Consider the following 57,671-nt stretch of genomic DNA (forward strand, 5'->3'; position numbering starts at 1 on the left):
GCCGTAGTCGTCTCTGGGCCCAGCGTCAAGCCGTTCAATATCGACTTTGTCGGGATGCAGGTATAACATGAAAGATGTCTCGAATTTCGCAGCATGATCTCCTCCCACATCCTTTGCCTGGTTTTCAACAAGCGCCAGTACCTCCATTTGGCCACCGGACTGTTTGTATTTCTCAACGGCTGAGTCGATAAACTGGTTTCTATTGGGGTAATGCCCCGAAAGCAGGATGGCTTTTTCGTAGCCGTCCGCATCGAACCCCTTCAATAACTCGGTGACGAGTGTGATCAAAGGCTCTGGGCTGAACATAAAGGTAGACGGCCAATCAAGGTGACCTCCACCGGAACCAAAGAAGACAGCAGGATAAACAACGCCACCTGCTTTCGCGGCGAGGCCGACAAGTTGCTCATGAGCCTTCATTGCATCAAGTCCCAAAACGTTATGGTACCCGTGCCATTCGATTGAGCCAAAAGGAACATAAATATATGGCGCCTGCTCTTTTGCAGATGAGACCTCCTCTGGTCTCATCTGCTCAAGCCGTACTTCCTTCTCAAGAATGTCTGTAAATGTGCCCACTGGTTACTCCTGTTCATGTTCATGCAAATGATGTTTCTTCTCGCGCCAACGGCCAAACTCACTGACCCCGAGGAGACGCCACAAAGCGGCGGTAATCTCGGAGCCAGTGAGTTGTCATGCAGTTACTTCTCTTTTTGCCACACCTAAGAATTCAGATCTGTTCTCAAGCTCTAAGAAATCGAGATTGATGATCTCCCATCCATCCTTTCCGAGTCCGTTTAAATATGTTTCCAGGTCAGCTCGCTCTTTCCCTTTGAAAATTCCGCCCCCGGAAACGTTCTTGGAATCAACGATCTTGTACTCCCATTTCGTCATTATTCTCTCCTCTTCATAAACTGTCGGGTTCAGCCGACGTTGCTCCGCTGAACCCGTTGTGAGTACCTTTCGAGTTACTTCTTGCCCAGTATGCAGGAAAATTAGCCACGAAACTGACAAGAATGAAACGCAGCGCTGTCTTGAGCGCAGTCGAAGGGCGCTGTCCTGCCCACTCCGGGGCACCTAACGGTGAGCGCAGTCGAAGCGACCGGAATGAACCGCAGACCTATGCTGAGCGTAGCCGAAGTATGACGCTGATGAACGCAGATGATCGCAGATCAATCGGAAAAAGATCGGCGAGAATCTGCGCCGAAGGTCTGCGTAATCAGCGTTCCTCTGGCTTGTCCAGGTCAGGCATACGCCCGTCGACTCTGACGAGCGGAAGTTACCAAATGACGGATAGAGATTGGAAGCTGCTGATCTTGCCATTGCCGCTCTAATTTCGTATTGATTCCGCCCTCTTCTGCCGCCTTTAGTGCATAAGCTGCGGTACCCAAGCAGTGGTCAGCCATATGTGCCGTCTCGGCGGCATGTCCTGCGGCGCGAGCGGCGGCTGTCGCTGCGGCATCCTTGGACTCTCTTGCAGCCGCGTGGGCTGCTACTGCAGCCTGTCGTGCATCTCCAACGGAAATCTCGCCTCTAGCCCACGCCCTCGCTTGTCGTAGTGCATCAAATGGGCGCTGATCATTAAACAAAGTGAAGTATGCAACACTTTACCTTACCCTGCCTGCCAAGCGCAAATTGTTGAAAAGAACGGCCACCGCCATCTGGCCTGGGCTTCCTATGCCGGCGACGATCTGCAATCGCTGTACCTGGGCATGGGCACCAAAATTACTGGAGATGGCTGATCGACTTCGTGCGCATGCACATCAGCCAGATGGCAGGCATCACTCCCGCGGTCAAGGTCGCCGGTTTTGCCGACATGTATGGTATACGCACCGCCTGGCACGGCCCCAGTAATACCTCCCCCGTGGGCCACGCAGCCAATCTGCACCTCGACCTCTGGGCGCCCAATTTTGGCATTCAGGAGTGGTACCGGGCCTCGGAGCTGGACTACGAGATGTTCCCCGGTTTGCCAGAAGTACGCAATGGCTATATGCTTTCCAACGACCGGCCCGGCCTCGGCATCGATATCGACGAAACATTGGCTGCCAAATACCCGCCCGGGGACAAGGTCGTGCAGTGGACACAAACGCGGCTGCCCGACGGCAGTCCGGCCCGTCCGTGACAGACAGCATGGCCTCTGCCCTGTCTTGAGAAAAGGGTGGAATCAGAAAAAACCTAACCGCTGATAACCGCCGATAAACGCTGATCAGACATCAGAAAAGATCAGCGACCTCTGCGCCGCAGGTCAGCGGGGAAAAGAAAAAAAACACAACCGCAGACCTGTCCTGCCCACTCCGGGGCACCTGACGGTGAGCGTAGCCGAAGGGATGAACGCAGATAACCGCAGATCAATCAGAAAAAGATCAGCGAGAATCTGCGCCGAAGGTCTGCGTAAATCAGCGTTCCTCTGCCCTGTCCTGAGGAAAGAGAGGGAATGAACCGCAGCCCAAGTACCAGGTTCTGGCTTGTCCAGGATAGGAGATTACGAATGAACTACGTTGATTTTGGCAGTACTGGTCAGCGGGTTTCCCAGATGTGTCTGGGCACCATGATGTTTGGCGAACGCTGCGACGAGGCAGAATCCGAGCGGATCCTCTCAGCAGCTATGGACCAGGGCATCACCTTTGTCGATACGGCGGCGATGTACGGACAGGGGCGCACCGAGGAGATCATGGGACGCATCCTGAAAGGACGACGGGATCAGCTGTTTATCGTCACCAAGGTGACCAGGAGCACCGACGCGGCCTGGATTCGAGAGAGCATCGACGAAAGCCTGGCCCGCCTGCAGTTGGACTACGTCGACCTCTACCTGATTCATTGGCCCCGGGAGCAGATGCACACCGTGGAGATGATGGAAGGGCTCAATGATGTGGTTCTCCAGGGCAAGGCCCGTTTCGTCGGCTGTTCCAACTTTCCGGCCTGGCTGGTGGCTCATTGTAACGCCATTGCCCAGCGGAAGGGTTGGGCGCCGTTGATCTGCAATCAAGTACCCTACAATCTGATCGAGCGAGGCATTGAGGTCGAGGTGCTTCCCCAGGCCGCCGCCGAGGGGATCGCCATCATGACCTACCGGCCTCTGTTGATCGGCATATTGGCCGGTAAGTACCAACCTGGCCAGGCGATGCCTGCCGACTCCCGCGGCCAGACCGATGGGCGCATTGCAACCTGGGTAGCCAGGTATGCCGATGGCCTGCGTCGCTTCAACCAGTTTGCATCCGAGCGGGGCCTGCATCCGGCGCAGCTGGCAATCGCATGGCAATGCCACACACCCGGAGTGACGTCGCCGATCGCCGGCGTGAGTTCGTTGGGCCAGTTGCAGGCCAGCATCGACGCCTTCGATGTGGCTCTCACTGCCGAAGAATATGCCGAGATTTCGGCCATGTTCGACACCGCCGTCAAGGAAGAGAGCGGCGGCAACTATCCTAACCTGCGCCGGTCCCATGACCTGGTGGCCAGTTAGGCTATTGACAATTAGCGTGACACCTCTGGAGACTGACGACTGTCCGGCTGGTAGCCGGACCTACGATCTGCATGGTTATTTTCGCTCACGACTGTCGAGGTCTTTGAATGAATACAACTCTCCAACAGCTTGGCGACATGGGACTCATCCCGGTTGTCGCCATCGACGACGCCGAAGATGCCCCCGATCTGGGCGAGGCTTTGCTGCAGGGCGGGCTGCCCTGTGTCGAGATTACCTTCCGCACAGCAGCGGCCACCGACGCCATTCAATCGATCGCGGCCAGGTTTCCCGAGATGGTGGTCGGCGCCGGCACTGTGCTCTCTGTAGCTCAGGCCGAAGAGGCCGTTTCCCGCGGGGCAAGCTTTATCGTCTCCCCAGGCTTTGATCCCCAGGTGGTCGACTGGTGCCTCGATAACGATGTTGCGGTGATGCCCGGCGTGATGACCCCCAGCGAGATCACAGCGGCTCTCAACAAGGACCTGCCGGTGCTCAAATTCTTTCCCGCGGAGGCGGCCGGCGGCGTCAAGTTACTGAAGGCGATCGGTGGGCCGTTTGTGGGTGTTAAGTTTGTGCCGACCGGCGGCATCAATGTGACGAACCTGCCCGATTATCTGCGGCTACCTGCCGTTCATGCCTGCGGCGGCAGTTGGATTGTCAAGCGGCAGCTCATCGCTGACGGTGATTTCGATGCGATTGCCCGCCTGACCGCCGAGGCAGTCGAGATTGTGCGACAGGTGCGATGATCCCTAAGCCTGTTCAACGAGCCGGCGAAACTGGCGGCTACTGGCCACAAGGTCGGGTCCCTGTCCATAGAGAGCGCCGGCGATGAGGAAGATGGCTTCCTTGCCGTAGAAACGCGACAACTCGGGCAGCCTGTCCAGCGTCATGCCACCGGCCGGGATGGGAAAGATGGGTTTCAAAGGACCCATGTCAGCAGCGGTGGCCTCCACAATGCCCCGGCAATCGGCGCGGCTGAAGGAAAAGCGGCCGCCGAAATTCACGAATATGGTGGCGTCTGCCCCTGCCAGGCGCGGCAGCTGGCCGAAAACGACCCGGTGCGACAGGCCCTGGTCCGGGTGGATGGCAAAGGTTCCCAGCCAGGCAGGGTGGCTCAGAATGGGCAGGCCAAGGGCGCTGTTCTGTGCCAGGATCCGCACGCTGTCCCAACCCACCAGGCCTGGAGCCACCATGATGCCGCCGGCTCCAGAGCCCCTGGCCTTGAAGGCGCGGGCAACGATCTGGTCAGCTGGAGCGGTCACGTTGGGAACATAGAGACAGCAGTAGCCTGTCTCGCGATTGGCTCGTTGGACTGCCTCTGCGCAGCGGGGGACTCTTTCGGAGAAGGGGGCGAAGGATTGCCCGGTCAGGCCGTGATCCTCTTTGATGATGTCAATGCCGCCAAGGGCCAGCTTGTATGCCAGGTCCGCCAGATCGCTTGCCCCTAGTCCCATGGGCTTGAGCGCCGTACAAAGCAAGGCTCGATCTGTGACTCCCAGCAGAGATCGAATTCCCTCTCTACCAAAACGCGGCCCATGAAACTGCATCAACAAACTCTCCGGAAGATCGAGGTGGAGTACCTTGATCCCGGGATGCATGGCCGAATTGCCAAAGACCACGTTGAGTAGTTGCGTGAGCTCACCGGCCGCGGCTTCGATGGGATAGCTGATCGTAGCGTCGTATCGCTCTTCTCCCGCAGCTTCCAGCGCCTCGATGCGTCCGACCAGGTGGGCGCGGATGTCGTCGTCAGCCAGCAGGCTGTCGGGTATTTCAACCGTCTGCTCCAGGCAGATGCCATAGGCTTTTGCCCTGGCCTTGGCCTGGGTTTCAGCGACGAGGCGATAGCATACGCCAAAACGCTCGCCCGAAAGGCTCAGCGAGGTTTCCGGGAAGATCATAGGCAATTCGCTTTTGGACTTCTGTTTGCCGCAGGGAGAGGGTGAGATCAAGAAGCGCTGACGTGGCGCACCATCTCGTGGGTCAGTTGCTGCAGCGGCGGATAGGTGTTGATGTACTGCTCAACGTAGAAGCGATAGGCCTGGTGTCTGGCGGGATCGGGTTCGATACGTGTGCGGACCTGCACCATCTGCTGGGCCGCGCTCTGGATGTCGGGGAAGAGCCCGGCGGCCACGGCGCCCAGGATAGCGGAGCCCAGTGCAGGACCATCGGGCACGGCGGTCAGGGTGATGGGCACATTGCTGACGTCGGCATGGATCTGCATCCAAAGGGGACTCCTGGTGGGTCCACCGGACGCCACCATCTCATCCACCACGAAACCGTTTTGGCGAAACGTGCGAAGGATATGCTCCGTGCCGTAGGCGATCCCCTCGATGATGGCTCGGAACAGGTGGCCAGTGGTGTGTTTTAGGGAGAGGCCGCGCACGATGCCGCGCGCTTCGGGGTCAACGTAGGGTGTGCGGTTGCCCTGCCAATAGTCGAGGACGATCAGCCCTTCGGAGCCAGGCGGGATCGGTTTTGCCAACCGGTCGAGAACAGTGTATGCATCAACGCCTTGTTCGGCAGCCTGCAGCACCTCTTTGGCACAGAAGTTGTCCTTGAACCATTTGACGACGGAGCCGGTGGACACCTGGCCACCCTCGACAGTGTATTGACCGGGCAGGATGGCGTCGGTGAAGGCTCCAAAGATGCCTTTGGCGAAGAGTGGCGTTGCGCTCTGGCCCAGGAGTAAATGGGAGGAACCGGTGATGAATGCCAGCTTGCCCGGCTGCAACACATTCAAGCCAATCATGGCCACGTAGCCATCTGCGCCACCTTGGGCCACAGGGATGCCGGCTGGCAGGCCAAGCTCGTCGGCCACGTCGGGCAACAGAGTCCCTGCTATCTCGCCCATGTCCAGAACACGCTGCGGGAATCGAGAGATAAGGTCGCCAAGGCCAATCTGCTCGTAGAAATCATCGGGCCAGCCACCCTCGGCTCGGTCGTAGTACCAGCGGATACTGGTGTTGTTGATGCTGGCAGTCCACTGCCCGGTCAAACGGAAAGTCAACCAGTCGATGAATTCGCCTACATGGCTGGCCTGCCGGTAGATCTCCGGCTCGTTCTCCTTGAGCCAGAGGGTTTTGCAGGGCAACCATTCGGCGGACACGTTGCCATAGCCGTTGTATTTGAGGGCTGGATGGCCGCTCTCTGCGATGCGTCGGGCCTGCTCGGCGGCGCGGACGTCCATCCAGATAATCGCAGGGCGCAACGGCTGAAAGTGCTCATCCATCGCCACAACGGTACAACTTGTGCAATCCGCTCCCAGGCCGACGATCTCTTTCCTGGCAATGCCGCTCTTGGCCATTGCAGATCGCGTGGCTACAACCAGGGCAGACCACCACTCGTCCGGGCGCTGCTCGGCCCATCCCGGATGTGGGTGATTGAGCGGGTACGGCTGGGAAGCAAACACGACAGGTTGCCCCGTCTGATCGAATATACCAACCCGCACGCTCTCCGTGCCAAAATCGATGCCCAGGACATAGGAACCGGACATGGCTGTTACCTCCATCCGTTGAAGCAATCAGCGCCTGGGCAACCGCCAACAATGAATTGCGGCAGCAAGGGCGCTGAAGGGTCGACCCATCTTGCCGTTTTATTTCTTCACTTCAACACCGGCCTGGTCTTCCAGGTTTCGTATCATGGCGGAGGCGTTCAGCTCGCCCCAGCCCTTGTTCACCGCGGCCTTGATATTCTCACGGGTGGCGGCACTTGCAGGAATGGGTACGTTCAGGTCCTGGGCGAAGCGAGCAATCAAGTTGGCATCCTTCAACATCAGTTTGAGGGCAAAATGGGTGCTGAAGTCGCGCTCAATCAAGGCATGACCCACGCCGTCGAATATGGGCGACTTAAAATCGGTGACATGCAATACGCCCAGGACATCTTCAGGATCAAGGCCCGCCCTGGTCGCCAGGACCATGGCCTCGCCCAGCGCCTCCAGCTGGGACGCCACCACGAGATTGCCGACCAGCTTCATGGAGGAGCCCTGCGCTGTGCCGCCCATGTAGTGGGTAGTTTCGCTGAGCACCTGCAAAATCGGCTTGACCTGCTCGTAAAGTTCCTTGTCGCCGCCAACCACAATCCACAAGCCACCCTGTGCAGCCTCGTTTCTGCTGCCAAAGACAGGCGCATCCAGGAATCGAACTCCCTTTTTGGCATAGGCCGCGGCAGATTTGCGACTGGTGTCCGGGTGCACGGTGGTCAAATCGACGACCGTCTGGCCTGGCTGCACGGCCGACAGCAGGTCGCCATCGCCGAAAAGCAAGTCCTCGACTGCGGCATCGTCGCTGAGGCAGTACATGATCAGGTCAGCGTCGGCCACCGCCCGAGCAGGGGTGGTGGCCTGCACAGCACCTTGCCTGACCAGCGATTCGCAGCGTTCGGGTGACCGATTCCACACGGTTACAGGATAGCCGGCTTTGAGCAGATTTCCAGCCATGCCCCGTCCCATGATTCCCATACCAAGATAAGAGATTTTTGTCACAGAAGTACTCCTGTTGAGTTTGCAATGGCCCATTCCGATCGAAGCGGGTTTGGGCGTGAGCTGCGCGGGGAAGCAGAGAGCGGCCCGAGCAGGGAGTCAATTGACGGACAGGTGCTAAGTTTGGGTGCCCGGACTGCGTTTGCGTCGCCGATCGACGTAAAAAGTGAGCACCATCACCAGCAAAAGCAACCCACCCCACGCAATCTGGCGGAAGAAGATGGCTGCGCTGGAAGGGAACAACTCCAACATCAACATGTTGAGGCCGGTCGAGAGGAACTGTATGCTCAACACAGCCAGCACCAGGCCGGAGACCGTGCCGAAGCCACCGGTGTAGCTGACGCCACCCAAAATAGCGATAAGCACTGTCAGCAAGATGAACGATGCGCCGAAGTCTGGTTTGGCCGAGTTGGTTCGGGCCAGGAAGATGATGCCCGCAATGCTGGCCACCAGACCGGCGATCCAGTATGTGCGTAACAGCACGCGGTTGCTGTTGATACCTGAGTAGAGGGCTGCCGTCGGGTTGGTGCCAAGCATGTAGACGTTGAAGCCAAAGGTCGTGCGGTTGAGCATGATAGAAAAGACAACAGCTATCACAGTGAAGACGATGACGGGGATCGGCAGGCCCAGAATGTAGCCGTTGCCGATGAAAGCCAACTGGGTTGTAGTGATGGCCGGACCACCCGTGACTACGAACGACAGGCCGGTGTAGATGGCACCGGTGCCCAGGGTGGCCAGAATCGGTGTGATGCCCACGGTCGATACCAGGAACCCGTTGAACAGGCCGCAGATAGAACCGACGATGAGGGCGCTGATCATGGCCAGGGGAATAACCAATACCGGCGACATGCCGGCGCCATTCTCGCCGGCCAGCCGTGTCAGAACCAACGCCGCTACTACCGCCGACAGGTTGGCCGCGCCGACGATGGACAGGTCAATGCCGCCGGTCAGCATGGTGATCATGATGGCGAAAGCCAGGATGCCGTACTCCGGAAACTGTACCATCATCGACTGCATGTTCCTGATGGTCAGAAACTTGTCGGGCAGCAACAGGCTGAATGCCACGAAGATGGCAAATGAGATGACAAACAGGCGCAGCGTATAAATGTCGAACGGCAGACGGTTTATCAATGAATTCCGAGAAGTAGTTTTTTCCATCTGTTATGCTACCTAAGCATCCGCCAGGCCGAAAGATTGTTTGCCGGCGCGGCGTGCCTGGATGGCAGGGATGCCCGTACCAACCAGGATGATGATGCCAATGACGACCCGTTGCCAGACGGTGGGGACGCCGATCAGAATCAGGCTGTTGTTGGCAATGATCACCAGGATCACGCCCAGGATAGTGCCGATCACCGTGCCGCGGCCGCCGGTCAGGGTTGCGCCGCCCAGGACCACGGCGGCGATCACGTTCAACTCCATGCCGACGATGTCCTGGGGATTGGACTGGCGGGCAAGCGAGCCGAAGGTCATGCCGGCGATTCCCGATAATAGGCCGACAAAGGCATAGATGAAATATTGGATGCGGGTGATGTTGAAACCGGCCCGGTCGGCGGCCTCGGGGGCGCCGCCCAGGGCATAGATGCCTCGACCCAACATCGTATACCTCAAAAGCAGCCACACGCCAAAGGCAATGACTATCGTCATAATGACAGCCGGATGCAGGATGGCCATGCCTCTCTCCTGGGGAATATTCATCAGCGACGACCGGGCAAAGGCCGTCATGGCCGGCGGTACATCCCGGATGATCTGGTTGCCGATGGCGAAGAGCAGAAAACCGTGGATCATGCTGAGGGTGCCCAGGGTCACGATCAGGGTGGGCAGCTTAAACTGGGCAATAAAGAAGGCGTTGATCATTCCCAATCCCAGCCCGATGACCGCGGCGACAATAAAGAACAACCAGATCGGCGCATCGGGCGAATAGGCCATGAGCAGCTTGGTGGTTGCGTGTAAGGCGAAGACAGCGACCGCTGTAAAGGAGACGTCGATCCCTCCCGAGATGAGCACGATAAGCACCCCCATGGCGAAGATGCCGGTGACAATGCTGCTGCGCAGGAGGGTAAATAGATTGCCGACGGTGAAAAAGGTCGGGTTGTTGAGCCCAATGATGAGGCACAGGCCGACAATGGTTATGGCCACCAGGGTTTCGTTGCGGCGAAAGATGCGGTTCATGGCGCTATTCCTCGATCAGCTTGGCGGACAGTTCGTTTTCGTCCGTTTCCTGAGGCAATATCCTCTCGACGATGCGCCCGTGGCGCATCAGCAGAATGAGGTTGCAGGTCTGCAACAGCTCAGGAATGTCGTCGGAGATCACCAGTAGCCCCATGCCTTCACCCGCCAGTTGTTTCATCATATCGTGTAGTTCGTTTTTCGAGCCGATATCCACGCCAACCGTTGGCCCATTCATGATCATGAGGCGCGGTTTGCTGGCCAGCCACTTGGCCAGCACGACACGCTGTTGGTTTCCACCCGATAACGTATAAACCGGCAGTTCAGGATCGGAGGTTTTTATGCGGAGTGCTTCGACCCATTTGTCCACCTGTTCGTCGACCTGCCGGGGATCGGTCAGGCCCAACGCGCCACGCAGACTATCGATGATGCGAACCACCAGGTTGCGACCGACGGACTGTTCCAGGAAGAGTCCCTCGGTGAGGCGATCCTCGGGCAGATAGCCAATGTCGTGGCTAATGGCGTCCTGAATAGAATTGATCTCGACCTGTTTGCCATTCATGTAGATGAGGCCGGCGTCAGTGGACAAAATACCATAAAGAGCGAGAGCCAATTCGGTGCGACCCGAGCCCAGCAGGCCGGTTACGCCCACGATTTCACCCCCTCGCAGTTCAAAGGTGATATCCTCCAGCATGTCGCCGGCAGAAAGGCCTTCGACCTTGAGCAGGGCAGGTTGGCTTGTGTCTGGTGTAAACTCGTATGATTCCTCGGAAATGGCGTGGCCTGTCATCTCGTAGGTGAGGCGGGCATTGTCGTATTCGCTGCGCTCGCCTACGCTGACGATCCTGCCATTTCGCATGACGATCATCGTCTCGGATATCTCCAGCACTTCGTTCAGCTTGTGGCTGATGAAGAGGAAGGCAATACCGCGACGTCTTTGTAACCTGTGAATCACCGAGAAGAGGTTGCGGATCTCTCGCTCGGTCAGCGCGCTGGTGGGCTCATCCATGATAATGAGCTGGGCATTCCGGCGCAGGGCCTTGGCAATGGCGATGAGCTGTTTGTTGGCGACCGACATTTCCTCTACGTACGCGTCGAGAGGAAGGTCCACCTCGATCTGCGCCAATGCGTCTTCGGCGACTTGATGGACCCACCGCCAGTTGACCAGGCGCCGGCCCTCGGCCAGCTCCTCATTCAGAGCGATGTTTTCGGCAACCGTCAGATTTGGAAAGAGGGAAAAGTCCTGATAGATAACCTGGATGCCCTCACGGATGGCGTCGATAGGCTCGATTTCCTCGAATTCCTTGCCGTTGATGATCACTGTGCCAGCGTCCCGCTCGTAGACACCGGCGATGATCTTGATCAGCGTCGATTTACCGCAGCCGTTCTCCCCGACCAGGCAGTGGATTCTGCCCGGTTCGATGGTCAGATCGACCCCCCGAAGCGCATGCACGCCGGCAAAGGATTTGAAGATGCCAGTGAGGTGCAGAAGTTCATCGGTCATGCTGGGACGTCCGGCTCCTTCTGCCGGGTGGGTGAAGCACCTTCCTGGAAGCAATAGGCTTCCAGGAAGGTTTGCAACATCCGGCGCCTTCGCAAGGCATCGGATAAGAGAGATCGAGGATGCTAGAACGGATAATCTGGCGCGCTCTCGGCATTAACGTAGACAGCGCCGTCGCCGTACAATACGTTGCCTTCAGCGATCAGGTTGTTGTAGCCATCGATACCCAGGTCGGTACCCTCACCGATTTCCTCACCATTGATATACATCAGAGCAATCTGGTTGCAGGCGGCGCCGGCTACGGCCGGATCCCAGAAGCCAATGTAATCGACGGCGCCGGTGTCAAACAGATCACCGACAATGGAGGGCAGGGTCGTACCCACTTCAGAGACCTCATCCTGCAAGCCGGCTTCCTCAATGGCGCGGCCGATGCCGACGGGATCAGTGGAGGCACTGCTCTGGAAGCCCTTGAGGTTGGGATAGGCCGCCAGGACCTCTTTGGCCTTCTGGTAGGCGATCTCGGCGTCGTCGAACGCTTCGACTTTGTCGCCGGCCATAACCATGTTGGGATAGGCCTCTTTCTGGCGTGCAATACCGCCGTCCACCCACTCGTTGTGAGTCTTGGAACCAAGGCTGCCCACGAATACGACGTATTCGCCCTCTTCACCCATCTCAGCGGCCAGGCGATCCATAAGACCGGCGCCAAAAGCGGTGTTGTCGAAGGCCTCGATGTCGTAGTGCATGTTCTCCTGGTTGCTGGCTTCGTGGGTGATGACAGTGATGCCGGCGTCCATAGCTTTCTTGAGCACCGGATCGAGCTGGGTTGGGTCCATGGGAACGACACACAGGGCGTCCACTCCCTGGGCGATCAGGTCCTCGATGATAGCGATCTGCTGGGCGGCGTCGGCCTCGGCCGGGCCGACGAGGGTGGCATTGACTCCTGGATGTTCATCGCCCCAGGCGTTGACGCCATCTTCCATGCGGTTGAACCAGCTAATGCCGGCGATCTTGACGACGGTCACAAACTCCAGGGGTTCTTCACTGGCTTCTTCCGCCGGTTTTTCAGCAGCAGGGGCTTCTTCCGCCGGCGCTTGTTCGGCGGCGGGCGCTGGCACGGAAACGGGGGCGGCGCATGCAGATACGAGCATGGCGAAGATCAAAACTACAGCTACGACGGGAAACAGACGTTTCATGGTTCTACTCTCCTTGAGATAGGTTAAAAAAACGGATTGTGAAACGACGGGAAGTGATCTTGATACTAGTGTTTACTGATTTCAGCGTCACCTCCTTGTTTTGATGTGATCTGGCTGTTCTAACTTGTTGCTGGTTCGACGATGGCGGCTAACATGATTGTGAAGGCGGCGCAGCCAGGATCCACCTTGCCCTCGGTACGCTCACCCACCCAACTTGCCCGGCCAACTTTGCTGCGCAATGGCGTCACACTGTCTCGACCAGCTTCCGCCGCGCTCAGGGCCTGAGCGCCGGCCTCCTCCAGCGTCTCGCCCGCCGCCACCGCTGTTGCAAGCACCTCACTGGCCGGATGCATGGCGTCCACGATGGTTTTGTCGCCAGGCCTGGCTTTGCCGCGCTCCTGGATACCGGCGTCGGCGGCAACCAACATTTGGCTGATCTCCTGCGCTGAGAGTTCACTCTTGCCTTTGGCTTCCTTGCCTGCCCGCATCAAAGCGGTGGCAAGCAGGGTGCCCATGGTGGAGGGAGCGGTTCGATTGGCTGCCATGCCGGCCCCAACCAGAAACTTGCCGATGTCGTCCGTGGACGTGTCAGCGGCATAGATCGACAGCGCGTCGGCGATCTTTCCCATGGTGATGCCCAGATCGCCGTCGCCCAAAGCCTGGTCCAGCGAGGTTAAGTAGTCTCGCTGTTGGCTCAATGCAACGCAAGCCCGCTTCATGGCTTCCGCCACGGCCTGGCCTTGAATCTCTTCTGTCATGCAGGGTCCTCCTGGCTGGTACGTCCCGAGCGAAGTGAGCTCGAGGCAGCGCTTATTGCTGGATATGGCCTAACCCTGGATGAAGAAGGGTGTCCGGGCTGGGTAATCAAGCAGTTCGGCCAGCTCATCGTCCAGGCGCAGGAAGGTGAAGGAGGCGCCTGCCATTTCCATGGAGGTGGCGTACTCGCCCACGTAGGCCCGATGCACTGAAATGCCCTGCTCGGCAAGCATCTGGTGCACCTTGCGGTACATGATGTAAAGTTCCTCGGGCGGCGTGGCGCCCAGGCCGTTGACCATCACCGCCAGGCGGTCGCCCTCTTCTGGCTGCAGGTCGTCGAGAATGGCTGTGGTCATACGCTCGGAAATCTGGTCGGCGGTCTGAAGTTGCTCCCGCTTCATGCCAGGTTCGCCATGGATACCCATGCCGATCTCCATCTCGCCATCGCCGATGGTGAATGTCGGTGTGCCGGCCATGGGCACCGTGCAGGGCGAAAGAGCCACGCCCATGGTGCGGGTATTGGCCAACGTCTTCTCGGCAATGGCGACCACTTCATCCAATGAGCCGCCCATATCTGCCTTGGCCCCAGCCGTCTTGAAGGCGAAAACCATGCCCGCGACTCCCCGGCGGCGGTCCGCCTCCTCGGGTGGCGCCGAGGCGACATCATCTTTCACCAGTACTGTGCGGACCTCAATATCCTCGAATTCGGCCAACTCGGCTGCCATGTCAAAGTTCAAGACATCGCCGCCATAGTTGCCGTAGATGTAGACAACACCTTTGCCACCGTGAATACGTTGCGTGACCCACAACATCTGCTCGGCACCGGGGGACGCGAAGACGTCCCCAACGGCACAACCATCCAGCATACCCTGGCCGACGTAGCCGAGGAATACAGGTAGATGGCCCGACCCGCCGCCGGTAGCCAGCGCTACCTTGCCCTCGACCGGTGAGTCGGCGCGCACGATGCAATGGATGTCTTCGGTATGGGCGAGTTGATCCGGATGGGCCTTGATCAAGCCTTCCAGCATCTCCGGGACAAAATCAGCCGGATCGTTTAGAATTTTCTTCATGAGTTTCCTCCTGAACAATAGCAATCAGGTCCTCGATGCTGGTCACCGACCTGCGTTCCAGAACCCAGCGAGTGCCGATACGAATAGCCAGCCGCTCGGCAACAGCCCGCTGTTCCAGATCTTCGATGGTCGTCAAGTCCCAAACGCTGACGATTCCCATCATGCGCCGCAGGAACTTGGTGCCACCGTGGCCGGCTGTCTCCTGCAGGAGTCTATGGATATAGCGGCGGCGATATTTGGCAAAAGCCTCATCACCACCAGGGAAGTCCCAGTAGGCCTCCGGAACCAACTCACCGCGGTTGTTGTTGGCCCAGGTTTCGTCGAATTTTCGGGCGAATTCTTTCCAAATATCTCTGACCATTGCCAGCAGGTAAGCCTGATAGCGCTCTCTTTCGTCTGAATCGGGCGTATGGCCATAGTGCGAGAGATAGTTGAGAATGAGGTTTTGCAGAACCGCGCCAACATCATAGGCCATGGGACCAAAGAATGCAAACTCCGGATCGATCACCCGGGTGTCCTCGGCGTTGAGCATAATGGAACCGGTGTGCAAGTCCGCGTGGATGAGCGCCTCGGCGTGAGTCATATACGCCCTCTTCATCTCGGCGATGGCCATTTTCAGTTCCGGATTCGAGCGAACGGCCTGCACCTCGTCGTCAACCAGGGAGTTCCAGTTGTTCTCCTCTGACTCCATGTAGGGGTTCGTGTAGACGAAGTCCTCCTGGAGCTTGCGAAGCTGTTCGTTGACGAATTTGGCCTCCAGAAGCTTTTTCTCCGGACCGGTGAGATAGAGGTCGGAGGTAAAAAAGAGTGAGTTGACCAGGAAGGTAGAGATGTGATCGACAAATCGCGGATAGTGCTTTCGGGCCACCAGGCCCTTGCGCATGATCTCATGTTCCTTGAGGTGCTCCATGATAACGAGGGACATCTCCTCGTCAAAATCATAGACTTCAGGGGCCAGGCCTGGGGCCAGTTCGTTATGCTTGAGCAACGCCTGGGTCTCGTAGCGCATACGTTCCCGGGTCAGTGGCCAGGAGTCTCCGGCTACGCGCAGGTAGGGCAGCGCCTGCTTGAGGATTACCGACTCCGCTGGATTGGCCCCGTTCTCAACGATAAATACCAGGTTCAGGTTGCCATCTCCAACCTCGCTGATGGACAGCTGGCTGAAATCGGAAAACACGCCTGCCAGCGCAGGGCGTTGCGCAATATAGTCTTTTATGGTGGTCTCATCCAAAGCGTGGTAGGCCATTGTCAGGTGATCCTTGCTACTTGAGACGTTGCACCGTGATGTCTCTACACTCGTTTTTCCGGGTACAACCCCAGAACCCCTTCCTCGGAGGCAGGGCAGATGCCGCGCTCGGTGATCAGGGCGGTAACCAGATGAGCCGGGGTAACGTCGAAGGCGTAGTTAGCGGCAGGGCTATCGCTCGGCGTCAGGAGGACGGTAATGATTTCGCCGTCATGTAGCCCCTGGATGGTCTTGATCTCCATTGCATCCCGTTGCTCGATGGGGATCTCCCGCACGCCATTGCGCCGTTCCCAGTCAAATGTTGAGGATGGCAACGCGACGTACAGAGGAACCCCGTTGTCGCGAGCCGCCAAAGCCTTGAGATAGGTGCCGATCTTGTTGGCAACGTCGCCCGTGTACAGGGTGCGGTCGGTGCCAACGATAACGACATCCACCATGCCGTGCTGCATCAGGTGCCCGCCCACGTTGTCGGCGATGACGGTATGATCGATGCCGTGCTGGCCCAGTTCCCAGGCAGTCAGACGCGCGCCCTGGTTGCGAGGCCGGGTCTCGTCGACCCACACGTGGACGGCAATGCCATCGTCGTCAGCGGCATAAATGGGCGCTGTGGCCGATCCATAATCCACAAAGGCCAGCCAGCCAGCGTTGCAGTGGGTGAGGATATTGACCGGTTCTCCACCTTTGCGCTCACTGATCTCCTGGATGATTGTTTTGCCGTGTTGGCCGATGCGCCGGCAGAAGTCAGCGTCCTCGTCGGCAATAGTTTGAGCCGTGGCCAGCACTGCCTCGATTTTGGCCTCACGGTCGCTGCCTGCGGCGGAGATGGCTGCCAGTTGACGTTTAACCGCCCATTCCAGGTTGGTCGCCGTGGGTCGGGTTGCCGTGAGCAGGTCGCCGTCCCTGGCCAAGGCCGCCTCGAAGGCCGCCGCCGGCGTTCGAGGGGCGTGCAGCGCCGCCAGGTACATGCCATAACCCGCCGTAGCGCCGATGAGGCCAGCGCCGCGCACGTGCATGTCCGCGATGGCCCGCGCTACATCTTCGACCGTGACAAGATCCTCGACGATGAATCTGTGAGGCAGGTGGCGTTGGTCGATGATTTGCACTACAGCAGGATCGTTTTCCTTTAGCCAGATGGTTCGATAGTGCTTACCTTGGACATTCATGCTTTGCATTGTTTCCTGAAGGTGCCCCGGGTCCGGGGACCGCTATGTCCAGCTGCCAACCGAGCGCTGGACAGGGGTCGTTAGAACATCTTGGGCAATAACGCGTCCCAGATCCGTTTATCGTTTTTGGTGGCCAGGTCGATGCTGTTCAGCGCCATGATCACGTACAGGGCGTCGGCGATGCTCACCTGGGCCAACCGGGAGGCGATAGCCTCGATGCGGGCTTCCCGGGCAACGCTCAGCAGCGTGACATCTGAAAACTCGGTGATTGGCGAATGGGCATTTCCGGTGATGCAGACCGTGGCCGCTCCGTTCGCTTTGGCCTGCTTGAGCGTGAGAACAGGGTCCATGGAACTGCCCGATTGGGAGATCGCAACCACAACGTCACCAGGGCCCATGAGCGCCACTTCCATCAGTTGGAGATAGGAGTCGGTTTGAGCCTTGCAGTTCAGGCCAAGCCGCAGCAGCATGTTGTACATGCTCTGCACGATGGGAGCCGATGTGCCGACCCCGACAATCAGAATGCGCTTGGCTGTGCCGAGCAGCTCGATGGCTTCAATCAGGGCATTCTCGTCCAGCACCTCCAGGGTGTCATAGAGTGCCTGGATGTTAGACATGAACACCTTGCGGGCGATGATCGCCGGCGCATCCCCCTCGAGGATATCGTCGTGAATGACCTGGGTGGGACTGACCAGATCACGTGCGATGGACAGCTTCAGATCGGTGTAGCCCTGAAAGCCGGCATTTCGACAGAAGCGCAACACCGTTGTATCGCTCACACCACATGCCTGAGCGACCTGGGCCATGGATAGTTCCATGATTTTTCCAGGCTGCTGCATAACCCAATTGGCCACACGGGCTTCCGATGCGGCCAACGCGGGAAAACTACTGCGAATGCGGGTCAGGGAGTTGATCGAGGATGGAGCTGTGGCGGTGGTTCGGCCATCGCCGTCTGGGTCTCGCTGCACGTGATACATCCGTTATTGTGGTGGTACAACAACATAAAAGGGATTAACGTGATACTGCCACGCAATTATAGTGCAGACTACAGGCCCTGTCAAATCAACCTGCGATCCCCATAGCAATTCTCAATATGACGAAACAGGGAGCTGAAGTCTGCATATTGAGAATGGTTAGCTGAGTTCGGCCGATTCCAGTCCTTCCGCAGGAAAGCGATCGTCGAAGGAAAATACTCGCTGGATTCCGCTATGACTGGCCTCAGCCCAGAGCAAGGCATCTGCGAAGGAATGGCGTTTGGAGTCGCGGCAGAGGCGGAGGGCCTCCAACGCCCGGGGCTTTGAAAGGTTCAGCAGGCGGATATTTCGTCGTTGGATGAACGCGCTCAGCGCGTCAACGACCGCTACCCTGGGAATGTCGTAGACGGAGGACAACACGTAGGCTGTCTCGGCCAGAATAACCTCGCTCAGGATCAGCGGCTGGTCGCTGTCGATGAGCCTGGCCGCTACCGCGGCCATGGCCGGAGGGTCATTGGTGAGATAGCGGAAGACGACACTGGTATCGATAAATGCTGCGGATTCCGGCTCGCTCAAGCAGTTCCCTCGTCCACCATCCATTCCAAGCGAACTGCCTTTGACCACGCTTCCTCGCGAACCTCTGCCCACTTCTCGGGTGGGACGGACCGTTTCGCCTTACTCGCCAGCACGCCGCGCAACGACTCCTCGTGCTCTGGCGGGTAGAAATGGAGTTCCACGTGGTCGGCCACCAGCCGCTGAACGGCGAGGTAGCCTGGCTCCAAACCGAGCGCATCACGAATCGGCTTTTCAATGACAATTTGTCCTCGTTGTCCTACCACGCTAGGCATATTCATACTCCGCTTGTTGATTCATATCTCGGTGATGAGCTTATACTGGATGACCCTGTGGTTGTCAACAAATGCGTGCTGCGCCCACAAAACAGGAAACGAAACCCCTCTTTCCACGCACTATACGCCGTCTGCAGTAGCTTGCAGGACCACCAGGAGCATCTCGAACTCCTCCCGGCAATCATTGCAGCGGTCCAGGTGGTCCTGGACCAACGGCATGGCTTCGGCCGCGTTCTTGCCCGCGAGCTCCAGTTCGGCGAAGCGATCAAGCTGCTCGAAACACTCGTCACAGCCGATCTCATCCGGCCGGGTCGTGGCAACCATTTGCACCATAGTGGCCAGTTCAGCCGGCTGCAGTGCAGCCGTGCCTTGGCCGCGCCTCATTGTTCTGATGTTCATCAGGAATTTGCGAAACATCTTTGACCTGCCTATCTTTCGTCGAACATGGCCAGTAGCTCTTCAGGCGACAGCCCCTCGCGCAGCATCGCCTTTTTAAGCCGTTGCCGGGCATCGTGCAGGAGTTTGTACATGGCGTTGCGGTTCGTGCCCATCCGCTCGGCAACTTCCTGCATCGGCATGCCACCCTGCATCACCGCCATCATGGCCTGCCGCTGCCGATCGGTCAGTTCCTCGGCGATCATGCGTTGGATCTTTTCCAACATCATCCGCCGAACGGCGGTCTGTTCCGGATCTGGGCCGCGATCGGTCAGGACATCCGGGGTGAAGTCGGAGTTTTCCCGGTTGACCAGCAAGTCCTGGAGCGAGATATCGCGCCACCTGCGACGGCGCAACTCGGTCAGCGCCACGCGCACGGCGACCTTCTGCGCCCAGGTGGTGAAACGAGCTTCGCCTCGAAACGAAGCCAGCTCGCGCAACACCTTGACCAGCGCTTCCTGGACGAAATCCTCCAGATCAGCTTCGGTCACACCGTAGCTGATCAGCCCGTAGCGCAGGCCGCGCAGGAGCACGACGCGCAGGTCGGTGATGGCAGCATCGGTTTGTCTACTCCGCAATGCTTCACACCATTCCTGATTCGTTCGCTCAGTCATTGGCTCGCTTTCTGAACCCTGCCATGCTCAGCTGTGGTCTCGCTTCGATTCATGAGCGTCGCCTCATACTCGGCCTCGGCGCGCTTCCCAGAGTGACGGGCGTTCACAGCAAAAGGACTGCACACCACACCAGATCGTGCAATACAGTGCCAGAGTACCATAGGATGCCGCCGGAGACTAAAAACCGAATGGAGGCACGAGCTCACTTCGCCGTGGGCTTACGACTCTCCCACAATGGTTCGGTCTCCCGATTGTCATTGCGACACTACGGCAGCACGTCACGCACCGTCTAGCTCACACCTCGCGTCCATCCTGCCCGGGCCAATCATTGCGATTTTCATCCGTTTGAAATCCCTCCGTCTGAATAACGTCTATAGTCAGGATCGGTGACAATGACAGAATTGTCGCTGCCATAGATATTGTGACCATCGCTCATCATCCTTGAGTCAAGGCGTGTTCGGCGGCCTGCAACTTGAGGGTCGGCTCTCGATCCATGCTACGTCTTTGCCTGGGTCGCCATCAGCGCCTGTGCCACGGCTGGCAGGGTCGCCGGGTCGTCGACGATCCAACGCTCTTCCAGGAGTCCGTCCGCGCGTAGCGCCTCGCGGGTGAACGGCGTGCTCACGGCGATCACGTGCATGCCGGCGGCCAGCGCTGCCTTCACGCCGCTGGGCGAGTCTTCGATCACCAGGCATTCGTGAGTCGACACACCCAGCTCGCGCGCCACCAGCAGGTAGATCTCCGGGTCCGGTTTGCCCTGCTCCACGTCATCGCTGCTGGCCACGAAGTCGAACTCGCCCATCAGATCCAGGATGCTCAGCACACGCTGCACCTGGGGGCAATTGGACATGGTCGCCAGACCCACCTGGCAGCCGGCGCGCCGCGCCGCGTGCAGTAGATCCACATTGTGCGGCCACTGGTTGCGCCGAAGCACATCGGGATCGGCCAGCATGGCCTCGTAGTGGCGCAGGCGAAGCTGGATGTAGGCCTGCCATGGCGTGCTGACGCCGAACTCGGCCATCCGTGCTCCGGCGGCGTCCTCCAGGTCAAAGCGCGCCACCAACGCTGTCGCCACCTCGTTGCGCGCGAGGCCGACGACATCCCGGAAGGCGGTCATAACCGCATCTTCGGTCACAGCTTCCGGGCGCAGTTCCATGGCTGCGCGGGCATAGGAAGTTGAGCCTGTCAGCGCCAACCTCTCCCTGTATAGAAGCGGATAACGTGACGTCGAGTGGCCAGCAACGCCTCTTTGTCGCCCAAGGCATGGGGCCAGCCTTACTACGTCACTTGTTCACTCCCCTGGACGTAACCTGGCGCCGGGGTCTTACCTGCTGACCCTTCCCTCGGTTCTGAGGCCAGGCAGCTTTGCCCGGCGATCTTCTCATGCAGATACTTGCGGTTTTTTCCTCCAACTCAGTCAACGCCACAGTTTACGGGATCATTAGGTACTGCCAGAAACACAGTCGAGGCTCGTGTTCCTCTGGCTTGTCCAGGTCAGGAAGGAAAAACAATGTCGCGAATCAAGGCGATCAGGTAAGAATCTCTCCCTGTCATGCGTCAGGGTTTTTGGTGCGTGATGCAGGCCAGGCGTTCGGTCCCCAAACGGCGCTTAGTAGCTGTTTGAAAAGGGGTCGAAGATATCCCCAGGCCGCTCGAAAGCTGCAATTCAGGCCTGGAAACCAGCCTGATGCCGCGAAGCACACTTTGAAGACCCGACAAGCCCATGGACAAGACTTTTCAAACAGTTTCTTATCCCGATGCGAGGTGACAATTGGCGATCCCTTCAAGCCCAGAGATAGAGACGACGACGATAAGCGCGGATATCTCCGAACGACGCTGGTTGGGCAGTCTCCAACGGGCGTGGCCGAAGCTGCTCGGGCTGGTGATCTGGCTGGCGTTACTCGGCGCGTACTGGTACTATGTGCGCGTCAGTGGCCTCACGCCGTTGCAGACGGTGCAACGGCTGGTCGAGTTTCTGGCGGGCAACCCGCTGGGTGTGCTTGTCTACGTGCTGCTGTATATGCTGCGGCCCGTGCTGTTCTTTCCGGCCACGCTGCTGACGCTGGCCGCCGGCTATCTGTACGGGCCATTCTACGGGATAGCCATCGTGATCGTAGCCAGCAACCTTTCAGCCATGGTGGCCTATTTCATTGGACGCTTCTTTGGCGCTGGCATCGTGGACCGGTCATCGGGCAGTGGTGCTCTGCAACAATATACCGAGCGCATGCGCCAGAACAGCTTCGAAACTGTGCTGATTCTGCGCTTCCTGTTCCTGCCCTATGACCTGGTGAGTTACTTCTCCGGCTTCCTGCGGGTTGAATGGAAAGGCTTTCTGCTGGCGACGGCCCTGGGCAGTATCCCGGGGACGATTTCCTTTGTCATGTTCGGCGCAGCCATCGAGGGCGGGTTCACGGGTGAACTGCCGCGCCTGAACCCCGGGTCCCTGGCAGTGGCGGCAGCGATGTTCGTCGTTAGTATTGGCCTGTCGCGCTGGTTCAAGCGCCGCGAGGCCCGCCGCGAACCTTTGACATCTGAAGGGGTCTCATGAACAGCCAAAAAAAACAAACTGCCGAACACCAGCGCCTGGCCGATTCGGAGGCGCGGCAGGCCGATTGGAAGCACTGGGGTCCCTACGTCAGCGACCGTGCCTGGGGCACGGTGCGAGAGGACTATAGCCCGGGTGGCAGGGTCTGGCAGTACTTTCCCCACGATCACGCCCGCAGCCGCGCCTACCGCTGGAACGAGGATGGCCTGGGCGGCTTCAGCAACCGCTTCCAGAACCTGGTGCTGGCCGTGGCGCTGTGGAACGAACACGATCCGATTCTCAAGGAGCGCCTGTTCGGTGTGACCGGTAACGAGGGCAACCACGGCGAGGATGTCAAGGAATACTACTTTTACCTGGATGGCACGCCCACCCACACCTACCAGAAGATGCTTTACAAGTACCCGCAGGTCGAGTACCCCTACGGGCGGCTGGTGGAAGAGAACCGGCGGCGGGGCAAACATGAGCCGGAGTTTGAGTTGATCGACGCGCTGCGGGAGGTGTTTGAGCAAGGGCGCTATTTCGACATCTTCATCGAGTACGCCAAAGCGGGCCAAGAGGATATCCTGTGCCGCATCACCGCCGTCAACCGCGGGCCGCATCCGGCTCCGATCCACATCCTGCCCCACCTGTGGTTCCGCAACACCTGGACATGGCGCCAGGGTAAGCCACGGCCGGAGTTGCGCGCCGTGGCGCAAAATGCAGCGCAGGTGGAGGCCCCGCACCTGGGGCCGCGCTGGTGGTACGCCCGCCGGGGCGATCCCTTTGCGCAGCACCCCGCGGCGTCAACGGAGCGGGCTGCGGGCACAGAGGCGCCGCTGCTACTGTTCACCGAGAACGAGACCAACGCCGAACGCCTGTTTGGCCATGCCAGTGCCACAGCGTATGTCAAGGACGGAATCAACGATGCCGTGGTACATGGCCACCTGGATCGGGTCAATCCTGAACAACGCGGCTCAAAGGTGGCGGCTCACTTCCAGGCCGTGGTACCGCCGGGTGAGACGTTCATGGTGCATGTGCGTTTCACCGACACCCCCGCCGAGGTGCCCTTCGCTGACTTCGACGCCATCTTTGCCCGGCGCATCGCCGAGGCGGATGAATTCTACGCGGTCATTGCGTCCCCAGGCTTGAGCGAGGACGAGCGCCTGGTGCAGCGTCAGGCTTTGGCCGGCATCACCTGGAGCAAGCAGTTCTACCACTACAGCGTGGAGCGCTGGATGGATGGCGACCCCGGCCAGGCGCAGCCGCCTGCCGGGCGCCTTGATGGTCGCAACACCGGGTGGCGCCATCTCTACGCACTGGACGTGCTGTCCATGCCCGATAAATGGGAGTACCCCTGGTTCGCGGCCTGGGATCTGGCGTTTCACGCGGTTCCCATCGCCATGATCGACTCCGAATGGGCCAAGCGGCAACTCCTCCTGTTGCTGCGCGAGTGGTACATGCACCCCAACGGGCAGATCCCTGGCTATGAATGGAATTTCAGCGACGTGAACCCGCCGGTGCACGCCTGGGCAGCGCTGCAAGTCTATCGGATCGACCGCGAGCAGCGCGGCGAGGGGGACGCCGATTTTCTGGAGCGGGTCTTTCACAAGCTGCTGCTCAACTTCACCTGGTGGGTCAACCGGGTGGACGCCGACGACCGCAACGTATTCCAGGGTGGCTTTCTGGGCCTGGACAACATCGGCCTGTTCGACCGCAGCGCCCCTCTGCCCACCGGCGGCCATATCGAGCAGACCGATGGTACAGCCTGGATGGCGATGTTCAGCCTCAACATGCTGGCCATCAGCCTGGAGTTGGCGCGCACCCGGCCCGCCTACGAGGACGTAGCAACCAAGTTCTTCGAGCACTTTATCTACATCGCCGATGCTTTCTACAACCTGGGTGATGCCGATGTCAGCTTGTGGGATGAGGAAGACGGCTTTTTCTACAACGTACTGCACATGCCCGACGGCAGATTCACCCAGGTCAAGGTGCGCTCCTTCGTGGGCCTGCTGCCGCTGCTGGCAGTGGAGACGCTGGAGCCCGAGATTCTGGAGCGTCTGCCGCGCTTTCGCCGTCGCCTGGAGTGGTTTCTACGCTACCGCCCGGGTTTGATCGCCAACGTCGCCTCTCTCACTGAAAAGGGTGTTCACGATCACTACCAGCTTGCCATCCTGGATCGCGATAAGCTGGCGCGTATCTTGGACCGGGTTTTCGACTCCGGTGAGTTCCTGTCCGATTACGGCCTGCGTTCGCTCTCCCGCGAGTACGCCGAACATCCCTACGAGCTACGCGTGAATGGGCAGAGCTATCGGGTGGACTACCAGCCGGCCGAATCGGACAGCGGCTTGTTCGGGGGCAACTCCAACTGGCGCGGCCCGATCTGGTTCCCGTTGAACTATCTGATGGTCGAGGCGCTGCGCAGGCATGGACACCACTACGGCGATACGCTCATGGTCGAGTTGCCCACCGGTTCGGGTCAACAGGTTACCCTGAATGAAGCAGCCGACGAACTGTGCCGCCGGCTGGCGCGCCTCTTCTTACGAGATGAGAGCACCAGCGGTCGCCGGCCCGTCTTCGGCGACGAGGCGCTCTTTCAGGCCGATCCGAACTGGCGGGATCACGTGTTATTCTACGAGTACTTCCACGGCGACAGCGGGGCCGGTGTGGGCGCCAGCCATCAGACCGGCTGGACTGCCCTGGTGGCGAAGTTGATGCAGGACATATCGACATAAACCGTTGGGATGCTCTGACGCTTTGTGTGGTAGGGGCGAGGCATTTGCAGACATGAACTGGGAGATGATGACATTACAGTATTGGTATCTGTTCCCGGTCGCCATACTGGTGGCTACTATCGCTATGGCCTCAGGCGTCGGCGGAGCAACCTTCTTCACGCCGATCTTTATCCTTGGTTTAGGCCTGCCGGCAGAGGTGGCCATTGGCGTGGGGTTGATCACCGAGGTGTTTGGTTTTATCAGTGGCCTGTACGCCTACGTAAAAAAACGCCTTATCGATTACAGGCTGGGCCTGAGCTTGCTGGTTGTCACCATCCCCCTGGCTCTCATCGGCACCTGGGTGGCCGGCTATGTTGACTCGGAGATACTGAAGGTGATTCTGGGGGTTGGACTCTTCGCCATAGCGCTCAGCTTTCTGCGCGCTCCCGATCATCGCGATGTGGTCATCATGGATGATGTCATCGAAGATGAATACGGCGGCGACAAGGCAGAGACATGCCTGGTCACCTCTGATGGAGAACAAATTTGCTACACCGTCTGCAACAAGAATGAAGGACGATTGATTTCCGGCGTGGGCGGACTTTTCGTAGGCATGATCTCTACTGGACTTGGCGAGCTCAACGGTTATTTCCTGTTGCAACGTTGTCGTGTTCCCAGCGCCGTATCGGTTGCCACGAGCGTTTTCGTGGTGGCCTTCACGGCCCTTGCCGCGGCAACGGGTCACCTGGCTCAGTTTTTGCAGGCCGACTCGGAAGTAATGGCTCTCGTGCTGAGTATCGTCATCTTCACCGTTCCCGGCGTGATCATCGGCGCCCAGGCGGGATCGCGTGTCGCTCGCCGCATTTCACAGCACACCCTGGAGCGGGCTTTGGGCGTACTCTTCATTTTAGTGGCCGTCTTGACCTTAGGCGAAGCCATCCTGTAAGTAACGCTATGCGACGCGGTACAATGAAAACTCAACAAATTCAAGGAGAAGATAATGAAAAAATATGATGTGATTTGGATTGGAACGGGCCAGGCAACAGGCACGATTGTGCCGCGGCTGGTTGAAGCAGGCAAGACGGTGGCCATTGCCGAAGGCGGCCGTTTTGGCGGCAGTTGTGTCAACTACGGCTGTACCCCCACCAAGACGATTGTCGCCAGCGCCCGTGCGGCGCACATGGCTCGTCGCGGCCCCGATTTCGGGGTGAAGACCGGCGATATCAGCATCGACTTCGCCAAAGTGATGGAACGCCAAAACAACATGCGCAACGGCGCCAGTCAAGGGATGGAAAAGTGGCTGCGGGGCATGGATAACGTCGATATTTATGCCGATTACGCGACGTTCGTCGATTCGCACACGGTGCGTGTTGGTGATGAACTGATCGAGGGGGAAACGATCATCATCAATGCCGGCGCTCGTCCCCGCATGGTGCCGATCGATGGCATCGATGATGTGAATTGGCTGGATAACGCCCGCTTGCTGGATTTGAAGGAATTGCCCCAACATCTCGTCATCGTCGGCGGCAGCTATATCAGCCTGGAATTTGCCCAGGCCTTCCGCCGTCTGGGGAGTGAGGTGACTGTGCTGGGACATGGCGCGCAGCTCATGTTCCGGGAAGATGCTGACATCGCTGCCCTGGTCAAGGAGATTCTCGAAGGTGAGGGGATCACGATCCGCCTCAACGCCGACGTCAAGAGGTTGGCGCAGGTGGCTCCCCAGCAGATCGATATTTCCTTCGAGCAGGAGGGCGAAACCAAGCAGGTGCGGGGCACGCATCTCCTGCTGGCCGTAGGCCGAACCCCGAACAGCGACCGCCTCAATCTGGAAGCGGCCGGTGTCGAGGTCACTGCCCGTGGCTACATTCGCGTGAATGACGTGATGCAGACGAGCGTGCCGCACATCTTCGCCGTAGGCGATATCAACGGCGAGGGGGCTTTCACCCACACCTCGGTCAACGACGGCGAGATCTTCTGGGACTATTTCAGCGGCGACGATGACCGCATTCTGTCTGAAAGGATCCCCACGTATGCACTGTTTATTGACCCACCGTTAGGACGGGTTGGCATGTCTGAAAAGGAAGCGCGGGCCAGTGGCCTCAACGTGCTGATGGCAACCCGGCCCATGAAACATATTGCCAGGGCCAGGGAGAAGGATGAGACAGCGGGTCTGGTCAAGATACTGGTGGATGCGGATACGGAGGAGTTCCTGGGTGCGGCCATTCTCGGCGTAGGCGGCGATGAAGTCATCAACATGTTTACGCCGTTCATGTATACCAAACAATCGTACAAGCTCTTTCGCAAGGCCGTCCTCACGCACCCCACCGTGGCCGAATTGATGCCGTGGATTTTGGACGATTTGAAGCCGCTCGCGTTAATAGAGCAGTAGACTGGTAGATTGGTAGACTGGTTGACCAAGGCGTTATCTCCCCAGTTTCCCGGTCTACCAGTTCCATGCACGCAACACGAGGAAAACAAGGAGCATGATGCATAACGAGCAACCCCGAGCAGCGCAAGTGGCCGTGTGGAGCGAGTTGGCGGATCGTCAGCCAGCTTATGCGCTCGTAGCCAACGTGGACCTGGTGGTCATTCGCCACGACGATCAGGTGTCGGTGCTCTATGGCCGTTGCCTGCACCGCGGCGCGTTACTGTCCGACGGCCACATTCAAGGCGATGATCTGATCTGCGGCTTGCACAATTGGGATTATCGATACGACACGGGCGTCAGCGCCTACAACAATGAAGAAGCCCTGCCTGGATTCGGCGCCTGGGTGGACGCAGAACAGGATGCGGTTCTGGTGGATGAAGCGGAAATTGAGCGCTGGCATCGCGCCCATCCTCTGCCTTACCAGCGACAGGATTATCTCGGCCTTTATGCCGATGTGCATGGCGCGGCCGAGGAGCCGTACACGGCCACTATCCAGCGGCTTGCCAAACATGGCCTGAAAAAGGATGGCCATCATGGCAAAGTCTCGGCGATGGGTGTGCCTTTGGTCGAGCTGCCGCGTTGGGACGATATCCAAATACTGACGGCTCAACTGGCCAAACGCCCGCTGCTGGATGATGAACCGGTCGGAACCGATCTTGTCATCGGCCCGGCAGCGCGCAAGCCGCTGTGCTTGCAGATTCCGATCTTCGTCAGCGATATGAGTTTTGGCGCGCTCAGCGAAGAGGCGAAAATCTCTCTGGCCATGGGGGCTGAGATGGTCGGGACAGGTATCTGTTCGGGTGAGGGTGGGATGTTGCCGGAGGAGCAGCAGGCCAATAACCGCTACTTCTATGAGTTGGCGTCTGGGCGCTTTGGCTGGCAGTTGGACAAAGTGCGGCGCGTGCAGGCCTTTCATTTTAAAGGCGGGCAAGGGGCAAAAACAGGTACGGGAGGGCATCTTCCCGGTCACAAGGTCGTGGGAAGGATTGCCGAAGTGCGGGAGCTGGAACCCGGTTCCCCCGCCATCAGCCCGGCCACTTTTCCTGATCTCAAAACCATTGCTGATTTCCGGAATGTGGCGGCTCAGGTCAGAGATGTCACTGGCGGCATTCCCATCGGTTTTAAGCTTTCCGCCCAGCATATCGAAGATGACATCGACGCTGCCCTTGCCATCGGCGTCGATTATATCATCCTGGATGGCCGGGGTGGGGGGACCGGCGCCGCCCCTCTGATCTTCCGTGACAACATCTCAGTTCCGACCATTCCTGCACTGGCCCGCGCCCGCCGACATCTGGACAAACGGGGCGTCAGCGACCAGGTTACACTCATCATCACCGGCGGATTGCGCACTGAATCCGATTTCGTGAAGGCGTTGGCGCTCGGCGCAGATGGCGTCGCCATCTCCAATTCGGCCATGCAGGCCATCGGCTGTCTGGCCATGCGCGCCTGCCATACCAACAATTGCCCGGTCGGCATCGCCACGCAGAAAGAGCCTTTACGAAAACGATTGGAGATCCGCAAATCGGCTGTCCAGCTTGCCAACTTCCTGACAGCAACCGTTGAGTTGATGCAAGTCCTTGCTCGCGCCTGCGGGCATTCACACCTGAACCAATTCAATCGTGATGACTTGACGACCTGGAAGCGAGAGATGGCTGAACTGGCCGGCATTCGGTACGCGGGGGTACGGTCATGAACCAGGCGAACACAACGTACGACGTAGCGATTGTCGGCTCGGGCATCAACGGCTCGCTGCTGGGTGCCATCCTGGCCCGCAATGGGCTGAAAGTCATCATTTTCGAGGCTGGGGTCCATCCCAAGTTCGCCATCGGCGAGTCGATGATCCTGGAGACCTCGGAGATGCTGCGCGCGATCGCCGAGCTGTTTGGGGTGCCTGAGGCGGCTTACCTCAGCTCCGAAAATTACTTCGCCTACATCGGTGGTTCCCATGGCGTAAAGCGCCATTTCAGCTTTGTCCATCACAGCGAAGGCCAGCAACAAGACCCGAAACACGTTCTGCAAGCGGTGATCCCCAAGGCTCCCTATGGGCACGAACTACACGTTTACCGCCAGGACAGCGATTGCTATCTGACCACAGTGGCGATCTCCTGCGGCGCGCAGGTGCTGCAGGCCACCAAGGTGCAGGACATCACCATAGCTCCGGACGGGGTTGTCGTCATCACCGATCGGGGTAACTTCGACGCCGAGTACGTGGTGGACGCCGCCGGCTTCCGCTCGATCCTGGCCGAGCGCCTCGACCTGCGCGACAGGGACATGCTCAGCGACTCCCGGGCCATTTTCACCCACATGGTGGATGTGCCCTGCTTCAACGACGTGCGGGCATCGACCAAGGACTATGGTATTCCCTTCCGGTTCTCCGAGGGGACGCTGCATCAGATTTTCGAGGGCGGCTGGCTGTGGGTGATCCCCTTCAATAACCACGCCAGCGCAACCAATCCGCTGTGCAGCGTCGGCCTGTTGCTGGATTCGCGCTTTCACCCGCCGCGGCCCGATCTCAGCCCCGAGCAGGAGTTCCAGGCGTTTGTCGACCGTTATCCCAGCCTGCGTGCCCAATTCGACCAGGCCAAAGCGGTACGCGGCTGGACGCGGACAGGTCGCATCCAGTATACGGCCAGGCAAGTCGTCGGCGATCGCTTTGCTTTGCTGGGCCACGCGGCAGGCTTTGTCGATCCCCTCTATTCTAAAGGCCTCTACATTTCGTTCATGAGCACCGCGATGTTAGCCCACTTGCTGCTGGAGGCCCACCAGGAGGGCGACTACTCAGCGGCGCGCTTCCAGCCGCTGGAGAAGTTGACCCTGGCTTACGTGAGCGCTGCCGATCGCCTGGTGGCCAACTCGTTCAAGTCGTGGGGCAACATCGAACTGTGGAATGTCTACGCGGTGCTGTGGCTGCTGGGTGCCTATCTGGAGTATCTCAAACTGACCAGCGCCCGGCTGCGCGCCGGCAGCCGCCAGGCATATATCGATGAGATCCAGGGGCTGCACCTGGTGGGCGGCGGCTATGAGGCGTTCGACCAACTGGCGGAGGAGATCGACTCCATCGTGGAGGCTGTGGACATCGACGATGACGCCGCTGTTGCGCGCGCCGTTGTCCAGATTCGCGACCTGTTCGCCGCCATCGATTTCATGCCCGAGGCATTTAATCAGCTCCTGGCCGGCGAAAATCACTTGCCGGTCAGGAAACTGCGGTTGAGCCTGCTCAAACCGGGTGAAGGCTTTCTTGGGCAAGGGCGCTATCGGGAACACTTCTTCGGCTCTGGCTCTGTCGTCGACCTGGCTCAGCTTTATCTGCGCGAGCAGGTGGTCTATGCGACGCCTGGGCTATCGGGGCCTGTTCAACGATAATACACGACGGATCACCAGGAGGGGGTGAGGCGTTCCTGGCAGATAGTGGCAAAATAACCATTCATAGAAGTCGTACTAACAACCTATCAGGAGAAAAAAATGTCTTACAATACAATCGTTGCTGAGCAGACCGTCGCAGCAAGCGATGGTCTGGCTGACACGACTCTGGCCGGGGCTTTCCCTGGCCCCGGGGTAGAAGTGCTGCCCATGGATGAGTACAATCGCAAGCTGGTTGCCAACGTGCATCCGGCGGACTGGCAGAATCCCAGGGTCGACGGTCGCTACAACCTGGTCGTCATCGGCGGAGGCACGGCCGGGTTGATCGGTGCCCTGGGCACGGCTGGATTGGGTGGCAAGGCAGCCTTGATTGAGCGCCATCTACTGGGCGGCGACTGCCTCAACTGGGGCTGCGTGCCCTCCAAGAGCCTCATCCGCTCGGCCAGGGTGATCGGCGAGCTGCGCAAGGCAGCCGAGTTGGGCATTATCGTTCCGGACGGCGTTCAGGTCGATTTCGGCGCGATCATGGCGCGGATGCGTGCTCTGCGCGCTGACATCAGCCACGACGACTCCATGGACCGGCTCGTACGGGACGGTGTCGAGGTCTTTCTGGGCGAGGCCCGCTTCACCGCCCCGGATACTGTCGAGGTCTTCGACGGCCAGGAACGGCAGACGCTGCGCTTCGCCAAGGCGCTGATCGCCACGGGCGGACGGGCGCGTGAGCTCCCGTTGCCTGGCCTGGCCGAGGCCGGCTATCTGACCAACGAGACTCTCTTTCAGCTGACCGAGCAGCCGCGGCGGATGGCGGTGATCGGCGGCGGTCCCATCGGCGCGGAGATGGCGCAGACCTTCGCCCGCTTCGGCACGCAGGTGACGTTGTTCGTCAAGGACAATCACTTCCTGCCCAGAGAAGATCGCGATGCAGCGGCGATTTTGGAACGAGCGTTCGTCCGTGATGGCGTGCAGTTCATCCGCGGCGCGGCGCTTCAGGAGGTTACGGCATCAGAGGGCGGCAAAACGCTGCACTACGAACTGGAAGGGCAGTCCGGTCAGCTGGAAGTGGATGCCATCCTGGTCTCCATCGGCCGCGTGCCCAACATCGAGGGCCTCGATCTTGAAGCGGCCAACGTGGCGTACAGCGAGCAGGGGGTAACAGTGGACGATGGCCTGAGCACCACCAACCCGCACATCTACGCGGCCGGCGACGTGGCCATAAAATACCATTTCACACACATGGCCGATGCGACCTCCCGCATCGTGTTGCAGAATGCGCTCTTTCCGGGCCCCCGGAAGAAGCTAAGCAACCTGGTCGTGCCGTGGACCACCTACACCGACCCCGAGGTGGCGCACGTAGGGATGTGCGAGCACGACGCCGAAGCAGCGGGCATCGAGTTTGACACCTTCTTCAGATCCTTGAGCGAGGTCGACCGTGCCCGCACCGACGGCGAGACTGACGGTTTTGTCAAGGTCCTGGTCAAGAAGGGGACCGATCAGATCCTGGGCGCTACCATTGTGGCCGGTGAAGCCGGCGAGATGCTCAACGAGATCACGCTGGCCATGGTGGCAGGTCTCGGTTTGAAGACGTTGTCCACCGTCATCCATCCGTACCCGACGCAATCAGAAGCCATCAAAAAAATAGCCGATGGCTATAACCGCACGCGCCTGACACCCTCGGTAAAGCGCCTGTTCACGACCTGGCTGTCGTGGGCGCGACGCTAAGTATAGTTTCACAAGATCATTGGGTATGTTCCCTCGCCTCACAGGCGATTGGCACGCGCCAGAAGCCTGAGAACATTTGAAATCGTACTTAAAGTAATGCTACTTTGAAACCAGGGGTTTAAAGCCGGCCACACGGGCATCCATCGGGTGGCGATGGCGCTGACAAACTCCTGGTCTCTATCAGGAATCACTTTAGTACTACAACGAGACTTTGTCATTCTGAGGCGTCTGCGCCGAAGAATCTCGACCTGTTTGACCGCTGGAGATGCTTCGGCGCGCTTTGCGTCGGCATGACGATTGATCGAACCCTGGTTAACCTACGCCCGGCTGTACCAGGCTGACAATCCCGGCATTCCCGGGAATGAAAAAGCCCCTGACCGCGAAGACGTGGTCAAGGGCTTTTCCGCCTGAACAGCTGTGTCTAGAATCGTTTGCTCAGTGGGATGAACAGCAGACCTGTGACAACGCCAAAGATCATGTGGCCCATCAGGCTCAGCCACTGATCGCTGCCGATTTTCAGGACCATATCGCCCATTCCCAGCATCAAGGGCATTAGAATGAGCGCACCCAGCACCCACCAGATCACGCCGTTGATCGCGCCGGCTACGATCGCCGTGCCGGTTGTCTGGGGCAAGCGGCTGGCCACCAGGCCGTAGACGCCGCCAATGCCGGCGCTGATGGCCATATGGACGATGAAGCCGACGATGGGGCTTTGCGACTTGACGAGCATTGCTACCATTGGAAGCATCCCCATCATGGCCATCATCATGCCAAAGACGAGACCGCCGCCGAGGCCAGCGATAGCGCCGGCGATAATAGAGGAAACCAGTGAACGACTTTCTGTGTTTGCGTTGCTTACTGTAGTAGTCATGATTCTTTCTCCTTAAATGCGAAAATGCGAGTGATTTCTAAACGGGCTTGTTTACCCGCCCAGTGTACTTGACGACCTGTCGCGACGTTTTCTTACCCCCGAACTGAATGAATTTTCCCAGGGGCTGGGCGCAACGTTCGTGACGCCGGGTCTGGCGATTGGCCTCACTGGAGTGCATGGATGGCGAAGCCGCGTCGGCAATCGCCCGACCGTGGCCAGGCAATTGCATCGATTGCCAGTAAGATTCACTGCCCTCCGGTTGTCTGAGGCTGTGGGGACGAGGAGCATCTGCCTTATGATTGGGGGCTCCCCGGCCTGATCAAAGACAAAAAGGGAGTATGTCAATGCTGGATGACAAGTTACGCGCTTACAAAGACCAATTGCTCAGGCCGTTTGTGGGCTTGATGGGCCACATCTCTCCCAACACCATCACGGTGATGGCAATGGTGGTGGGCCTGGCAGCCGCGGGTCTCGCCGCCGGACAAATGTATCTGTGGGCCCTCTTTCTGTGGCTGGTCAGCAGAATTCTGGATGGAATGGATGGTTTGGTAGCCCGCCTTCGCAATCAGCAGAGCGACTTCGGCGGCTACCTGGACATGGTGACCGACTCCGTGGTATACGCCGCCGTGCCAATCGGCCTGTTTCTGGGCAACCCAACGCTCGAACTCGGCATCAGCCTGGCGTTTCTATTGGGCAGCTTCTACGTCAACCTGGCATCATGGATGTATCTATCGGCGATACTGGAAAAGCGCAATCTGGGGGCGAACACCCGTGGTGAGCTAACTACGGTGACAATGCCGGCTGGCCTGGTAGGCGGCGCGGAGACGATCCTCTTCTATTGCGCGTTCTTCATCTGGCCGGGCGCGTTGCTATGGCTTTTCCTGGCAATGGCTGCGCTGGTAGTGCTTGGCACGCTACAGCGCGTGTGGTGGGCGAATAAAAACCTGCCTGGCCCGCTGGCCCGCCAGGTCGCAGAGACCAGGAAGGAGACGGCAGTACACGGCCCATTTGGCCATGCCTGGGACGAACACACAGCCGCAGTTGTCGATGTATAGAAAAACTTCTGATCCAGGCACTCTTGTGGAGGAGCTATGGACGCTAAGTCCAAACCACCTGAGATGATGGAACCTGCTGTTTTGATCACCGGCGTCACCGACGGCATTGGCCGCGCCCTGGCGGAGCATTACGCCTCAGCGGGGAACCGTGTCCTGGGCGTTGGCCGACGCCCGCAACAGGCATCGCCCGCCGCTCTCCTGGCGACCGGCGCCTATTGCCAGGTTGATCTTGCCCGGCCTGGAGCTGCCGAGACGATGCAAAGCTTCCTGGACGCCCGGGGGATCGATCAGATCAACCTTCTGGTGCACAACGCAGCCGTGGGCTGGTATGGTCCCATCGCGGCGCAAAGCCAGGACTCCATCGCGGAGACAATTTCGTGCGCGCCTGGACCAAAGCTAATTTCAACATCTATTTCGGCAATACCGTGCTGTACGCTGTGGCGACGACCATCATCGAGTTGATCAAATCTTCCACCTGCGGTTATGTGCTGGCGCGTTACGACTTTCCCGGCAGGAAACTGCTATATGGTCTGATCGTTGGAACCCTGTTCATTCCCATTGCGTCGATCATCATTCCCCAATTCGTGCTGATCAAGGGTTTAGGCCTGCTCAATACCCGTGCTGGCGTGATCCTTTATCCTCTTCCAGGGCTACTTCGTGCGCGGACTGGCCGGCGCGGTGAAGGAATAAACAGGGCGTTCGCTTCGGCCTTTGTGGTCTTCTTCTCCTCTCTCAGTAGTTTTCCCGCGATTGGCGTCAGCGCCTGTTTATGGTAAAATGCTGCCCACTTAATCGTATCCAATTTACTCGACAACCTATCGCGGGGGGGGCTATGCTTGCCAAAGTATTCAGTTGCTCAGTTATTGGACTGGACGGCACCGTTGTTGAGGTAGAGGTTGATATTTACTCCAATGCTTTGCCTTCGATTATATTGGTCGGCTTACCTGACGCCGCAGTCAAAGAGTCGACGGAACGAGTTCGAGCCGCGCTGGTCAATTCCAGCCTGATGTATCCCCGCGGCCGGGTGACGGTCAACCTGGCGCCGGCCGACCTGCGAAAGGTCGGACCGGTGTATGACCTGCCCATTGCTGTGGGCCTGCTGGCCGCCAGTGGACAGGTGGCGTCGGAGCGGCTGGAAAACGCCCTGTTCATCGGTGAGTTGAGCCTGGATGGCAGTCTTCGCCACATCAACGGCGTTCTGCCCATGGCTCATATGGCTCAACAGCAGGGTTTCGAGACTATCTACCTTCCCCAGGAGGATGCACCGGAAGCAGCGCTGATTGAGAAGCTGACTGTCATTCCCGTGCCCGGCATGGCGGCGCTGGTCAGTCACCTGCGCGATTTTGATCCCATCCCGCCGTTCGAACCACTGTTGTCCTTTGACGAAACGCAACCATCGACCGGCGCGGTCGATTTCAGTGAGGTCAAGGGGCAGGAGCATGTGAAGCGTGCTCTGGAAGTGGCGGCCGCTGGGGCTCACAACGTCCTGATGACAGGACCACCTGGTGCAGGCAAGACGCTCATGGCGCGCTCTTTGCCCTCGATCCTTCCAAAGGTGACGCTGCCCGAAGCACTGGATATCACCCGCATTTACTCGGTGACAGGTTTGTTGCCGGGCGATGTCCCACTTATCAACTACCGGCCTTTTCGAGCGCCCCATCATACGATCAGCCACGCAGGGTTGGTTGGCGGTGGCCGGTTGCCACGACCGGGTGAGATCAGCCTGGCCCATCGGGGCGTGCTCTTCCTGGATGAGCTGCCGGAGTTCGGCACGCGCAATCTGGAAACTCTTCGCCAGCCGCTGGAGGACAAGACCATTACCATCAGCCGAGCCCAGGGCACCCTCAGCTTTCCGGCCAGTTTCATGTTGGTCGGCGCCATGAATCCATGTCCCTGTGGCTGGGCCAATGATCCTGAACAGGAGTGCACCTGCTCGATGGCGATGATAACCCGTTACCAGAAGCGGTTATCTGGCCCCCTGCGGGACCGCATCGACATCCATGTCGAGGTGCCGCGCGTCGACTATGAGAAGCTGAGCGATCGTCATCGCGGAGAGCCATCCGCAGCTATTCGAGCTCGTATTGAGTCGGCCCGAGCGGGCCAGCGCCAACGCTTTGCCGATCTGACCAACGGCAGAAGCTTGACGACCAACGCCGATATGGGTCCAGCCGAGATCAGGGAGTATTGCCCTGTAGACGATGCTGGACACAGCCTGCTACGCGCGGCCATGCGCCAACTCCACATGAGCGCCCGCGCCTATCACCGCACCCTCAAGCTGGCTCGCACCATCGCCGACCTGGCCGGCGCAGAGCGGATCGAAACCGCGCACCTGGCCGAGGCCATCCAGTATCGCCCCCGGTGGCAGGCCTGATCTGATTGACATTGATCGAAGAAGCGAGAGACACAAGAGCAGGAACGTACCGGAGACGACCTTATGGCCCAACCATTGACCGACACTTCCAAACTCTGTATTCATACCATCACGACCAAACCCTGGAGGATAGAGGAAGCGGTTGAACATTATGCTGCTGCCGGGGTGAAGGGCATCACCGTCTGGCGGCAGTGGCTGGAGGATCGGGACCCGCACCAGGTTGGAGAAGGCATCCGGGCGGCCGGGATGACAACGGTCTCTCTTTGCCGCGGGGGTTTCTTTCCGGCCGCCGAAGCCGCCGAACGCCAGGCTGCTATCGACGACAACCTGCGCGCTATCGACGAGGCGGCAGCCATTGGCGCGCCGTTGATTGTGCTGGTGTGCGGCGCTTCACCCGATCTGCCCCTGTCCGAAGCGCGCCGGCAAATCCAGTCCGGCATCGAGGCGGCATTGCCTTACGCCGAGGCTAATAAAGTCAAGCTATCGATTGAGCCGCTACACCCCATGTACGCCGACAGCCGCTCAGCCATCAACACCCTCAAGCAGGCCAATGAACTGTGCGCGGCGATCGGATCGCCGTGGGTGGGGGTGGCGGTGGACGTTTATCACCTCTGGTGGGACACGGATCTGGAGGCCGAGATCAAGCGCTGTGGGCGGTCTGGATGGCTGGATGCCTTGCACATCTGCGATTGGATGACCCCCACCACCGATCTGTTGTGCGACCGGGGCCTGATGGGTGAAGGCTGCATCCCTGTCCGCCAGATACGGGGATGGATGGAAGAAGCTGGGTTCAATGGCTTCAACGAGGTCGAGGTTTTCTCCAACCGGCATTGGGCCAGAGACCAACAAGAATTTCTCGATGACATCGTCAACGCATATGTGCAGCATTCGTAGTGCAAGTTGGGTACCAAACAGCATCCTCCTCAATCGTTTCGCACTTATTGATCTCCAAGATAATCGATAGCGGCTTCCAGTTGGGCATCGATTCCCCGAAGAAGCTGTGTGCGCGTCAAGGTCACCTTGATGTCCGGTACCACGCCGTTGTCCTCCAGCACGCGGCCGTGGGGCAGGGGCACGATATTGGCTACCAGACATCGTCCCGGCGTCCGGTGGCCGTGCGTATTCCCTGCGCCAGGTTCGCTCGCCGATTGCGCTCGTTATCGGGCGGGCTTTGCAGGTCAACCGCCGCAATCTCCTCTGCAGTCCATCCGTCCACGCTCGTGACCACAAACCCGGGTCGCAGCTTGGCCTGATCCGCTGGGAATCTGGCGACGACCTCGGTGATAACCAACTGGCCATCCAGCCAGCGCATATCCATGCCCAGTATGCCCGCCGAGAAGGTCATTGGCTCCATCTGGTTGGAAAACTCGGGCGGCAGCGCGGCGACGTGGGACACCTCCAACTCGAACAGCATGGGATTGAGCACCTCCAGCCAGAAGGTGTGGTCATCTTCCACCGTGGCCAGCATCTGGCGGTAACGTTCGCCGATGGCCTGCCAGTCCTTGCCGCCAAAGTCTGAGTCGAAATAACCCTCGTTCACGGTCTGCCAGACTGTGTCGAATATCTCCCTGCGTTCAGCCAGGTTGAGTCGGTTTTCGATCGTCGGCGTTGGCCGGCGGTGAAGGCAGGTGCTTTCTCTTCGCCGCACCCTGCCAGCAGCAGCGTGCTGGCCAGGATTAGCAACAAGAGGAGCCGGACGGCTGCGGTGCCAGATGATGCAGATGTTCCCGCAGCGGCTCGCTGTTTGACCATGATGGCGACCACGATCAACCCAGTTTCTCCACGATGAGCAGAAAATCGACGCGGGGAATCCAGCCGACGGAAATCGTCACGTTAGGAACGATGGCGACCACTTCGCCTTCCAGGCTGTTCAGAAATTGCTCCAGTTTACTCTGATCCCTCGTCATCTTGATGTCGAACTGATGCACGCGATACCTCATGGGCTTAGCCCTCCCGTTGCCATCAACAATTGATCATTCGCCAATTTACCAATTGACAATTTCCTCCTCCAGTCTACATCAGGACAGCCTGACGCGCATCCGGCACGTGGATAATCTCCTCACTAGCCAGGCGGCCAATCCCCTCCCTCCATTAGAGATCGCTCATGTCTGGCAAACCGGGATAGCCTCAGCGGGCCGCGACCCGAAAATATCTCCGGCCATTCTCACAGCACGGGAAAATCATGCCAATTGACGCAAATCCAACGGTATGTTGACATAAAATGATTGCGTTTTGGGACAAAATGATGTATAATTCTAATGCCATTATTCACAACCTTGATGGCGATTTCACAATCGTAGGGCGCCGGTTGCGTGCCCTGCGCCAGGCATTCTTGGGGACCGTAAGACGAGGATGTCGGTAACAGAATAGATCGGCCGCCTCCCCTCTCGCTCTCCACAAAGGAGTAGGGCCTATGAATCTTTCACGCAGAGAGTTCCTGAAATTCTCCGGCCTGGCGGCCGGGGCAACTTTGTTGCCTACCACGGCTGTCGCCGGCGCACGAGCTGGTCCGGAGTTTCCGCTGCACAAGAAGATCGGCGAGACGCTGACTATTTGCCCCTATTGCGCGGTCGGATGTGGCATGGTGGTAGGTGCCATGGATGGCGAGGTGGTCAACATCGAGGGCAACCCTGACCACCCCATCAACCTTGGCTCGCTATGCAGCAAGGGCAGCACCCTTACCGGCCTGGTCAATAGCCCGCAGCGCATCACAAAACCCCATTACCGGGCGCCGGGCGCTTCCGAATGGACAGAGGTCAAGTGGGATTGGGCGCTGGACGAAATAGCCAAGCGCATCAAAAAAACACGGGACGATCACTGGATCGAGCGTGACCAGCAGGGCCGGACAGTGCGCCGGGTGGAGGCTATTGCCTCCGTCGGCAGTGCGGCCCTGGATAACGAGGAGTGCAGTCTCCTCGTGAAAGCATTGAGGGCAATGGGCCTGGTGTACATCGAACACCAGGCGCGCATATGACACTCCGCTACTGTTGCGGCTCTGGCAGAGTCGTTCGGCAGAGGAGCGATGACAAATCACTGGAATGATATCAAAAACAGTGACGTCATCCTGATCATGGGCTCCAATGCGGCCGAGAATCACCCCATCTCTTTCAAGTGGGTGATGGCCGCCATGGACAATGGCGCAACCCTGATTAGTGTCGATCCCCGTTTTACCCGCACCTCGGCCCGGGCGGACATCTACGCGCCCCTCCGTTCCGGCACCGATATCGCCTTTCTGGGCGGCCTGGTCAAATATATCCTCGACAGTGGGCTATACCACGAAGAGTACGTCGTCGAGTACACCAACGGCCCCTTCCTGATCAATTCTGATTACACCTTCGATCCCGAGCAGGCCATCTTCAGCGGTTACAAGCCAGAAAACCGTAGCTATGACAAGAGCACCTGGACTTACCAGGTGGACGCCGAGGGCGTTCCGCTGGAGGATGCGACTTTGCAACATCCCAATAGTGTCTTCCAGTTGCTGCGCCAGCATTACGATCGCTACGACCTGGACACGGTGAGCAGCATCACCGGCACGCCCAAAGAAGACCTACTCAAGGTATACGAGGCTTATGCCTCTTCCGGCGCGCCCGACCGGGTGGCGACGATCATGTACGCCATGGGTTGGACGCAGCACACCTACGGTACGCAGAACATCCGCACGGCGGCCATCATCCAGCTGTTGCTTGGCAACGTGGGCCGGGCCGGCGGCGGTATCAACGCGCTGCGCGGGGAGAGCAACGTGCAGGGTTCCACCGACCACTGCCTGCTCTTCCACATCCTGCCTGGCTACCTCAAGCCGCCGCGGGCCAAGGACGAGACCCTGGACACCTACCTGGCGGCCTACACGCCCAAATCCAGCGATCCCAGGAGCGCCAATTGGTGGCAGCACTACCCCAAATACGCGGTCAGTCTGTTCAAGTGGATGTTCGGTGACAAGGCCACCGCAGACAACGAGTTCGGCTACCAGTGGATGGCCAAGCTGGGCGACAATGCCAACTATTCCTGGCTGGCCCTGTTCGAGGCCATGTATGCGGGCGACATCAAGGGCTTTTTCGCCTGGGGCCAGAACCCGGCCGTCGGCGGCGCCAACGCCAACATGAACCGCAAGGCCATGGAAAAGCTGGATTGGATGGTAGCGGTCAATCTGTGGGATATGGAGACCAGCAGCTTCTGGCAGCGGCCTGGCGTGGATCCGGCCACCATCGACACCGAGGTCTTCCTGCTGCCCTGCGCTGCCTCCGTGGAAAAAGAAGGCAGCATTACCAACTCCGGTCGCTGGGGCCAATGGCGCTACAAGGCGGTCGATCCGCCCGGCCAGGCCATGGCCGACTCCTGGATTACCAACCAGATCATGCGGCGGCTGCGCCAGCTCTATGCCGGGGACCCCGGCCCCAATGCCGAACCTATCCTCAACCTGGCCTGGGACTATGGCGAGGGCGAGGTGGACCCGCACCAGGTGGCCAAGGAAATCAACGGCTGGGCATTCGAGGACGTCAAGGATGGCGACGGAAACGTGGTCTTGCCGGCCGGCAAACAGGTCAAGAACTTCACCAAATTGCAGGCTGACGGTAGCACCGCCTGCGCCAACTGGCTCTATAGTGGCAGCTACAACGAGGACGGCAACATGATGGCGCGACGGGACAACGTGGACACCCATCCCGCCGGCATCGGGCTCTATGCCAACTGGGCCTGGGCCTGGCCTGTCAATCGCCGCATCCTCTACAACCGGGCTTCGGTCAACGCCGAGGGCGAGCCTTTTGACCCTGAGCGCTTCGTCATCCGCTGGACTGGTTCCGAGACCAAGTGGGAGGGTGATGTGCCTGACGGAGGATGGGCGCCGTCCGATCGTCATGCCTTCATCATGAAGCCGGAAGGCCACGCGCGCATCTTCGGCGCCGGCAGGGCCGATGGCCCTTTCCCCGAGCACTACGAACCGTGGGAAAGCCCGGTGGCCAATCTGCTGCATCCGGCCCGCGATATAAGTCCGGCCTTCAAGATCTGGGACTCGGAGATGGATAAGCATGGCGACCCGTCCCGTTATCCGTTGGTTGGAACCACCTACCGCGTCTCCGAGCACTGGCAGACGGGCGCCATGACCCGCAACGTAGCCTGGTTAGCCGAAATGCAACCAGACATGTTCGTGGAGATGAGTCCCGAGCTGGCTGCCGAGCGCGGCATCGGGAACGGCGAGTGGGTGACGGTCGAGTCGGCCCGCGGCGCCATCGAGGCTGTGGCTCTGGTGACGAAACGATTCCGACCCTTCCAGGTCAACGGCCAGACTGTGCACCAGGTGGGCATGCCCTGGCACTGGGGCTACAAAGGCCTGGTGACCGGCGGCAGCGCCAACGAGTTGACCCCGCCTGTGGGCGATGCCAACACCATGATTCCGGAGACCAAGGCGTTTCTGTGTGATGTGCGCAAGTTGGAGCAATCGGCCTTTCGCGAGGTACCTGCTGTTGAATCCGTTGGCAACAACGGAAAGGAGGTGTGACATGACCAGGGCAATGCTGATCGATCTGAATAAGTGCATCGGCTGCCGGGGCTGTCAGGCCGCCTGCAAGCAATGGCACGACCTCCCGGCAGAGATGACGACCAACAACGGCAGCTACCAGAACCCGCCTGCGTTCTCCGACAAGACCTATACCGTCGTGACCTTCAACGAGGTGGAGTACGACGAGCGTTTCTACTGGATGTTTGCGAAACGCCAATGCATGCACTGCGAGCATCCCGGCTGCGCGTCGGCCTGCACGGTGGGCGCGTTGCAGAAGACGGCAGAGGGCCCGGTGGTCTACGACAGCAGCAAGTGCATCGGTTGCCGCTACTGCCAGTACGCCTGCCCCTTTGGCGTGCCCACCTTCGAGTGGCAGGAAACGCTGGGGCTGATCCGCAAGTGCGACTTCTGCGTGGACCGCACAGGCGATGGCATGGCGCCGGCCTGCGCCAAGGCCTGCCCTACCGGGGCCATCCAGTTCGGCGAACGAGACGTCCTGCTGGCCGAGGCACACCATCGCATCGCGACGCAACCCCACAAGTACATCAACCACATCTACGGCGAACACGAGGTGGGCGGCACCTCCATGCTCTACCTGTCGGGCGTGCCTTTCGCAGCCCTGGGATTCCCCAAGCTGGGCGAGCAGCCGGTGTCCGAGTACGCCGAAAAGGTTATGGGCCAGACGCCAACCGTCGCGGTAGGCGTGGCGGCCATCGCGGCCGGCCTGTGGTGGGTTATCAAACGACGGGAGGAGAACATGCGTCCCGTTGCGGTGCTGAACGCGGATGGGAAGCCAACTGCCGATGAGGAGGTGGAGTCATGAGCGCGACGACTGTACAAAAACGGCCTGCCTCGGCCAGGTTGACGGGTGAAAACGTGACGGTGGTCGTGCTGTTGGCGCTGGTGCTGATCGGTGCGGCGGCCGGTATCTATCGACTGGTGGTTGGGCTAGGTCCGACGACGAACCTGAGTGACGCCATCCCCTGGGGCATCTGGATCGGCTTCGACTTCGCCCTGATCGCCTTCAGCGGAGCGGCCTTCACCATGGCGGGGCTGGTCTACGTCTTTGGACAGGAGCAATTCCGCCCTGCCATGCGCCCGGCCGTCCTCTTCGGCCTCGTGGGCTACATCGCGGTCCTGGTGCTGTTGCTTCTGGACCTGGGACGCTGGGATCGTTTCTGGAGCTTTTTCATCAACTGGAACGGCCACTCGCCTCTGTTTGAGATCAGTTGGTGCATCGTACTTTACAGCATCATTCTGGCAGTCGAGTTCAGCCCGCAACTGTTCGAACGGGTAAACAAGGAGGGACCGGTCAGGCTGGTGTACCGCATTGGGGTCGCCCTGGCGATCATTGGCGTGACCCTCTCCTCGCTGCACCAGTCGACGCTGGGCACCCTATACCTGAACATGCCCCACCGGCTGCAGGCGCTGTGGTACTCACCGTTGCTGCCGCTGTTCTTTTTCATCTCCTCGATCATGGCCGGCCTGGCCGTCACCATGATCATCTACCCGCTTGCCTGTCGCATTCGAGGCAAGCAGGCGGACGTGAAGATACCGCAGGGACTGGCCGCCATTGCCGCCTGGGTGATGCTCGTGTACACCCTGCTCAAGCTGGGTGACATCCTGGTGGCAGGCGAGCTGCCAGCTCTCTTCGCCTTCGACCGTACCAGCCTGCTGATGTGGATCGAACTGGGCCTGGGGGCGATCGTGCCCATGATCCTGTTCTTCATCCCGTCGCTTCGGGCGCAACGGCTTTGGCAGACGGTCGGCGCTCTGTTGATCCTGTTCGGGGTGTTGATGAACCGCTTCAATGCCACCCTCTTCGCCCAGATCAACCGGCCCGGTGCCAGCTACTCCCCTCACGTGCTTGAGTGGTTGAGTACGCTTGGCGTGCTGGCGGCCGTGGCCCTGGCCTGGTACCTGGGCGTCAAATACCTGACCGTATTGGACAGCGAGGCGGACGCCAAGTATCACTAGATTGTTCCAACAGACTGGTCCGGTTTTCCGAAACTGGACCAGTCTTGAGCGGTCTGGTTTGGACGCATCCCACAACGGTAGGACGGATCATCCGCAATGCAGTCTCCTGCTGATTACGACACCCTGCTGGCGGAACTGGTTGAGACGGCCTCGGCCTATCCCCACCTGGCCGAGGCTATCGATCTGGAATGTGCCCTGCTGGAGGCCGGCAGCCGTTTGGAGGTGTCCATTCCTCCCGTTTCCCTGACCCGCGACATCGCTCAAGGTCGGCTGGAGTCCGGACTGCCGTTGCTCCCGCAGGAGGAGGTTCTGGTATCCGGCGGCCAACAGCTAAGCGACTTCCGGCGGACGGTGGGTTCCCTTGTGGCCGCGCATCGGCCTGAGCTGTCGGATGAGCTGGACCGTCTCAGCCGGGCTACTACACCACCGTGCAGCGGGCAGAGCATGGCCGGGCAGGAGTCGCACTCCGAATTGGGTTCCTATATCCAGCACCAGACGCTGCGCCCCTTTCTGGTGGCCCACGCCTGCGCCCTGGCTGCCATGTTGAGCGACATGAACTTCACAGGCTGGCAGTGTCCTATCTGTGGCAGTGGGCCCGACATGGCCGCCCTGACCAGGCCAGATGGTCAGCGAATCTTGTTGTGCAGCGCCTGCGACACGCGATGGCCATGCCAGCGCATCGGCTGTCCCTTCTGTGGCAACGAGGATCCTTCCACCTGGGCCTACTATCCGAGCGACGACGGGGTTTACCGGCTGTATGTCTGTGACGCCTGCGGGGGCTACCTCAAGACCGTGGATCAGCGCGAGCAAGTCAGGCCGCGTCTGCTGGCTACGGAGCGCATCCTGACCATCGGCATGGATGCAGCGGCCGTGGATGCCGGTTATCAGATCTTGCCTGGGGACTAACTCTGGTCTACTCGGTCATCACCCCGATTGACGTTCAATTTCCGCCGAACATGCGCTGCATGGCCGTTTCCATCGGTGTCAGGGTCACGCCAAAGGAGGCGGCGATATCGTGAAGCAGGTCTGCTGGGACTTTGCTAAAGGGGGCGTGCCCGACATTTGGGTTGATCCCAAGCTGGCAGAGCGCAAGCTGGAACTGCAGCAGGGCGCCATGTACAACCTGTTGCATCTGGCCCTGATGGGAGGATACCAGGGGGAAGCCGCTGTAGAGAACTTCTGGGACTGGGCCCATCCGGCCGAGCAGGGTGGTGAGGGCAACTTCGAGACTCTGCTGCTCAGCCTCGTCGTCGAGGCCAACTATCCCAGCGGCGAATGCGGCATGATCAGCCCCGATACCCTCGACGGAAAATTGACCCCGGAGCAAGCTCAGGCCATCTTCGAGCAGGACGAGCCGGAGATCGTACTGCTCGCCGGCGGTACCGATGCTGGTGGCGACTCGGAAACGCAGCTTGACAACGCCCAAGTTCTGGCCGACTAGGTACACGACCTATTCGGACTATGGCGTGCCCTTCATCTATGCCGGTAACCAGGATATTCGGGCCCAGATCGAGCGCACCATCGGCGACAACGGAGTGGACTGCCGCATCTCGCCCAACGTGATGCCGGAGATCAACGACTTCCGCATCGAGGTAGTGAATGAACACATCCGCGAATTGTTCCAGACGGTGATTATCCGAGGCAAGGGCTTTGATGTAGTCGAGGAGTATATGGATGCGCCCTTTATCCCGACCCCTCGAGCCTGTTTCCGGGGAGTCCAGCTCCTGGCTCATGGCTGTGGCGACGAGGAGGGGATCGGCAATGGGCTGGCCTGGTTCGCATCTAAGGATGTGAACTCAGCGATCAAAAGAGGCCCTGCTAACTTCGCTTTCCTGGAATCCGAGATGGTTCATGTTGCCGTAGCGCTGCCCGGTCTATCCTGTCGCTCGATGCGCAACTTCACGTAGGCTGTGTTATACTGTCCCGGCACGACCCGCCAACCCGGATGAAACGCAGCTTCATCATGATCGATTATCTGCTCATCGGCCATGGCAGCATCGACCTGACGCCCGATGGCCCCAAGCCGGGACCATGGCTCGAGGAAACAGGGAGTAATGAAACAATGAACAAACGGGATGCCGTTCTTGATATTCTGGACGCCGGCAAGCCTCAGGATTACACGCCGGCTGGGTTTTTTATCCATTTCGACCCGAGCTGCCACTTCGGGCAGGCAGCGGTGGACAAACACCTGGAGTTTTTCCGCCATACGGACATGGATCTGGTCAAGATCCAGTACGAACGCAATTTTCCCTACCAACCCGGTATCCGGAAGCCGGAGGATTGGGCCAACCTGCCATTGCTCACCAGGGATTTCTTCCAGCCGCAACTGGACGCCGTGGATGGACTGGTGAGGGCAGCCAAAGATGAAGCCGTCGTTATCGTCACGCTTTATTCGGCGTTCATGTGCGCCGGGCAGGCCAGCAACGGCTTGATCACAGAACACCTCAAGGAAAACCCTGACCAGGCCAAAAAGGGGATCGAGATCGCTACCGAGAGCTTGTTGACCTTTGTCAGGGCGTGCATTGACTTGGGTGTCGATGGGTTTTATGCATCGACACAGGGGGGCGAGAGTGCCAGATTCGAGGACAAAACCCTCTTTCTCGACTATATCAAGCCGTACGATCTGGCGCTGATGGAAGAATTCAACCGGGCGTGCATTTTCAACGTGCTGCATGTGTGCGATTACACATACGGTTACGATGACCTTACACCATTCCTGGAGTATCCAGGGCAGGTGGTCAACTGCAATCCGCGTGTTGGCTCAAAAGCGTTGTCGGGTCAGGAAATCTCTGAGCTGTTTGGCCGGCCATTCATGGGTGGGCTGGAGCGAAAGGGTGTCATTGCCACCGGTGGCGAGGCAGAGATCGCACGGGAGGTGCGGCGGGTACTGCGCGATGCGCCCGATAAATTCTTCCTGGCCGCCGACTGCACCTTGCCGCATGACGTGAGCTGGGACAATATCAAGACGGCGATCTCAACCGCCCATAGGTTTCAGAACGAAATGTGATATACTGAACATAGTGGCCTTGCAAGGCAGGGGAGATGGTGTTCAACCGCTTGCCGCCTGCTGGCCGCTGTGTTAAACTCAGGTCTAACCGATTGAATCCGTGCAGCAGCGTTCCTCAGGAGGAGAAACATGAAGAGCAACCGATGGAAGATGATGGCGGCAGGGGTTGTCCTGGTCGTCCTGGTAGTGGGTGCAGCGGCCTGCGTAGCGCCGGCGGCTCCCGGCGCACCACCGCCGGCAGAGCCTGTCACCGAAGTGGAAGAGGCGCTGCCGTCCGAAGCGAGCGCTCCAGAGGAGCCCGCCCAGGAGGACGTTGTCCTGGCCATGAGCATCGGCGCCGAGCCGGCATCGATGGATCCCAACCTGGCCCAGGATACCTTTGCTATCAACATCCTGGAGAACATGTTTCTGGGCTTGACCAACCTCAACAACGAGACGGGCGAGGTCGAGCCGGAGCTGGCCACCGACTGGGATATCTCTGAGGATGGCCTGGTCTGGACCTTTAACATGCGGGACGACGCTGTATGGAGCGATGGCAAGCCGGTGACGGCCCACGATGTCGAGTACAGCGTCAAGCGCGCCGTGGCTCCTGAGACTGTCTCCCCCTACGCCTACGTGCTCTATATCATTAAGAATGCCCAGGCCATCAACCAGACCGATGTCAATCAGGACAGCTACGACATCGACACCCTGGGGGTCAAAGCCCTGGACGATACCACCGTGCAGTTCACCCTGGAGGCACCGGCCACCTACTTCGAGGCTATCTCCAGCCTTTGGACCCTGCGCCCGGTGCCCCAGTGGGCCGTGGAGGAACATGGGGAGCTGTGGACCGAGGCGGAAAACGTCGTCACCAACGGCCCCTACCTGCTGGAGGAGTGGAAGCACGGCGAACAGCTGACCCTGGTCAAGAACCCCGACTACTATGATGCCGATGGGGTCCAGATTGATCGCTTCGTGCTGGACATCATCACCGACCAGTTCACCGAGTTGGCGCTCTACGAGTCAGGCGAGTTGGATGTGGCCGGCGATGGGCCAGGCACACTGCCCATGGAGGAGCGGGCCCGCATCAATGAGGACCCGGTATTGAGCCAGGAGCTGCACATTGGCCCCAGGGCCTCCACCACCTATGTGGGCTTTACCATGACCAAGCCACCCTTCGACGATCCCCTGGTGCGCAAGGCCTTTTCGGCAGCCATTGACCGCGAGGTCATGGTGCGCGACGTGGTCGGCTCCGGCGTGCCCGCCACCCAGTTTGCGCCGCCCGGCATCTTTGGGGCTCCCGACCCTGAGGTCGGCATAGAGACGGACGTGGAACAGGCCCAGGCCTGGCTGGCCGAGGCTGGCTATCCTGATGGCGAGGGCTTCCCCACCGTGACCTACCGCTATTTCGCAAGCAGCCTGGAAGAGGTGCTGGGTGAGGCGTTGCAGGCCATGTGGAGCGAGGCGCTCAACGTGGACGTCAACCTGGAGTCCCAGGAATGGCCCGTCTTCATCGCAGGAATCAACCCGGAGACGCCGCTGGAGGAGATGCCGGAGATGTGGCGCCTGGGTTGGGGTGCCGACTATCCCGACGAGAACAATTGGGTCTACGAGGTCTTCCACTGCACCGCCAGCACCAACTACTCCCGGGCGGAGTGTTCGGAGGCCGACGAGATGGCCCAGGCTGCCGCGTTGGAGACTGACCCGGACAAGCGCAAGGAGTACTATGAGCAGGTAGAATCGCTCATGTTCGGCGAGGAAGTGCGGGCCGCGCCCTACTACCATCGCGGCTACACCATCCTGACCAAGCCGTACGTACAGCGCGGTTATACCACCTTTGCCCCGAACAACTGGGATACCTGGAGCATCGAGCAGTAGAGCAGGAACATACCGGGCGTTGTCCCTGTAAGCTGGCAACGCCCGGTTCCTGTCCGTCAGATGCTTCCGGTGTACCGATCCGGAGATTTCGCCCAGCTCATGTTCAGGTCCACCCAAGGCCTGTCCTCCTGGCACAGACCGCCGGGAACTTTGTGAACTGGTCGAAAGGATATCGAGTTCCTTGCCCCTTCTCTGACCCATGGCCCAAGTTATCATCCGCCGCCTCTTGTGGTTCATCCCGGTGTTCTTTCTCGTCACCGGTATCACCTTCGTGACCATGCATTCCCTGCCGGGCGGGCCCTTTGACAAGGAGAAGACGCCGCCGGCCCTGGTTGAGCAGATGGAGGCCATCTATGGCCTCGACCGCCCCTTGCCAGAGCAATACATCACCTGGTTGGGCAACGTGGTGCGCCTGCGCTTTGGCCCCTCCCTGGCCTTCCGGGGGCAGCCGGTGGAGAACTACCTGCTGCCCGGCCTGGCGGTCTCGGCCCAGCTGGGCCTGCTGGCCATGGCCTTCGCCTTGTTGGTGGGCCTGCCCGCCGGAATCATAGCCGCGCTCAAACATGGCACCTGGCTCGATCACGGAGCGACGTTCATCGCCATCCTGGGCGTCTCCATCCCTGCCCTGATCCTGGGCCCCTTGCTCTACTGGATCTTTGGCCTGGAACTGGGCTGGCTGCCGGTGGCCAAGTGGGCCAGCTTGAGCGATGGCCTAGTGCCCTATATCAGGCATGCTATGCTGCCGGCCATCACCCTGGGCGCCGGTGTCTCGGCCATCATCGCCCGCCTGACCCGGGCCAGCCTGCTGCAGGTGCTGCACGAGGACTACATTCGGGCCGCCCATGCCAAGGGCCTGCACCCCTGGGTTGTTACCACACGCCACGCCCTGAGGAATGCCCTGATCCCGATAGTCACTTTCCTGGGTCCCATCACAGCTATCGTACTGACCGGCTCGCTGGTCGTCGAGCAGATCTTCGCCATTCCCGGCATGGGCCGCTACTTCGTCACCAGCATCTCCAGCCGGGACTACCCCATGGTGATGGCCATCGTCGTCATCTATTCGGTCATCATCGTCGGGGCCAACCTGGCTGTGGATATCAGCTATGTCTTCCTCGATCCCCGAAGCCGTGACACAACCTGAACCGGCCCCGGTGGAACTGGATCTGGCGCCGCCGCGGCGGGCGCGCGGGCTGTGGCGAGATACGATCGGCTATCTGCTGCGCGATCCCCTGGTTGTCGCCTTCCTGCTCTTCATTCTGCTATTGGTGGTGGTGTCGCTCTTCCCCGACCGGTTCGCTCCCCTGAGCTACGAGCAGACCAGCTTTGCCGACAAGCTGGCCAAGCCCGGCACCATTGCTACTGCGGAGAAGCTGGAGGGTCACCGTTACCTCTTTGGCTCCGATCGCCTGGGCCGGGACATCCTGAGCCGGTTGGTTTACGGCACCCGGATCTCCATCGCCGTGGCCTTCGTAGGTGCCACTGTCAGCTTTGGAATCGGCCTGGCCTATGGGCTGATCTCTGGTTACTCCAGCGCCCGGGTGGACAACGTGATGATGCGGGTGGTGGATGTGATCTACGGTTATCCCACCCTGATCCTGGTTATTCTGCTGCAGGTCTTCCTGACCGCCATTGCCCGCCAGGACCTCAGCGAGACCACGGGCCTGCAGCGGGTGGTCATCGGGTTGGACCAGAGCTCGGGGGGGCTCTTCTTTATCTTCGTGGCCGTCGGCGCGGTGAGCTGGTTGGGCATTGCCCGGCTGACGCGAGGCCAGGTGCTGCATCACAAGAACCAGGAATTCGTGCAGGCCGCGCAGTCGGTGGGCGTTCCCAGAGGGCGAATCATGCGCCGGCATCTGTTGCCCAATGTGCTGGGCCCGGCTATCGTGGCCGGGACCCTGGCCATCCCCACCTATATCTACACCGAGGCCTTTCTCAGCTTCATCGGCCTGGGCGTCCAGCCCCCCACACCCAGCTGGGGCGGGATGATCAGCAATGGCTATGGCGCGCTGCGCTCGGCACCCCACCTGATTGTCTCGCCGGCCATCGCCCTTTTCCTGACCATGCTGGCCTTTAACTTCCTGGGAGATGCCGTGCGCGACGCCATGGATCCCCGTGTGCGCCATCGCTAGAGTCTGTCAGTGCCGGGCGGGCCCGTGAGAAGCACATTGTGTGCTCCAGCCGCCGCTACCCCCAACGCCCTCATACTCTTGCTACTGGAAGCCGCCGCTTGTCGCAGCCAGCCCCCTCTCCTTCTGGATAGTCTCCTCGTACCCGCTGGCCCAGTAGGCGGCGATGGGATCGGTTGGCAGGCCCGACTCAGCGCGGACTTGCGCCAGCAGCGGACGCACGTCGGTGCGGGAGGCGTCATTCAGTACGCTGTGCGCTCCCAGGACATTGCCTTCGCCTTGCGCCTGCGCCAGGTCTTCCCGCCGTACCAGCAGCGCTTTGGCATAGGCTTCCTGGCAGTTGAGCACAGAATATATCATCGGCGCTATTTTGCCCTCGACATTGTGACACTGGTCGATCATGAAAGCGATACGCTGTGCCGTGGCCTTTGCCGGTTGGTCGTCACCCTGAGCTGCATCCACGATCTCATTGAAGATCAGAAACAGTTCGTATGGATTGACGCTGCCCACGATCAGGTCATCGTCGGCGTATTTGCGGTTGTTGAAATGGAATCCGCCCAGTCGGCCCTCATCCAGCAGAAACGCTACGATCTGTTCGATGTTTACTCCTTGAGCGTGGTGTCCCAGATCGACGAGCACCTGGGCTTGTGGTCCCAGTTTCAGCGACCAGGCATAAGACGTACCCCAGTCGGGCAGATCGGTGCTGTAGAAGGCCGGTTCAAAGAACTTATACTCGATCAGCATGCGGCTTTCGCCTGGTAGATGTTGGTAAATGGTGCGCAGGTGATGCTCGAAGCGCTGTTTACGCCCGCGCAAACTATCCTGCCCGGGGTAGTTGGTGCCGTCGGCGAACCAGAGGCTGAGATCGCTGCTCTTCAGTTTGGGCATGATAGCGCAACATTCGAGGATATGATCCAGTGCCTGTTCCTGAATGGAGGGGTTGGGGTTGCCCAGGGAACCGAGACGGTATTGATCATCCTGAAAGACGTTGGGATTGACAGCGCCGATACGGATGCCTTGCGCCTCGGCGTACTGGCACATGCCATCGAAATCGCCATCTTCGGGCCGGTCCCAGGGGATGTGAACGGCCACAGTGGGGGCAATGCCGGTCATTCTGTGTACCATGGCAGCGTCATCCAGCTTTTCCTGGGTGGTTGTGGCCGCGCCCGGCCAGGCAAAAGCCTTGAAACGGGTGCCACTGTTGGCATAGCCCCAGCTGGGGGTCTCTACATGTTGCCTTTTGAGCGCCTCCTTCACCGCTTCGATGTTGATGCGCCGGGCGTTGAGCCGCTCGGCCAGGATCTCATATTCGGCTTGATAATCGGTCATTAGCTTACCCCTTGGGTTGGTGTCGGTCAATGCGAATTCATTGTCGGCGATTACAGGTTCATCATGAACTGAAAGATGCGGTCCGCATGCCCTGGTAGAGGCTCGTGGCCGAAATCGGGGTAGAAAACAACATCCTTTTTGGACTGAATCCTGTTGTAGGCGGCAAACTGGGAGGAGGGTGGACATATCTGGTCCATAAGGCCAACGCCCATCAGTATCTCCGCCTGGATACGTGGACTGAGATACTGCACGTCGATGTAGCCCAGCTGGGTAAACACCTCGTTCTCCCGGGCATGGGTGGGATCGAAGCGTCGAAACCACTCACGCAACTCGGCGTAGGCGCCCACGTCCAGATCGATCTCCCAGACACGCTTGTAATCGCAGAGGAAGGGGAAGACAGGTGCAGCAAGCTTGATGCGAGGTTCAAGGGACGCGCAGGCCAGGGTCAGGCCTCCGCCCTGGCTGCCACCGGTGACGCCCACACGCTTTTCATCCACCTCTGGCATGTCCATAACGATGCGCGCCAGCAGGGCGGTATCGAGGAAGATCTGGCGAAAAAGCAGTTTCTCGGAGGGGCCACCAAGGCCGCGAACCATGTGCCCCCGAAGGGTCCAGCCCTGGACGCCACCCGGGTCTTCCGATTGCCCGCCCTGACCACGACAGTCCAGCGCGGCAACCGTATAGCCCTGGGCCGCGTAGCCAAGTCGCTCTGACCAGTCGCCCGCGTGCCACGAATAGCCGTGAAAGACCAGCAGAGCAGGGTGAGGCCCGGTGGCGTTTTTCGGCCGCCATAGCTTGGCGTGCACGCGGGCGCCGCCGACGCCTGTGAAGTAAAGGTGGAAACACTCGGCGAAGTCGGTTTGAAATCCGGCCGGCACCAACTCCACCTGTGGATCCTGGACTCGGATTTCAGCGATGGCAGCATCCCAATAGCTGTCGAAGTCATCGGGCCTGGGATTGGTGCCCTGGTAAGTGAAAAGCTCGTCGAAGGATAGGTCAAATTGCAATGGCATTATCGTGCTCCTTGGCGATTCTCTTTGACGGAGGAGAATAGTTTCGCCTATCTTAGCACTACAAAGAGATTTTGTCACCCCCGGCGCGAGGCGTCTGCGCCGAAGAATCTCGACTCGCGAGTCTCTCAGTTTGACAGCTGACTGACCTTGCGTTACACTTGCACATCGCATGTGCTGTGAATGCGTCTCACCTCAGTCGTTGAGAACACCCGCTTTCCCGACAATTCAAAGGCAGGAGATAATGATGGATCGGACTGATCGCTTTCGGATGCCGCTTGTGCTGGGCGTAACCCTCTTGTTAGCGCTGGCAGTCTTCGCCGGTTTTATTCCCTTGGGGGCAGCGGCCGACACCGCCCCTATTCGACCCCTGAATCCCAACGAGCAGCGGCTAGGCGACGAACAGGTGGAGGCCCAGGACCTGGCACTCAATTCAGCGGAGGTGATTGATCTGATCGATGGCCATCGTGCGGAGGTGTTTGAGGTCTTTCCCCTCTTCGGCCCTTACGCTCCCGGTTTGGGCCAGTGTATTGACGGCACCTGCTACCAGGTGGACATCTACGATTTCGAGCAGTTGGCAGCTGTTACGGCTATCGTGCACCAGCGCTCAGGGGAGGTGCTGGATGTTTTCCGCATCGCCGACTCAACGCCATTGATCAACAAGCGTCTCCACGATCGGGCGGTCGAAATCATCCAGACCGATGCCGATGTGGCAGCGGCCCTGGGATTCTCGCCCCGGTCGGACCAGATTCGCCTGATGCACATCAACCGCATGGATACGGAATGTCAAGGTGGGCGTCTCTGTGCCGGCGCCGTTTTCTTCGTGGATAGTGGCGCCCTCTGGGTTGCCGTCGACCTGGTCGACGACGACATTGAAAAGATCTGGTGGTCGGGCCGGCCCGCGGCCCTGCAGAGCAATGTCTTTGACCCGAAACCGGAACGGGAACCCGAGGATTGCGGCACCACCATCAGCGTTGACCGGGATGGCTGGAAGCTGGACTATCGTACCACACCCACGGATGCGCTCGAGATCACCAGCGTCACTTATGATGCAGGTGGCGGCGACGTGGCAGTGGCGACCCGCATGAAACTCATCGAATGGCATGCCCATTATCCTCCAAGCTGGGGATTCGTGGATTATACCGGTTGCGGTGGCGGTGGTGGCGGTTTTCCAATCTATCCCTTCGGCGTTACCCAGGTACTCGATCTCTACGAGAATCTGGATTACACAGGATTCGAGGTTGTCCAGGATTTCCGCATGAGCAATTGGGGCGCCAGCTGCAATTACCGCTACGAGCAGCATTTCCAGTTCTTCACCGACGGTCGTTTCCGCGTAGTTACTGTGGTGTTTGGCCAGGGTTGCGGCAACAACCAGCTCGAGGAGGCTACCTACCGCCCCGTGGTTCGCATCGACATCGCCGTCGACGGGGATCCCAATGATTCGATCCAGGTGTGGGATGGCAACGACTGGCAGACCCAGGCAAGCGAAGCCTGGTGGCTCCAGAGTGGTCCCTACACCCCCGAGGGATATCGCTACCGGGTGATGGACGCGTCCGGCACCGGCTTTTTCATCGAGCCGGGCCAGGGGCAGTTCGATGATAGTGGCACCGGTGATAACGCCTATACCTACGTAACGCAGCACAAGGAATCTGAAGGCGATGGGGATATGCCACAGCAGGGAAGCTGCTGCAACGCCGATCATCGCCAGGGCCCTGAGCAGTTTATCAACGGCGAGTCGGTTGACGACGACAACATCGTGCTCTGGTATGTGCCTCAAAGCGAGACGATCACAACGTGGCAGGTGGACCAGGGCCTGGCCGACGCTCAATACTGCTGGACCGACAACACCAGCACGACCTGGCCCTGCTTCTCTGGTCCCATGTTCGTGCCTGTGAATGCCTGCTCTGCTTACGACCTCAACTGCGATGGCATCATCGATACGGGAGACATCACCGAGGTGGCCAGCCATTGGAATTGCCGTATTCTGTCGTCGACGTGCTACGTTCCCGAGTACGATTTTAACAACGACTGGGTCATAGATATCCAGGATGCTATGCGGGTGTCGGGCCGTTGGGGCTGTGTCCAAGGCCAACCCTGTTACAACTAAGAGGAAGATAACTCCAATATGACACAAGCTGCACAGTCCTCGGGTTGTGCAGCTTTTTCACCGCTCCGTTCCATGTCTGTGGTCTGCTCTTTCCCTCTTTTTTTCCCGCCTCGTTCTTTTTACTTCCCCATCATTTCTGATCGACGGGAGCAATCACCGGCAGACCCGAGAGGGCTCTTTCCGGCACATCGGGTAACCCGCTTTCATCGGTAAGGGCCGTCAAAAAGGCCACCAGGTCGGCGCGGTCCTGCTCGTCCAGATCAAAGCCCTTGAGCAGGGGATCTACGTTGGGGAAGTCGTGAGCCCGGCCCGCGCCTGCCGCGTAGAAATCTACCACATTCTCCAGGGCAGCAAAGGACCCATCGTGCATATAGGGTGCCGTGCGGGCGATATTGCGCAGAGTCGGAACCTTGAACGCGCCATACAAACCCCGTTCGTGGACGGCGGCGCGCCCTGGATCCTCGCTGTTCACACCGACGACCCGGAAAGTCTCCATGGCAAAGGTCGGTGGTTGGTGGCATTCGCTGCAGTTGGTACGCTGGGAGAAGAACAGGGCCATTCCCCGCTGTTGTTCCGGCGTCAGCGAGCTTTTTTCGCCAGCCACGAAACGATCGTAGGGGCTGGTATCGCTGATCAGCGATCGCTGGAAGGCAGCCAGGGCCCGGGTGGTATTCTCAAAGGAAATCGGCTCAGTCCCGCCAAAAACAGTGTTGAACATCTGGACGTAGGCTGGTATCCCCTGCAGCGTCGCCACGATCCGGTCCGGATCTGAGGCCATTTCATGGGGCAGGGTAAGGGGCAGACGAGCATGTTCTTCCAGGGAGCTTTCACGACCATCCCACAACAGGAAGCGATTGAAGCCGGTATTCCACAGGGTAGACACGTTGCGCGGCGGCGCTCCCGGTCGGGCGGGACTGACGGGTTGTCCATTGCTGAAACCCAGTTCGGGACGGTGGCAGGTGGCGCATGACATTCCGCCACTGTCCGAAAGGATAGGTTCAAAAAAGAGCTGCCGGCCCAACTCGATTTTTTCCGCCGTGGGCGGATTTTTGACAGCGCCCTCCGGGGGCGGCCAGGCCGCTGCCGGCGTCGGCGATGGGGCTGCTGTGGGCAGCAGTATGGGTTCCTCAGAAACGGTTGCTTCTGGTGGCGGTTCCGGGGGGATTGGAGAAGGAGGCCCGCAGCCAGCCATCAATACAACGGCGGCTGTTACTGCCATCAGAATCAGCCGCTGTCGCAGGAAGATCGCAAATCGAGCGAACTCAGACAGCCCTGTGGTTCTGCGAGGGCAGGATATCACAGACCCCAACTGCCAGCGGCAGGTCTTTCCCCTGTGTGTTCATGGTTGTGAGAGTCCATTGTGCACCTTTGAGCAGATTCAACAAAGTGGTTGCATCTGCGGTCAGTTTGATACCAATCTGGCCCGCCGGAGCATCCACTACCAGGGAGCCATCGCTGCGCGTGAGGCCAGCGGCCTCTGGTACATTACCTGAGATCGACTTCAAGCCATCCTGGGCGTCACCGCCATCGATAGCCTGAATCTGGATCACCGGGTTTTCGCCGCTGGCCCGGTCAACGGTCCAGGTCAGCATACTCCAATTGCTCGGAATCTTCAAATTACTCAGCGCGACTCTGAAGGTGACATCCTGGTGAATGGTGAGGGCGCCGGCATTGTTGCTCGTGGTGATCGAAACGTCTGCGGCACTGCCATCATCCCAGATGGCGCCCACCGGGCCGGCCACGATGCCGTCGGAGGTGCCCATTGGGGGTGAGCCATTGCCCTGCCAGGAACCTGCACCATGAGTACCGCTCAATTGCGTGTCGATATCTGTCG

Annotated in this window: 53 protein-coding genes (1 of these 53 running past the window's edge); 25 read left to right on the forward strand and 28 right to left on the reverse strand. The window is 59.4% G+C overall.

Annotated elements, in window-relative coordinates; all coding sequences use genetic code 11:
- Both U9R25_10185 and U9R25_10190 read right to left on the reverse strand, forming a co-directional pair.
- On the reverse strand, positions 1–573 hold a 573-nt coding region (locus U9R25_10185), incomplete at its 3' end, for a creatininase family protein (protein MEA3336267.1).
- Positions 574–687: 114 nt separating this feature from the next.
- A complete protein-coding gene (locus U9R25_10190) occupies positions 688–888 on the reverse strand; it encodes a DUF4177 domain-containing protein (GenBank protein ID MEA3336268.1) in 201 nt (66 codons plus the stop codon).
- A gap of 856 nt (positions 889–1,744) precedes the next feature.
- On the opposite strand from U9R25_10190, the gene U9R25_10195 reads away from it, so the two are divergent.
- The 3 genes from U9R25_10195 to eda all read left to right on the forward strand — a co-directional run bounded on the left by U9R25_10195 (position 1,745) and on the right by eda (position 4,197).
- Positions 1,745–2,116 carry an enolase C-terminal domain-like protein gene (locus U9R25_10195; protein MEA3336269.1) on the forward strand — a complete coding sequence of 124 codons (372 nt, stop codon included), beginning with the start codon at positions 1,745–1,747 and terminating at the stop codon, positions 2,114–2,116.
- 366 nt (positions 2,117–2,482) lie between these two features.
- Positions 2,483–3,454: an aldo/keto reductase gene (locus U9R25_10200; protein MEA3336270.1), complete on the forward strand. Its 972-nt coding sequence runs from the start codon at positions 2,483–2,485 to the stop codon at positions 3,452–3,454.
- A gap of 107 nt (positions 3,455–3,561) precedes the next feature.
- Positions 3,562–4,197 carry a bifunctional 4-hydroxy-2-oxoglutarate aldolase/2-dehydro-3-deoxy-phosphogluconate aldolase gene (gene eda, locus U9R25_10205; protein ID MEA3336271.1) on the forward strand — a complete coding sequence of 212 codons (636 nt, stop codon included), beginning with the start codon at positions 3,562–3,564 and terminating at the stop codon, positions 4,195–4,197.
- A 3-nt stretch (positions 4,198–4,200) separates the two neighbouring features.
- On the opposite strand, the gene U9R25_10210 is transcribed toward eda, so the two are convergent.
- From U9R25_10210 to U9R25_10290, 17 genes are all read right to left on the reverse strand, one after another.
- On the reverse strand, positions 4,201–5,349 hold the full coding sequence (locus tag U9R25_10210; GenBank protein ID MEA3336272.1) for a RuBisCO large subunit C-terminal-like domain-containing protein: 1,149 nt from the start codon (positions 5,347–5,349) through the stop codon (positions 4,201–4,203).
- A 47-nt stretch (positions 5,350–5,396) separates the two neighbouring features.
- The gene (locus U9R25_10215) at positions 5,397–6,944 is read right to left on the reverse strand and encodes an FGGY family carbohydrate kinase (GenBank protein MEA3336273.1); all 1,548 of its coding nucleotides are present in this window, start codon (positions 6,942–6,944) and stop codon (positions 5,397–5,399) included.
- A gap of 99 nt (positions 6,945–7,043) precedes the next feature.
- Entirely contained in the window at positions 7,044–7,931 is an 888-nt protein-coding gene (locus U9R25_10220; protein ID MEA3336274.1) for an NAD(P)-dependent oxidoreductase, read from the reverse strand.
- Positions 7,932–8,045: 114 nt separating this feature from the next.
- Entirely contained in the window at positions 8,046–9,086 is a 1,041-nt protein-coding gene (locus U9R25_10225) for an ABC transporter permease (GenBank protein ID MEA3336275.1), read from the reverse strand.
- Between the two features lie 12 nt (positions 9,087–9,098).
- The gene (locus U9R25_10230; protein MEA3336276.1) at positions 9,099–10,097 is read right to left on the reverse strand and encodes an ABC transporter permease; all 999 of its coding nucleotides are present in this window, start codon (positions 10,095–10,097) and stop codon (positions 9,099–9,101) included.
- Positions 10,098–10,101: 4 nt separating this feature from the next.
- The gene (locus U9R25_10235) at positions 10,102–11,598 is read right to left on the reverse strand and encodes a sugar ABC transporter ATP-binding protein (GenBank protein ID MEA3336277.1); all 1,497 of its coding nucleotides are present in this window, start codon (positions 11,596–11,598) and stop codon (positions 10,102–10,104) included.
- 122 nt (positions 11,599–11,720) lie between these two features.
- Entirely contained in the window at positions 11,721–12,788 is a 1,068-nt protein-coding gene (locus U9R25_10240) for an autoinducer 2 ABC transporter substrate-binding protein (GenBank protein ID MEA3336278.1), read from the reverse strand.
- A gap of 119 nt (positions 12,789–12,907) precedes the next feature.
- A complete protein-coding gene (locus U9R25_10245; protein ID MEA3336279.1) occupies positions 12,908–13,546 on the reverse strand; it encodes a DAK2 domain-containing protein in 639 nt (212 codons plus the stop codon).
- A gap of 69 nt (positions 13,547–13,615) precedes the next feature.
- Positions 13,616–14,614 (reverse strand): dihydroxyacetone kinase subunit DhaK, encoded by a 999-nt coding sequence (dhaK, locus tag U9R25_10250; protein ID MEA3336280.1) that lies wholly within the window; start codon positions 14,612–14,614, stop codon positions 13,616–13,618.
- Positions 14,586–15,860 (reverse strand): S-methyl-5-thioribose kinase, encoded by a 1,275-nt coding sequence (gene mtnK / locus U9R25_10255; GenBank protein ID MEA3336281.1) that lies wholly within the window; start codon positions 15,858–15,860, stop codon positions 14,586–14,588. The genes dhaK and mtnK overlap by 29 nt, the downstream gene beginning before the upstream one ends.
- A gap of 44 nt (positions 15,861–15,904) precedes the next feature.
- On the reverse strand, positions 15,905–17,023 hold the full coding sequence (gene mtnA, locus U9R25_10260; protein MEA3336282.1) for an S-methyl-5-thioribose-1-phosphate isomerase: 1,119 nt from the start codon (positions 17,021–17,023) through the stop codon (positions 15,905–15,907).
- Positions 17,024–17,103: 80 nt separating this feature from the next.
- Positions 17,104–17,991, reverse strand: a complete 888-nt coding sequence (locus tag U9R25_10265; GenBank protein ID MEA3336283.1) for a MurR/RpiR family transcriptional regulator — start codon at positions 17,989–17,991, stop codon at positions 17,104–17,106.
- Between the two features lie 165 nt (positions 17,992–18,156).
- Positions 18,157–18,573: a PIN domain-containing protein gene (locus U9R25_10270; GenBank protein MEA3336284.1), complete on the reverse strand. Its 417-nt coding sequence runs from the start codon at positions 18,571–18,573 to the stop codon at positions 18,157–18,159.
- Complete coding sequence (locus tag U9R25_10275) at positions 18,570–18,845, reverse strand: AbrB/MazE/SpoVT family DNA-binding domain-containing protein (GenBank protein MEA3336285.1); 276 nt, start codon at positions 18,843–18,845, stop codon at positions 18,570–18,572. Before U9R25_10275 ends, U9R25_10270 begins: the two co-directional genes overlap by 4 nt.
- A gap of 120 nt (positions 18,846–18,965) precedes the next feature.
- Complete coding sequence (locus U9R25_10280) at positions 18,966–19,229, reverse strand: hypothetical protein (protein MEA3336286.1); 264 nt, start codon at positions 19,227–19,229, stop codon at positions 18,966–18,968.
- 44 nt (positions 19,230–19,273) lie between these two features.
- The gene (locus tag U9R25_10285; protein ID MEA3336287.1) at positions 19,274–19,894 is read right to left on the reverse strand and encodes a sigma-70 family RNA polymerase sigma factor; all 621 of its coding nucleotides are present in this window, start codon (positions 19,892–19,894) and stop codon (positions 19,274–19,276) included.
- 496 nt (positions 19,895–20,390) lie between these two features.
- The gene (locus tag U9R25_10290) at positions 20,391–21,029 is read right to left on the reverse strand and encodes an HAD-IA family hydrolase (GenBank protein ID MEA3336288.1); all 639 of its coding nucleotides are present in this window, start codon (positions 21,027–21,029) and stop codon (positions 20,391–20,393) included.
- A gap of 636 nt (positions 21,030–21,665) precedes the next feature.
- Between U9R25_10290 and U9R25_10295 the strand changes: the two genes are divergently transcribed.
- The 7 genes from U9R25_10295 (at position 21,666) to U9R25_10325 (ending at position 32,636) form a co-directional block, all read left to right on the forward strand.
- Complete coding sequence (locus tag U9R25_10295) at positions 21,666–22,442, forward strand: TVP38/TMEM64 family protein (GenBank protein ID MEA3336289.1); 777 nt, start codon at positions 21,666–21,668, stop codon at positions 22,440–22,442.
- Positions 22,439–25,150 (forward strand): glucosidase, encoded by a 2,712-nt coding sequence (locus U9R25_10300; GenBank protein ID MEA3336290.1) that lies wholly within the window; start codon positions 22,439–22,441, stop codon positions 25,148–25,150. The genes U9R25_10295 and U9R25_10300 overlap by 4 nt, the downstream gene beginning before the upstream one ends.
- A 64-nt stretch (positions 25,151–25,214) precedes the next feature.
- A complete protein-coding gene (locus tag U9R25_10305; protein MEA3336291.1) occupies positions 25,215–26,075 on the forward strand; it encodes a sulfite exporter TauE/SafE family protein in 861 nt (286 codons plus the stop codon).
- 54 nt (positions 26,076–26,129) lie between these two features.
- Entirely contained in the window at positions 26,130–27,518 is a 1,389-nt protein-coding gene (locus U9R25_10310) for a mercuric reductase (GenBank protein MEA3336292.1), read from the forward strand.
- Between the two features lie 97 nt (positions 27,519–27,615).
- Positions 27,616–29,250 carry a glutamate synthase-related protein gene (locus tag U9R25_10315; GenBank protein MEA3336293.1) on the forward strand — a complete coding sequence of 545 codons (1,635 nt, stop codon included), beginning with the start codon at positions 27,616–27,618 and terminating at the stop codon, positions 29,248–29,250.
- Positions 29,247–30,920: an NAD(P)/FAD-dependent oxidoreductase gene (locus tag U9R25_10320; GenBank protein ID MEA3336294.1), complete on the forward strand. Its 1,674-nt coding sequence runs from the start codon at positions 29,247–29,249 to the stop codon at positions 30,918–30,920. The genes U9R25_10315 and U9R25_10320 overlap by 4 nt, the downstream gene beginning before the upstream one ends.
- 99 nt (positions 30,921–31,019) lie before the next feature.
- On the forward strand, positions 31,020–32,636 hold the full coding sequence (locus tag U9R25_10325) for a mercuric reductase (GenBank protein ID MEA3336295.1): 1,617 nt from the start codon (positions 31,020–31,022) through the stop codon (positions 32,634–32,636).
- Positions 32,637–33,057: 421 nt separating this feature from the next.
- On the opposite strand, the gene U9R25_10330 is transcribed toward U9R25_10325, so the two are convergent.
- A complete protein-coding gene (locus U9R25_10330) occupies positions 33,058–33,507 on the reverse strand; it encodes a hypothetical protein (GenBank protein MEA3336296.1) in 450 nt (149 codons plus the stop codon).
- 344 nt (positions 33,508–33,851) lie between these two features.
- On the opposite strand from U9R25_10330, the gene U9R25_10335 reads away from it, so the two are divergent.
- Positions 33,852–34,562, forward strand: coding sequence for a CDP-alcohol phosphatidyltransferase family protein (locus U9R25_10335; GenBank protein ID MEA3336297.1), 711 nt, complete (start codon positions 33,852–33,854; stop codon positions 34,560–34,562).
- A 135-nt stretch (positions 34,563–34,697) separates the two neighbouring features.
- Here the strand turns inward: U9R25_10335 and U9R25_10340 are convergent, their stop codons facing one another.
- On the reverse strand, positions 34,698–34,910 hold the full coding sequence (locus U9R25_10340) for a hypothetical protein (protein ID MEA3336298.1): 213 nt from the start codon (positions 34,908–34,910) through the stop codon (positions 34,698–34,700).
- Positions 34,911–34,939: 29 nt separating this feature from the next.
- Between U9R25_10340 and U9R25_10345 the strand changes: the two genes are divergently transcribed.
- From U9R25_10345 to U9R25_10355, 3 genes are all read left to right on the forward strand, one after another.
- Positions 34,940–35,338: a hypothetical protein gene (locus tag U9R25_10345; GenBank protein ID MEA3336299.1), complete on the forward strand. Its 399-nt coding sequence runs from the start codon at positions 34,940–34,942 to the stop codon at positions 35,336–35,338.
- 56 nt (positions 35,339–35,394) lie between these two features.
- A complete protein-coding gene (locus U9R25_10350) occupies positions 35,395–36,933 on the forward strand; it encodes a YifB family Mg chelatase-like AAA ATPase (GenBank protein ID MEA3336300.1) in 1,539 nt (512 codons plus the stop codon).
- A 63-nt stretch (positions 36,934–36,996) separates the two neighbouring features.
- A complete protein-coding gene (locus U9R25_10355) occupies positions 36,997–37,827 on the forward strand; it encodes a sugar phosphate isomerase/epimerase family protein (protein ID MEA3336301.1) in 831 nt (276 codons plus the stop codon).
- Positions 37,828–37,871: 44 nt separating this feature from the next.
- Here U9R25_10355 and U9R25_10360 read toward each other — a convergent pair whose 3' ends face one another.
- From U9R25_10360 to U9R25_10370, 3 genes are all read right to left on the reverse strand, one after another.
- Positions 37,872–38,009, reverse strand: coding sequence for a hypothetical protein (locus U9R25_10360; GenBank protein MEA3336302.1), 138 nt, complete (start codon positions 38,007–38,009; stop codon positions 37,872–37,874).
- A gap of 8 nt (positions 38,010–38,017) precedes the next feature.
- Positions 38,018–38,581, reverse strand: coding sequence for a hypothetical protein (locus U9R25_10365; protein ID MEA3336303.1), 564 nt, complete (start codon positions 38,579–38,581; stop codon positions 38,018–38,020).
- A 118-nt stretch (positions 38,582–38,699) separates the two neighbouring features.
- Positions 38,700–38,873 carry a hypothetical protein gene (locus U9R25_10370; GenBank protein MEA3336304.1) on the reverse strand — a complete coding sequence of 58 codons (174 nt, stop codon included), beginning with the start codon at positions 38,871–38,873 and terminating at the stop codon, positions 38,700–38,702.
- A gap of 473 nt (positions 38,874–39,346) precedes the next feature.
- Here U9R25_10370 and fdnG point away from each other — a divergent pair, with 473 nt between their 5' ends.
- The 10 genes from fdnG to U9R25_10420 all read left to right on the forward strand — a co-directional run bounded on the left by fdnG (position 39,347) and on the right by U9R25_10420 (position 51,394).
- On the forward strand, positions 39,347–42,424 hold the full coding sequence (gene fdnG / locus U9R25_10375; protein MEA3336305.1) for a formate dehydrogenase-N subunit alpha: 3,078 nt from the start codon (positions 39,347–39,349) through the stop codon (positions 42,422–42,424).
- Position 42,425: 1 nt separating this feature from the next.
- Positions 42,426–43,247 carry a 4Fe-4S dicluster domain-containing protein gene (locus U9R25_10380; protein MEA3336306.1) on the forward strand — a complete coding sequence of 274 codons (822 nt, stop codon included), beginning with the start codon at positions 42,426–42,428 and terminating at the stop codon, positions 43,245–43,247.
- The gene (nrfD, locus tag U9R25_10385) at positions 43,244–44,401 is read left to right on the forward strand and encodes an NrfD/PsrC family molybdoenzyme membrane anchor subunit (protein ID MEA3336307.1); all 1,158 of its coding nucleotides are present in this window, start codon (positions 43,244–43,246) and stop codon (positions 44,399–44,401) included. Before U9R25_10380 ends, nrfD begins: the two co-directional genes overlap by 4 nt.
- A gap of 96 nt (positions 44,402–44,497) precedes the next feature.
- Positions 44,498–45,307: a formate dehydrogenase accessory protein FdhE gene (locus tag U9R25_10390; GenBank protein ID MEA3336308.1), complete on the forward strand. Its 810-nt coding sequence runs from the start codon at positions 44,498–44,500 to the stop codon at positions 45,305–45,307.
- A 109-nt stretch (positions 45,308–45,416) separates the two neighbouring features.
- Positions 45,417–45,842, forward strand: a complete 426-nt coding sequence (locus U9R25_10395) for a hypothetical protein (protein ID MEA3336309.1) — start codon at positions 45,417–45,419, stop codon at positions 45,840–45,842.
- A complete protein-coding gene (locus U9R25_10400) occupies positions 45,814–46,308 on the forward strand; it encodes a glutamate mutase L (GenBank protein MEA3336310.1) in 495 nt (164 codons plus the stop codon). The genes U9R25_10395 and U9R25_10400 overlap by 29 nt, the downstream gene beginning before the upstream one ends.
- Positions 46,309–46,346: 38 nt before the next feature.
- Positions 46,347–47,408 carry a uroporphyrinogen decarboxylase family protein gene (locus U9R25_10405; protein ID MEA3336311.1) on the forward strand — a complete coding sequence of 354 codons (1,062 nt, stop codon included), beginning with the start codon at positions 46,347–46,349 and terminating at the stop codon, positions 47,406–47,408.
- 129 nt (positions 47,409–47,537) lie between these two features.
- Positions 47,538–49,265, forward strand: a complete 1,728-nt coding sequence (locus tag U9R25_10410) for a peptide ABC transporter substrate-binding protein (GenBank protein ID MEA3336312.1) — start codon at positions 47,538–47,540, stop codon at positions 49,263–49,265.
- Positions 49,266–49,464: 199 nt separating this feature from the next.
- On the forward strand, positions 49,465–50,406 hold the full coding sequence (locus tag U9R25_10415; GenBank protein ID MEA3336313.1) for an ABC transporter permease: 942 nt from the start codon (positions 49,465–49,467) through the stop codon (positions 50,404–50,406).
- Positions 50,369–51,394 (forward strand): ABC transporter permease, encoded by a 1,026-nt coding sequence (locus tag U9R25_10420; protein MEA3336314.1) that lies wholly within the window; start codon positions 50,369–50,371, stop codon positions 51,392–51,394. Before U9R25_10415 ends, U9R25_10420 begins: the two co-directional genes overlap by 38 nt.
- Before the next feature lie 81 nt (positions 51,395–51,475).
- On the opposite strand, the gene rhaI is transcribed toward U9R25_10420, so the two are convergent.
- The gene (rhaI, locus tag U9R25_10425) at positions 51,476–52,720 is read right to left on the reverse strand and encodes an L-rhamnose isomerase (GenBank protein MEA3336315.1); all 1,245 of its coding nucleotides are present in this window, start codon (positions 52,718–52,720) and stop codon (positions 51,476–51,478) included.
- Between the two features lie 50 nt (positions 52,721–52,770).
- Positions 52,771–53,733, reverse strand: coding sequence for an acetylxylan esterase (locus tag U9R25_10430; GenBank protein ID MEA3336316.1), 963 nt, complete (start codon positions 53,731–53,733; stop codon positions 52,771–52,773).
- Between the two features lie 241 nt (positions 53,734–53,974).
- On the opposite strand from U9R25_10430, the gene U9R25_10435 reads away from it, so the two are divergent.
- Positions 53,975–55,837 (forward strand): hypothetical protein, encoded by a 1,863-nt coding sequence (locus U9R25_10435; protein ID MEA3336317.1) that lies wholly within the window; start codon positions 53,975–53,977, stop codon positions 55,835–55,837.
- A 130-nt stretch (positions 55,838–55,967) separates the two neighbouring features.
- Here the strand turns inward: U9R25_10435 and U9R25_10440 are convergent, their stop codons facing one another.
- Both U9R25_10440 and U9R25_10445 read right to left on the reverse strand, forming a co-directional pair.
- Entirely contained in the window at positions 55,968–57,056 is a 1,089-nt protein-coding gene (locus U9R25_10440; GenBank protein ID MEA3336318.1) for a cytochrome c peroxidase, read from the reverse strand.
- Positions 57,057–57,099: 43 nt separating this feature from the next.
- A protein-coding gene (locus tag U9R25_10445) for a PQQ-binding-like beta-propeller repeat protein (protein ID MEA3336319.1) crosses the window boundary here: on the reverse strand, positions 57,100–57,671 show its final stretch. Its footprint extends 3,793 nt past the window's final position; only the last 572 of its 4,365 coding nucleotides appear in the window; its start codon lies off the right edge, out of view; it ends in the stop codon at positions 57,100–57,102.

It is taken from the genome of Chloroflexota bacterium (genome assembly GCA_034717495.1).
Taxonomy (GTDB): domain Bacteria; phylum Chloroflexota; class Anaerolineae; order JAAEKA01; family JAAEKA01; genus JAYELL01.

What these genes read in the sequence shown, in the direction of transcription:
- U9R25_10190 (MEA3336268.1), bottom strand. Translation starts at nt 888, where the DNA reads ATGACGAAATGGGAGTACAAGATCGTTGATTCCAAGAACGTTTCCGGG.
- U9R25_10200 (MEA3336270.1), top strand. Translation starts at nt 2,483, where the DNA reads ATGAACTACGTTGATTTTGGCAGTACTGGTCAGCGGGTTTCCCAGATG.
- eda (MEA3336271.1), top strand. Translation starts at nt 3,562, where the DNA reads ATGAATACAACTCTCCAACAGCTTGGCGACATGGGACTCATCCCGGTT.
- U9R25_10210 (MEA3336272.1), bottom strand. Translation starts at nt 5,349, where the DNA reads ATGATCTTCCCGGAAACCTCGCTGAGCCTTTCGGGCGAGCGTTTTGGC.
- U9R25_10215 (MEA3336273.1), bottom strand. Translation starts at nt 6,944, where the DNA reads ATGTCCGGTTCCTATGTCCTGGGCATCGATTTTGGCACGGAGAGCGTG.
- U9R25_10225 (MEA3336275.1), bottom strand. Translation starts at nt 9,086, where the DNA reads ATGGAAAAAACTACTTCTCGGAATTCATTGATAAACCGTCTGCCGTTC.
- U9R25_10230 (MEA3336276.1), bottom strand. Translation starts at nt 10,097, where the DNA reads ATGAACCGCATCTTTCGCCGCAACGAAACCCTGGTGGCCATAACCATT.
- U9R25_10235 (MEA3336277.1), bottom strand. Translation starts at nt 11,598, where the DNA reads ATGACCGATGAACTTCTGCACCTCACTGGCATCTTCAAATCCTTTGCC.
- U9R25_10240 (MEA3336278.1), bottom strand. Translation starts at nt 12,788, where the DNA reads ATGAAACGTCTGTTTCCCGTCGTAGCTGTAGTTTTGATCTTCGCCATG.
- U9R25_10245 (MEA3336279.1), bottom strand. Translation starts at nt 13,546, where the DNA reads ATGACAGAAGAGATTCAAGGCCAGGCCGTGGCGGAAGCCATGAAGCGG.
- dhaK (MEA3336280.1), bottom strand. Translation starts at nt 14,614, where the DNA reads ATGAAGAAAATTCTAAACGATCCGGCTGATTTTGTCCCGGAGATGCTG.
- mtnK (MEA3336281.1), bottom strand. Translation starts at nt 15,860, where the DNA reads ATGGCCTACCACGCTTTGGATGAGACCACCATAAAAGACTATATTGCG.
- mtnA (MEA3336282.1), bottom strand. Translation starts at nt 17,023, where the DNA reads ATGAATGTCCAAGGTAAGCACTATCGAACCATCTGGCTAAAGGAAAAC.
- U9R25_10275 (MEA3336285.1), bottom strand. Translation starts at nt 18,845, where the DNA reads ATGCCTAGCGTGGTAGGACAACGAGGACAAATTGTCATTGAAAAGCCG.
- U9R25_10280 (MEA3336286.1), bottom strand. Translation starts at nt 19,229, where the DNA reads ATGAGGCGCGGCCAAGGCACGGCTGCACTGCAGCCGGCTGAACTGGCC.
- U9R25_10285 (MEA3336287.1), bottom strand. Translation starts at nt 19,894, where the DNA reads ATGACTGAGCGAACGAATCAGGAATGGTGTGAAGCATTGCGGAGTAGA.
- U9R25_10300 (MEA3336290.1), top strand. Translation starts at nt 22,439, where the DNA reads ATGAACAGCCAAAAAAAACAAACTGCCGAACACCAGCGCCTGGCCGAT.
- U9R25_10305 (MEA3336291.1), top strand. Translation starts at nt 25,215, where the DNA reads ATGATGACATTACAGTATTGGTATCTGTTCCCGGTCGCCATACTGGTG.
- U9R25_10310 (MEA3336292.1), top strand. Translation starts at nt 26,130, where the DNA reads ATGAAAAAATATGATGTGATTTGGATTGGAACGGGCCAGGCAACAGGC.
- U9R25_10315 (MEA3336293.1), top strand. Translation starts at nt 27,616, where the DNA reads ATGCATAACGAGCAACCCCGAGCAGCGCAAGTGGCCGTGTGGAGCGAG.
- U9R25_10320 (MEA3336294.1), top strand. Translation starts at nt 29,247, where the DNA reads ATGAACCAGGCGAACACAACGTACGACGTAGCGATTGTCGGCTCGGGC.
- U9R25_10325 (MEA3336295.1), top strand. Translation starts at nt 31,020, where the DNA reads ATGTCTTACAATACAATCGTTGCTGAGCAGACCGTCGCAGCAAGCGAT.
- U9R25_10330 (MEA3336296.1), bottom strand. Translation starts at nt 33,507, where the DNA reads ATGACTACTACAGTAAGCAACGCAAACACAGAAAGTCGTTCACTGGTT.
- U9R25_10335 (MEA3336297.1), top strand. Translation starts at nt 33,852, where the DNA reads ATGCTGGATGACAAGTTACGCGCTTACAAAGACCAATTGCTCAGGCCG.
- U9R25_10350 (MEA3336300.1), top strand. Translation starts at nt 35,395, where the DNA reads ATGCTTGCCAAAGTATTCAGTTGCTCAGTTATTGGACTGGACGGCACC.
- U9R25_10355 (MEA3336301.1), top strand. Translation starts at nt 36,997, where the DNA reads ATGGCCCAACCATTGACCGACACTTCCAAACTCTGTATTCATACCATC.
- U9R25_10370 (MEA3336304.1), bottom strand. Translation starts at nt 38,873, where the DNA reads ATGAGGTATCGCGTGCATCAGTTCGACATCAAGATGACGAGGGATCAG.
- U9R25_10380 (MEA3336306.1), top strand. Translation starts at nt 42,426, where the DNA reads ATGACCAGGGCAATGCTGATCGATCTGAATAAGTGCATCGGCTGCCGG.
- nrfD (MEA3336307.1), top strand. Translation starts at nt 43,244, where the DNA reads ATGAGCGCGACGACTGTACAAAAACGGCCTGCCTCGGCCAGGTTGACG.
- U9R25_10390 (MEA3336308.1), top strand. Translation starts at nt 44,498, where the DNA reads ATGCAGTCTCCTGCTGATTACGACACCCTGCTGGCGGAACTGGTTGAG.
- U9R25_10405 (MEA3336311.1), top strand. Translation starts at nt 46,347, where the DNA reads ATGAAACGCAGCTTCATCATGATCGATTATCTGCTCATCGGCCATGGC.
- U9R25_10410 (MEA3336312.1), top strand. Translation starts at nt 47,538, where the DNA reads ATGAAGAGCAACCGATGGAAGATGATGGCGGCAGGGGTTGTCCTGGTC.
- U9R25_10415 (MEA3336313.1), top strand. Translation starts at nt 49,465, where the DNA reads ATGGCCCAAGTTATCATCCGCCGCCTCTTGTGGTTCATCCCGGTGTTC.
- U9R25_10420 (MEA3336314.1), top strand. Translation starts at nt 50,369, where the DNA reads ATGTCTTCCTCGATCCCCGAAGCCGTGACACAACCTGAACCGGCCCCG.
- rhaI (MEA3336315.1), bottom strand. Translation starts at nt 52,720, where the DNA reads ATGACCGATTATCAAGCCGAATATGAGATCCTGGCCGAGCGGCTCAAC.
- U9R25_10430 (MEA3336316.1), bottom strand. Translation starts at nt 53,733, where the DNA reads ATGCCATTGCAATTTGACCTATCCTTCGACGAGCTTTTCACTTACCAG.
- U9R25_10435 (MEA3336317.1), top strand. Translation starts at nt 53,975, where the DNA reads ATGATGGATCGGACTGATCGCTTTCGGATGCCGCTTGTGCTGGGCGTA.
- U9R25_10440 (MEA3336318.1), bottom strand. Translation starts at nt 57,056, where the DNA reads ATGGCAGTAACAGCCGCCGTTGTATTGATGGCTGGCTGCGGGCCTCCT.